We start from the raw sequence: 57,671 nt of genomic DNA, 5'->3' as shown, positions 1-57,671 counted from the left end.
CTCGGATACCGAAGTGGTGCTGCACAGCCTGATCCAATGGGGCGAAGATGCGCTTGCCCGGTTCGATGGCATGTTCGGACTTGCCTTTATCGACCGGCAGACACACCGGGTTCTGCTGGCCCGGGACCGGTTTGGCATGAAACCTCTTTACTGGATGCAAGGCATGACCGAACAAGGCCCCGCCTTTCTGTTCGGTTCAGAGATCAAGGCCTTCGAACCCTGGATAACCCTGAAACCCGATGTCAACTCGATCGCGGCTTACCTGATGAAATTCGGAGGCCCGACCAGCGGCCCGACCTTCTATCAGGGGATCCGCAGCCTGACGCCCGGCACTTACCTGTGGCATGACGGATCGGGCAATATCGACATCGCCTCTTTCTTCCACCTGACCGACTTTCTCGACCTTGATGAGATGACCCGCCTCGATGGCCTGTCGGCTGCCGATATCGTCGATGAATATGCGGATCTCATGCATAAATCCGTGGCCTCGCATTTATTCGCGGATGCACCGGTTGGCGCGTTTTGCTCAGGCGGGGTGGATTCATCCCTGATCGTTGCCATCGCAGCGGCCCAGCACCAGAATATCGCCCTGTTCCACGCCAATGTGAAAGGCGCCTGGAGCGAGGTGGACGCCGCCTCGGAACTGGCCAAAAGCCTGAAACTTGATCTGCATGTCATCGAGGCTGAAGAGCAGGATTTCGTCGACATGATCCCGCGCGTAATGTGTCACTACGAATACCCGTTTTCCTATCATCCCAATTGCGCACCACTGATGATGATCGCCCAGCTCGCGGCGGATTCAGGGATAAAGGGGCTGTTGTCAGGCGAAGGATCGGATGAGCTGTTTCTGGGCTACCCCTGGCTTGGCCGCAAACGCCTGACAGACGGGTATGAAAGGATGATCAGCGGGTTGGGCTCGGCCATACGCGCAATACCGGGGGTTGGCCCGATCCTGGCACCTGACCGGATGGGAAACATGGAAAACGTCCGCGACATCCTGAATGGTCGCGAGATGGCGCAGGACAAGCGGGCCGTAGCCGACAGCCTGGCACAGCTGCCTCGCAAGTTTCAGGAAAGAGGCCGGCAATGGAGCCTGGATTACATGCACCACCATCTGCGAACGCTTTTGCATCGCAACGATACAATGGGCATGGCTGCCGGGATCGAGGCGCGGTTCCCGTTTCTGGACACACAGGTTGCCCGGTTCGGGATCAATCTGCCGGCACGCTACAAGCTCAGAGGCTCTCCGTTCGTTTTCGAAAAGGCACACCCCTTCATCCGCGACAAATGGGTGGTCCGCGAGGTTGCCAACCGCTACATCCCCAACACCCTGAGCCAGCGCATCAAGATCGGGTTCTGGACGACGGTGTTTCAGCGGCTTGAGATCCGGCCGGAATACTTCAGGAACGCCCATTTGGGGGATCTTTTCAGCCTGACCCGAACACAGATGGCGAACACCATCGAAGAGGCCGGTCCGGATCTGCGGCTGCGGTTGCTGCTGACCGAGGTTTGGCTGCGATGCCGGCTGGATCATCAGGATGAAGATCGCGAAATCAACAGATTACGCGATCACGTCAGCATCCGGCCGGACAGATTCCGGCCCCGACCGTCCTCTGCCAACAAACCTGTGGGCGCTGCGGTCCACAGTTGAAGGGCTGCCCCTTCCTCAGAGAGCCGTGCTTTTGCGGACGGCGGATTGCGGGGCCGCCTTCTTCTTGGGCTTAGCTTCAAACTCTTCGTGATAAGAGCGCTCAACATTGACATCCCAGACGTCATGATCCTCGCCCAGAATATTGCGCGCGGCGTACATCGCCGACAGCATGGAATGATCCTGGTTGTTGTAGCGGTGCAGACCATTGCGACCCACGGTCTGGAAGTTTTCCAGCGTCTTCAGCCAGCCGCTGACTGTGTCCAGGGCGTCCTTGTATTCACTGTCATAGACCGGATAGGCCTTGGGCTGCCGGATAACCGCGTGGTCGATGACATCGCTGGCCTTGGCCAGACCCAGCTTTTCAAGCTCTTCACTGGCGAGATGCCTGAGATCCTCGTCACTTGACGACCACAACCCGTCACCTTTCTGGCAGAAATACTCCATCCCGATCGATGCGGTGTTCTGATCTGGCAGCATTTCCGCGGACCAGGCGCGAAAATTCTGGATGCGCCCCACCTTCACCTGCGGGCTGTGGATGTAGATCCAGTTGTCCGGGAACGGGTCCGCGTGATCCAGGATCAGGGTCACGATCAGGAAATCACGATACCGCAGACGGTCTGCCGCCTCGACGACCTCGGGCGGTGGCGGCGGATCAAAAGCATGGATCAGATCACGAACGGCCATCGAATTGACGAACTCTTCGCCCTCCACCCGCTCGGTGTGTTTTTCGCCATCTTCAGTCCAGTGGCGCACATCGATCGACGTGACGCGATTGCCATCACGGTTCACCTGGATCACTTCGGAATGGGTTTCGACCGATCCGCCTTTTTCCCGGATCAAGTCACGGGTCTTTTCCCACATCATGCCGGGGCCCAGGCGGGGATACTGGAATTCCTCGATCAGGCTGGCGGTGTCATTGGCCCCGGAAATCGCGTTCCAGACCGCCTTGGGCAAAGACAGGTTCTTGATCCGCTGCGCGGCCCAGTCGGCGCGGATTTCGGACGGCGGAATACCCCAGACCTTCTTGGTGTAGCTGTGGAAGAAATGCATATAAAGCCGCCCGCCAAAGCGATTGACGACCCAGTCTTCGAACGTGTCTTCCTGCTGGCGTGGACGAATCTTCCATTTGATGAAGCTGCCGATGATCTTGTAGGTCTCGTAGGGGCCGATATTGCCAAGGGCGTTGAAGATACGCAGCGGGTAATCGTAGAATTTGTTGCGGTAGAAGATGCGGCTCAGGCGTTGCACGGTGATGAAATCACCCCCCATCACCTCGTGCCACATATCCTCGACTTCGCGCACCTTGGTGAAAAACCGATGCCCGCCAATGTCGAAGCGATACCCTTTGTGCGTTTCGGTTCGCGAGATGCCACCAACCATGTCCGAGGCCTCGAACACCCGGGGAACATGTGTGTCGCTCAGTTTCTGAAGTTCATAGGCTGCTGTCAGCCCTGCTGGACCACCACCAATGACGACAACGGGAACAATATCTTTTTTCAAATGACTAACACCCATACCAAAACACTGACCTAAAGCTACAAGAGGTTATCCGAGATTCACAACAAAATCCTGTCAGTCCCCGAAACGGGGCTCCTGCGCCTTTAGCTCCACCCCTTCCGCGCAGAAAAATCAACCATTCCGTTTGACGAACCGCACTTGCGCCCTTCTGTGCAAATCGATGACAGGCTCAAACCGGGTCGCCTGTGCCGAAAGCCGGTTTGGGCTTTGCGAAACCGACGGTCTTTCACACCTCCCGAAACAGCACGCGCTTTCCACAATGCCCTGAAAAATAATGATGTTTGCTGACTGGCACAGCCAGCCGAAACTCCCCGCCCGGAAGCGAAACATAGATTGGATACACACACCTCTTGCAAGGCGCCTGACCTGAACCATGACCGCTTTTTTCAGGCTGCGTCTGTGATGTCCTTCACTGTATCAACGAACCGAAAAGGCGCATCAACAATGCTGTGACTTTTCTCGCATTGTGTATGGTTGAGCGCCAGAGCAACAGGAAATTCAGCGCCTCATGACTCGTCCTCTCGTGAATCTTGACAGGATGGCGGCGCTGCCATCCTACTGCGTGTGAATGTTTGCAAAGGCCCGGATACATCAGGTCCGGGTTCAAACGAGTGAATTGGTAGCCAGTCTCGTTGTTAACGAGGGAGCAATTTGATGAAATGCGTTATTCTGGCCGGTGGTTTGGGAACCCGGCTCAGCGAAGAAACCGTCAAGATTCCAAAACCCATGGTCGAGATCGGCGGCAAACCGATCATCTGGCATATCATGAAAATCTACGCGGCACACGGCATCACGGATTTCATCGTCTGCCTCGGCTACAAGGGTTACGTGATCAAGGAATACTTCGCGAATTTCTTTCTGCACAGTTCAGACGTCACGATCGATCTGGCCAATGGCGGGCTTGAGATTGCAAACAGCAAATCGGAACCGTGGCGCGTGACGCTGGTCGATACCGGAGAGGACAGCCAGACCGGGGGGCGGCTGCGCCGTGTCATGCATCTGCTCAAGGATGAAGAGGCCTTTTGCATGACCTATGGCGACGGGGTCGGGAATGTCGATATCAGTTCGCTGGTCGCGTTCCACAAAAGCCACGGCAAACGTGCCACGCTCACCGCAGTCGTGCCACCGGGGCGTTTCGGCGCGTTGGAGCTGGCCAGCGATCAGATCGAACGTTTTGCCGAAAAACCGGGCGGTGACGGTGGTTTTATCAATGGCGGGTTCTTCGTGCTGCATCCTTCGGTTGGTGATCTGTTGGACGGGGACGGCGCAATCTGGGAACGCGCTCCGCTTGAAACGCTGGCCGCAGACGGCGATCTGATGGCGTTTCGCCACAAGGGATTCTGGCAACCGATGGATACGCTGCGCGACCGCCGTCAACTCGAAGCCCGCTGGCAGGAAGGCAATGCTCCATGGAAGGTCTGGGAATGACGCTGGGTTCCGCTCCGAAAATCATCCTGCTTGGCAATCTGGGCTATATTGGTCCGGTCGTGGCAGCTGCCTTGCGGAAATCCTATCCCAACGCCAATCTGATCGGCCTTGATCCCGGGTTTTTCTCGGACCGGCTGACCACGCATGATGCGTGGCCCGAGCGGGTTCTGAACCAGCAGATCATCGCGGATATTCGCGATATCGATGCGTCACTGTTCCAGGGTGCGGATGCGGTTGTTGCACTGGCGGCCATCTCGAACGACCCGATGGGTGCCCGGTTCGAAACAGTCACCACGGAAATCAATCAGGATGCCATCGTGCAGGCCGCTCATCTGGCCGCCGAAGCCGGGGTGTCGCGCTTTGTCTTCGCCTCCAGCTGTTCGGTCTATGGTTTCGCCGAAGGCGATGCCAGATCCGAGGACGCGCCCCTGAACCCGCTGACCGCCTATGCCCGCAGCAAAATCGGGACCGAGCGCGCGCTGGCGGCCATGGACACGCCGGGGATGCTGCGTACAGCGCTGCGTTTCGCCACCGCCTGCGGGCCGTCACCCCGGCTGCGGCTGGATCTGGTGCTGAACGATTTTGCCGCCTGTGCGGTCACCGCTGGCAAGATCACGGTGCTGAGCGACGGCAGCCCGTGGCGGCCGCTGATCGACGTGCGCGACATGGCCCGAGCCATCGACTGGGCCATCACCCGGACCCAAGATGCCGGGGGGCAGTGGCTTGCGGTCAACGCTGGATCGGATGTGTGGAACTATCAGATCCGCGATCTGGCGCAGGCCGTAGCCGAAGCGGTCCCCGGGGCCAGCTACTCGATCAATCCCGATGCCTCGCCCGACAACCGGTCTTACAAGGTCGACTTTTCGCTCTACAAACAACTGGCACCCGAACATCAGCCGGTGCAGACGCTTGAAGGCACCATCCGGGATTTGTTGCAATTGCTGAACGATATCAACTTTGGCGATGCCGATTTCAGGTCATCTCCGTTGATGCGGCTGAAAGCGCTTGAAGAGCATATCCGCACAGGCACGCTGAGCGAGGATCTGCGCTGGAGGATGCCGCAATGACACACCCCGCTTGCCGGAGCTGTGGCGCAGCCCTGACCCAGACGCTGGTCGATCTGGGGCTTTCGCCGCTGGCCAATTCCTATGTCCCGCCCGAGCGCGCGGGCACGGCCTGTCCGCGCTATCCGCTGCATGCCTGGGTCTGCAACGACTGCTATCTGGTACAGGTCGAAGACGCCGTACCGGCGGATGAGATCTTCAATGCCGATTACGCCTATTTCTCGAGCTATTCGGACAGCTGGCTGGCCCATGCCAGGGCCTATGTCGAACAGATGGTCGACCGGCTTGATCTGGGACCGGATGATCTGGTGATCGAGATCGCCTCGAATGACGGGTATCTGTTGCAGTATTTCGTCGAGAAAGGCATCCCGGTTCTGGGGATCGAACCTTCGGGCAGCGTGGCGGCGGCAGCCGAAGAAAAAGGTGTGCGCACGCTGGTCGATTACTTCGGCGAGGCGCTGGCCCGCAAGGTGGCCGCGACCGAGAAACCTCCGGCGCTGATCGCATCGGCCAATGTGCTGGCGCATGTGCCTGACATCAACGATTTCGTTGCGGGCATCGCCACGCTTCTGACGGGTGATGCGGTTTATACGGTCGAGTTTCCGCACCTTCTGAACCTGATCAACGAAGTGCAGTTCGACACGATCTATCACGAACATTACTCCTATCTGTCGCTGCTGGCGGTCGAGAAGATCTTTGCCAAGGCGGGCCTGCGTGTCTTCGACGTCGAGGAACTGCCCACCCATGGCGGTTCGCTGCGGGTGTTCGCCTGCCTTGAGGGTGCCAGCCATCCCGAAGGGCCCGGTCTGGCCAAGGTCCGCGCGGATGAGGCTGCGGCGCAGTTCGACCGGCCTGAGGGCTATATGAATTTCACCATTCAGGTCGAAGCGCTGCGCGACGGATTGCTCGCCTTTCTGCGCGAAGCAAATGCCAGGGGGGACACCATTGCCGCCTATGGTGCCGCCGCCAAGGGCAACACGCTGCTGAACTATGCCGGGATCGGCCCCGACCTGATCTCTTACTGCGTTGATCGCAACCCGGCCAAGCAGAACACGCTGCTGCCCGGCAGTCATATCCCCGTGCACGGGGTCGAAGCCCTGCGCGAGACGCCGCCGGATTACGTGCTGATCCTGCCCTGGAACATCCGGGACGAGGTCACGGATCAACTGTCCGACCTGAAGGCGCACGGCACCCGCTTCGTGACAGCCGTGCCAGAGATCAGGATCAGCTGATGGCACGGGTTCTGCTGACGGGCGCAACCGGATTGATCGGGCGCGCGACAGCCACGGCTCTGACAGAGGCGGGCCACGAGGTGGTGACGCTGGGCCGCAACCCGGCAAGCGACATCCCCTGCGATCTGCTGGACCCCGGCGCCACCACGACAGCCCTTGAAACAGCCCGTGCCAGCCATCTGGTGCATCTGGCCTGGCATGACGGCGCGCGCGACCGCTGGACTTCTGGGGCCAATCTGGACTGGATGGCCGCCACCCTGCATCTGGTGCGGGCGTTTGCACGCAAAGGAGGCCAGCGCGCGGTCTGCGCCGGAAGCTGCGCCGAATATGACTGGTCGGTACCGGAGCTGATCGAAACCAGCCCCCTGCGCCCCCGCACCCTTTATGGGGCGGCCAAGGCCGGGGCCGGTCTGGCACTGTGCGCGGGCCAGCAGACGCTTGGCCTGTCCCTGGCATGGGCCCGCATCTTTTTTGTCTACGGGCCGGATGAACCGCCGGGGCGACTGTTCGGCGATCTGATGTCAAACCTCGGGGCGGGACGGCCGGTTGATTGCACCGATGGGCGGCAGGAGCGGGATTTCCTGCATGTCGATGATCTTGCCCGCGCCTTGTTGCACGTGCTGGAAAGCGATCTGACCGGCCCGGTCAATGTCGCCAGCGGTACGGCGACCCCGGTTCGAGACCTGATTGCAGAGGTGGCGAACCAGATGCACCGGCCCGATCTGATCCGCCTGGGCACCATCGCCCGCGCAGCGGACGATCCGCCCCGGCTGGCGGCGGACGTGACCCGGTTGCGGGACGAGACCGGTTTTATGCCACAATATGATATTGCTTCCGGAGTCGCCCGGTGTCTTCGGTCAAGGGAGGAGGCCGTATGAAATCTTCATCTTTTCTACGCAAGCAATCCTTCATGCTTTTTGCCCTGGTCGGCATCGTGAATACGGCCTTCGGGTATGCGGTTTTCTCGGTTCTGAGCCTGTCGGGGCTGCCCGCACAGGCGGCTCTTGCGATCTCGTTCGTGATCGGCGTGTTGTGGAATTTCATGACCCACGCCCGGATCGTATTCGACACCAAAGGGTTCAGGAAATTGCCCTTCTACCTGCTGGCATATGTCATGGTTTACGTTTTCAACGCCTTTTCGCTCGAAGCTCTTCTGAGCACGGGACTGCATCCGATCCTTGCGCAGGGCCTGCTGGTTCTGCCCGCGGCCGTTCTGGCATTCATCCTTGTTTCCCGGGCGCTGACCGATCGCTTCCCGTGGCAGCAGGAGGTCTGATATAATGCCTAAAAACTACAGACATAAACACTTTCGATCCGTAACCGGTCCATCTGATATATAGTAGGATATGGACTGTTAAATGTATTTGGTACCAGTGCTGGAAGGATAATCGTCAATGCGTCTTTATCTTGCTGATCTTGGACATAACCTCGTTACTGCCACGTCGGACACCTACCCATTGGGCGTTGGAAATCTTGCGACCTATGCCCAGGCTCATGCAAAAAGCCCGACACCGATCGAGGTCGCGATCTTTCGTGATCCGCAGGAATTCAAAGCGGCCGTCGACACAGCTCCGCCCGATGTGGTCGGTTTTTCCAGCTATTCCTGGAACCACCATCTGGCCCTGTCCTTTGCCGACTACGTCAAGGCGGTCAATCCCAACAGCCTGACCCTGATGGGCGGCCCCAACTTCCCGCTGACCGAAGAAGAGCAGGACAGCTGGATCCGGACCATGCCGCAGATCGACATGCATGTGCGCGGCCCCACCTATGAGGGCGAGCGCGCGTTCCTCAGCACGCTGCAACGGTTCATCGATGTCGGCGCCCGACGCGAAGGCATGTGGGAAGAGGCCGTCGATGGCGCGCTTTACGTGCACCCCGAAACCGGAGAGATCCTGCGCGGGGCCGAGCCCCCCCGCATCCGCGATCTGGATGAAATCCCCTCGCCCTATCTGGCCGGGCTGATGGACAAGTTCTTCGACACCGGCCTGTTTGCACTGATGCAACTGGCACGGGGCTGCCCGTTCACCTGCGCGTTCTGCAACTCGGCGGTCAAATCGAATTCGAAGGTGTTCCGCCATTCCTTTGAACGCACCAAGGCCGATCTGGATTACATCGTCGCCCGCATCAACCATGCCAGCCCGCTCTGTTTCGCGGACGACAATTTCGGCATGTACGTGCAGGACGAAGAGGTGGCCGATTACCTGGGCCATCTGATGGAACGGTACGACTGGCCGAAATACATCCGAACAACCACGGGAAAGAACCGCGGCGACCGGATCATCAAGGTGATGCGCAAGGCCAAGGGCCGGTTGCCGATGACCTCGTCGGTTCAGTCTCTGAATCCGGAAGTTCTGAAGAACATCAAACGCGACAATATCAGCCTGGACACCTATGCCGAGGTACAGCAGGAGCTGCATTCAAAAGGCATGCAATCCTATGGCGAGCTGATCTTGTGCATGCCCGGTGAAACCCGGGAATCCTTCATGGATGCCGTCGATCAGCTGATCGAAACCGGCGTCAGCCGGGTCGCGGCGCACCAGTTGATGCTGCTGCACGGCGCACCGCTGGCCAACCCCGACAGCCGCGAGAAATTCGGCTTCAAAACGCTCCATCGCGTGGTTGCCCGATGCCTGGGCAAATATACCGGCCCAACCGTGGTCGAGACCGAGGAAATGGTGGTCCAGTCCGAGAATTTCTCGTTCCAGGATTATCTGGACACCCGTGTTTTCCATCTGCTGCTGACGATCTTCTATTACGAAGACAATTTCGAGGAAGCCTTCCGGCTGGCGCGGTCCCGTGGCATCCGGCCCTTCCTGATCGTCAAGCATATGCAGGACATTCTCGATCAGGCCCCCAAACCCTTCCGGGATGCGGTGGCCGGTTATCTGGAGGAAAACCAGCAGGAGCTGTTTGAAACCCGCGCCAATTGTGTCGCCTGGGCACAGGAAAATTATGATGATCTGATCAGCGGCGAATTGGGGGGCAATCTGCTCAGCAAATATTCGATGATTGGCCGGTTCATCGTGCTGGACGAAGCACTTGATTTCCTGAAACGGGCCATCAGCGACCTGCTGGACAAGGACGACCACGAAGCGCACGAGATGCTCGACACGATCATCAATTACTACAGCGCCGTGATGCTGCATGTGCCCTTCTCGGAAACCCTGGAACACGAACCCGTCTGGAGCTCGTCTTTCGATGTCGAGGCCTGGAGGAATTCGGGATATCAGGGCGTGCTGCAGGATTACCAGTTCGATGCCCCCCGCGAGTTCCAGACCCAGGTCGATCAAAGGGTGAAAACCACCTTGCTGTCACGGATCGAAACCTTTGGCGAACATGCCTCGGGGCTCGGCCGGTTTACCCGAACGATGTTCGCCAATGATTTCCGGCGCAACTTCGTGTCAGGCGAAAGCCAACACGCCGCCGAATAGGTCTGGCTTTGGGCTGGGCCTATTCGCTATCCCCCAGATAGACAACGTCGCGGCCCGGGAAGGCCGCGATGATGTCTGCGTTCTGCTCGGGGCCCATATCACGTAGGAAAATCGGTTTGCCCTCGGGCAGGAACGGGTCGTTGAGATAGAGTGCAGACCCGATATCGCCCTGTGTCGAAACAAAGACCAGAGCGTTTCCAAGCCCGGCAGCCTGCCGCCGTATGTCACCGGTATAGCCACCATACCCATTGTATTTCGACACCCCCCGCCATGGGGTGAAGCTGACAACAGACACCGCACACAGCAATAGGATGACGCAGTGCAGGCGGCCACGATGCCGTTCGGGCAGCCGGTCCCGGACGGTCTCGATCCCGGCCGCCGCCAAAGCCAGCGCCGGCAACAAAGCCGTATGCCAGTAGCGCGGCCCAAGATAGAACGTGCCCGTAAACCAGTAAAAAAACAGGGCCCCCACAAGGATCGCGAACACCACCAGCATGGCCCGGTCGAACCCGGTCAGCTTTCTGCCCCATATGAACGCAATCCAAACCGGAACCAGGGACCCGAATGTCCAGCCCAGAAGTTCGTAATTGAGCGCGGCAAAACCATTGATCAGATTCAGCAGACCCTCGGCCGGACTGTGCCCGACCCAGATGTCGAGCGCGCCCCAGCTCTCGGCCGGTGGCCCTACATTGGGACCAAACCCATAGGCATTCTGCGTGTCGGGCCATAACCGGCTCAGGTAATCCGCTTGCGGGGTCAGCAGCGCGTCTCCGGTGATCATCAGGTTGAGCAGCAAAAAGACCCCACCCGACAGAACACCGCCCAAGGCGCAGGCGATCACCTGTCCGATCCCCCCCGGCAGGCGCCGCAGCAACCACAGGCCGGTCAAAACGCTTATGATCAACCCATCAAGCTGTCGGGTAACAAAGGCCCAGCCCAAAGCCAGACCTGCAACAAGCGCAAGCATGACATCCCTGCGCGTTGACCCCTCTCCGGCTCTGAGCAGACACCACCATCCCAGCAGCACCATCACCAATGTCGTGGAATGTGCCATCAGCGTGCCCCCGACGGCGAGCACCCAGGGCGACGTGGCCATCAGCAACGCCACCAGATCGGCCCGTTCGCGACTGACGGCACGGCACACGATGCCATGCGCCAGCCAGACAGAGATCCCGGTCAGCACGGGGTTGACCAGCCAGGGCACCCCGGCCAGCACGCCCAGGCTCAGAACGATAGCCCAACCCTGCGCCGGCACGCCGATCCACTGATCGCCGCGAATGTCGAACAGATAATATTCCAATGCGGGCTGCGCCGCTGCGGGGGGGGCCGGGCTTCCGAGGACGCCCGCAGCAAAGGTACGCGCCTGAAACAGATACGCCACCTCATCCTCGACATGAGGCACGCGGTCGAACGCCGCCCAGGCCAGAGCCGCGCTGGCCAGCGTTGCAAAGACCGCCAGGGCCGGAACCGGGATGCGGGGTGCCCGGTCAGGCCCGGCAACTGTGAAAACGGCGACCAGTGTCGCCATCTGCACAAGGTTCAGCGCACCGCCGATCCCGATCTGCAAACCGAAGGCCAGATAGTACCCATAGGCCACGTACGGCGTCGCGGAAACGCAAAAGGCCGCAGCCAGCCCCAGCAAAAGGATCAGCCGCCACCGTCCTGCTTCTGCCATCAGGCCCGTTATGGCCGCCCTTCCCTGCGGTCGTACAAGCACAAAGCCCGTCAACACCGCCTGCCCCGCCAGTATCGCCAGCATGATCAGGTTTTCAGGAGGGTTTGCGGAAATCTCGAGCCGCGGAAACCAAAGGGGCTGGGTCAACCACAACCGGGCCGCACTGCCCAAAAGCAGCGCCGCGCCAAGCAAGCCAAAAAGAAACTGGCCACGCTGCCGGAAAACACCCCCCACAAGCAACGCAGCAATCACCACGGCCCCATACCAAAGGCGCAGTTCCGCCAATGTGGCATTGCTGCCCGGCAGGTCCGCAGCCCAGGCCGAGCTGCCGCATAAGGCCATCGCCCCGGCAAAGAGCCACATCACCCGACCTGAGCGCATTTTCATGCCAAGTGCTCGTCTTTGACAATCGCCGGGTCCCGTGCAGGACCTTCGATATTGATGCGTTCCTGTTCAGTGACGATCGGACCGCCCCGCACCTGATTGTGGATCGAGGTTATGTATTCCCCCAACATGCCGATAAACAGCATCTGGATGCCTGACAGGAAAAACAGCGCGACGATGATTGTCGTGGTTCCCCGTGGAGCCAAATCCGGATTGAAGAAATAGAACACCACTGAAATGAGGGAAAACAGAATACAGCTGATGGCAATCACCAGACCACTCAGCGTGCAGAACCGCATGGGGGCACGTGTGAAAGAGAAGATCGCATTCAGCGCCTGATCGGTCAGCGCCATCAGATTGTGCTTGGAAACACCCCTTTTGCGGGCCCGCCACACATATGGAACGATGATGCGGCGAAACCCGCAACTGGCGATGATGCCGCGGATATAGGGGTAGTGGTCGTTATGCGACAGCACCGCATTGAGCACTTTGCGGTCAATAAGCTGGAACTCACCCACTGAGGGCTCCAGCCAGACATCGGACAGCCGGTTGACGATCGTATAGAAGATGCCGCGCGCCGCGCGCATCACAAGCCCCTCTTCGCGGGTGGTGCGGGCACCGGCCACCACATCGTAACCGCTTTCCCATAGCTGCACGAATTCCGGGATCATGTCCGGCGGGTCCTGAAGATCCACCGGCAGGATGACGACCACGGCATCCCCTTCGGCATAACGCAACCCGTTGAAGGCGGATCGGAACACTCCAAAGTTGCGGGCGTTTACGACAACTTTCACATTCTGATCTTTTTCAGCGATCTCTCGCAGGATCTCGACAGTCCGGTCAGAGGATGCATTGTCGACAAAGATATGCTCGCACCTGTAGCCTGGCAGCTTTTCCTCAAAAATCGCTTTTACGGTTTCATAGCAATTCGCCACATTGTCTTCTTCGTTGTAGCAGGGCGAAACAATGGAAATTGTTTTGTGATTTTGTTCTAAATCTGAAGACACCAATTACCCAACCTCCAAGTTGGAAACGATTGTATCACCCGGTGCTGCATCGGATTCGCACATCGCCCAAAGTACAGGAATATTTTGCAATAACGTGCGCGCACCGCCACATCTTTTGCCGATTTCACGCATTCACAACAGTCAGTTTTCTCCGACCCCTTGTTTCTTGAACATCAGTTTCATTTAGTGTGCCGGTAATTTTATCAGTTGTCAGCGTTCCAGATGAACCGAACCTTTCGAAACCGGCTATTTTCCCTGCACACCTGGCTGGGATTGCACCTGTCCATCTTCTTTACCTTCATGTTCCTGACGGGGGCAGTGCTTGTCATCGGCATCGAAGTTGAATCCATTGCCCGGCCAGAAATCTGGACCACCATTGCCAAAGAAGATCGGACGGCCAGTTTTGCGGAAATCCATGACGGCATTAAAACCGCCCATCCCGAAAGCGCTGTGTTCGTCATCGAGAAATACCCTGCCCCGTGGTTCGCAGATCGCACTTTCGGACGAACCGGCTGGGGCGAAAACATCAGCTTCTGGACTGACCCGGCAACCGGAGCAGTCGTTTACGAAACGAGAGATGGCGGGTTTCGCGACATCCTGCGCGATCTGCATGATACGTTTCTGACCACCAAACGCCCCATCTTCATTCTGATCTCGGCAACATCCGTTCTGCTTCTGTATCAGATCGTCAGCGGGCTGATTACCTATCGGCGTTTCTGGAAAGGGTTTTTCCGCTGGCCCAAACGCTCGGGAGGGTTCAGATCCTGGGCCGGGGCCACGCACCGCCTGACGGCCCTCTGGGCCGCGCCGCTTCTGATCCTGATTGCAATCACCAGCTTCTATTTCATGCTTGGCGGCCTGGGGATCGAAGGGACGACACCGAAACCTCAACCCGCTGCCGCCCGTGACACCGCCCTGCCTGCGGGTTTCAGCTCGGGCACCATAGAACAAGCCGAGGCAAGCGCCCTTGCCGCCATGCCCGGCCTGGAGCCGCTTGTCATGGTGCTGCCGGGCGACCCATCCGGCGCCATTGAATTTGCCGGCCCTCTGACCGGTTTTGCAGAAATGATCGGATGGGGCAGCGTTTCGGTTGATCCGGTGACATTCGAGATTCTGGGCGCCTTCACACCGAATGACGCCGGTGGCCTCGCCCGTTGGAAAACACTGATGAACACGCTGCATTACGGCACCTGGGGTGGTGCGCTCTCATTGGGTCTCTGGGTTCTGTCAGGCTTCGTGGCCACCGGCGTTGCCCTGACGGGCGCCTTGGTCTTTGCGGGCCGGCTGGCTCCTGAGGCTACACAATACGGCCCGCTCCGGCGCATCTGGCGCGGATTGGGGTTGTCCCGCTGGATCTATCTGTTGATCGTTCTGGGCATTCTGCTGACCGCATATCAGCGCTTTGGGCCGGGCAGCTACCCGAGAGCTGGGGTCTTCCCGACCGACGCACCTGCTGCGGTGGCCTATCTGATCCTGCCCGCACCTCTGCGCCGCGATACCCCGCTTGATGTCGAAATGCTGATTGGGGAACCCGGCATCACCGCGGCGTCCATAGCAATAGATGGGGGGGCAGAACAGCCCGTCGAACTGGTACGGAACGGTGAAAAGGCGCAGGCATCTTTTCGCATCACCCCCAATGACACGGCCAACCAGATCACAGCACGCCTGACAAAACCCGATGGCGCTGAAAAAACCGTCACATTCCGACTGGGGCAACCGATATGGTAAACGAAACAACACTTCCTCTGACGAATGAGAAGGCTTTTCAGGAACGGCTCAGCATCCTGCAAATGTGCTCGTTTTTCACATTCGGAGGCGGCATTCAGCGCCACATTACCGATCTGGGCGGGTCCCTGATGGCGCATGGGCACAAGGTGATCAAGGCTGGCGCGCCCGGAGAGCTTGGCGAGACCGCGGATGGCAGTGTCTTTGTACCTTTGCAGCTTGACCGGGTCAGCGACCACAGTGCGAATGGCAAACTCAACCCGGCCCTCAGAATGTACTGGCTGGTACGCTCGGCCCTGACCCTGCGGCGGGCGCTCAAGGCACATAAGGTCGATGTCATCCATGCCCATGAAACTGCCCCGCTTCTGACAGCCCGTCTGGCCAGTCTGGGGATGGGGATCCCCATTGTGATGACCTATCACGGCTCGTCGCCCGACCGTCTCAATGCGGTGGCCCGCGCTTGCCGGCAGCAAGCCGATCTGGCGATCTGCCCCAGCGAAACCGTCATGCAATCCCTGCTGGAACGCCAGGTCGACCCCGGCAAGGCGCGGGTGATGCTTTTGGGGGTACGTCCCAACCCGCCCGCCGATCCGGCCGCCGCGGCGGCCCTGCGGCGTGAACTGTTGGGCGAAGATGGCACACATCTGGTTCTGTCCTTGTCCCGTCTGGATCACCAGAAGGGCCTCGACGCGATGATCGAAGTGGCCCGGCGTGTGCGGCGGGATCTGCCCGGTCTGCGGATCGTCGTCGGGGGCGAAGGCGTGCTGCGCGGCCAGGTCGAGGCCTGGGCCGAACAGGCCGACGTTTCCGACATCATCCGTTTCCCCGGAGTGATCTCGGATGTCGCCACCTATCTTGCGGCCTCTGATCTTTATATGCTGACCTCCCGGTGGGAGGCCCTGCCGATTTCAATTGTCGAGGCGTTCCGCGCCGGGCTGCCGGTGATCGCCACCGATTGCGGCGGTGTGCGTGAATTGGTGGATGGCGATGTCGGGCGCCTGTGTGCGGTCGATGATCTTGATGCCCTGTCTCAGGCGCTGCGGGATCTTTGCAGCGACCGCGCCGAATATGACCGGCTAAGCGCCAATGCCACGGCCCGCGGTGCAGAAGACAGGTTTTCGCCAGCCCATGTGCATAGCGGGTTTGAAAAGCTGTATCGGCAACTGGCCGGGCGGGGATAACCCCCGGTCAGTCCGCCGCGCCGTTCTCAAAAGCACCAGCTTCCAAGGCATGGGCCAGATCGGCCCGCCCTGCGCGATGCGCTGCCTGCGCAAAAGCCGCGCCGAACCGGCCCAATACCTGATCTTCGCGCCAGAGCGTCTCAAACCCGTGCCGCGCCGCTGCCGCCATCTGATCCCGCGCGGTGCCTCCGTCCTGAAAACGGCGCATGGCTGCGATCAGATCATCTTCGGTTTCGAACAGTTCCCCGCCCCCTGCCCGCTCGACGATCTCGGGGAACGGACCCAGCCGCCGGGCGATCACCGGCGTGCCCAGCCGGAAGCTTTCGATCAGGATGATGCCGAAGGTTTCATAACAGACCGAGGGCACGATCAGCCCCAGTGCGCCACGATAGTAAGCGTTCAACTCGTCCGGCGTCTTGCGGCCCAGGAATTTGATCCGGTCATTGCCTGCGGCCTGTGCCTTCAGCTCATCCGCATAGTCACCATCACCCAGGATCAGCAGATCCGCGTCGGGATAGCGGTCAAAGGCCGGGAAGACATCCTGCAACCCCTTGATCTTTTCCAACCGCCCGACAAACAGGAAATAGGGGCGTTCCTGCGCCGCCGGTTCCGGCAGGGCGCTCTGATCCAGGTCGGGCAGGAAATAGGGCAGCACCTGCATGTCCTGCCGCAGGCCGAATTCACGATGTTTGGCGCGGCTGAATTCGCTTTTGGCGATGATCAGATCCATGTGATCCAGCGCCCGGTCCAGCGCACCGGTATAGCGCCAGAGCTGCGGCGGACGCTTGTGCTGCAACACGCAGCGCAGGCACTGGCGGTCATCGCACAGCTCGCGCCCATGTCGCCACAGCACATGGGTCGGGCAGACCAGCCAGTGCTCATGCGCTTCATAGACTTTCAACCCCTCGCCCATCGGCAACAGGCCCGGCCCGCCGATCAGGGATGTGTTGTTGTGCCAGATGATATCCGGCTTCCGCTCGGCCAGTATCTCGCGAATGCGGGCGGCGTGCACAACCGGGCGGCCCAGCTGCTGGGTCAGCAGGTTCGACATCATGCCGTTGCGGCTGCGCAGGCCGATCCGCCGCACGCCGTCGGGGTCGCCCTCGGGCTGGGGCTTGCCGCCCAGGATCAGATAGCTGTCTTCGTCATGCACCACCGTCACGTCATGCCCGCGCGCCACAAGCGCCCGCGCCATGCGCTGAATGCCGATGGCGTCACCGCCAAAGGAATAGGGGGGATAAAATGTGGTGAACATCAAAATACGTAACGATTTCATCTATCTCTCAATTCCTTGAGTGTCAGCCGCAGGCAGGTGCCCGCCTTGCGGCCCAAGCATCGAAACCAGCAGGCGCAGCCTGTCCCGCTGGAACAGAAAAGCCAGCAAACCATAGGCCAGAACACCCGTCACCGTACCGGCAAGTAAAAGCAAAGCCGGGGACAGGCCGTCCAGTTGCCACATGACCCCCTGCACTGCCGCCACCATCCCCCCTGACAGCAGAAGCGGCACAAGATGCTGCCGCATCAAAGCCGGCCCGGACAGCCCGGCAATATGCCCCAGATTGGCAAATTTGAGCGGCCAGACCAGCAGAAAGACAGCCACAAAACCGGCTGTGACGACCGGCAACCCATACGGGGCCAGCACCACAATCACCCCCGCCGCCAGCGCCACCTCGACCCAGGACAGAACCGCCAGACGACCGGGCTGACCGGCCGCCAGACAAAAGGTCTGCTGCACCTTTTCGGCACACAGATACATGCCAAACACCGACATCAGGCTCAGGACCGGAGCCGCCGGAGCCCATTTCAGACCGAACAGCAGCACCAGCGCCGGTTCCGACAGAACCGCCAGCCCGGCAAAGGCCGGAAAGGCCAGAAACCCGGTCAGGCGCATGACGTCGATCAGCAAATCCGTCGCCGGACCACCATCGCGCGCCGCCGCACCAAAGGCAGGCTGCGCCACGGTGCGCAGCGGTGTGATAATCAGGAACGAGGCGGTCTCGATCACGCGCCAGGCGATTGCATAATACCCCGCCGGAACCGGCCCCAGCATCGCGCCGATGATCACCGCAGGCGATTGCACCGCAGCCAGTTCGGCCGCGCGCAGGCCCAGAATCCGGTGACTGAAATGCAAGACCCTGCGCATGTGATCCCGTGACGCATGGAATGCCGGGCGCCAGGAGACCGCCCCCCAGGCCATCACAATATTGGTGGCCGTCATCGCCAGCCGCTGGCCGACCAGGCTCCAGACCCCGTATCCCGCCAGCGCCATGCCAATGCCCACGACCCCTCCGACCGCCGCACCAAGCGCTGCACGGATGGCCAGAACACGGAACCGCATTTCCCGGCGCAGGATCGCAACCGGCACCGCCGTCAGTGAAATCATCAGCACCGTTGGGGACAATCCGATCAACAATTCGCGCGCAACCGGCTCATTGTAGAAATATGAGACCGGCCCCGCCCCCAGATACAGCGCAACCGTCAACATACCCCCCAGCAGCGCCAACAACCAGAAAACCGAGTTCAACCGCTCTGGTGACAGCGCCTCATGGGTCAGCAGAATGTCGGAAATCGTTTCGCGCACCAGGAATTCGGAAAACAGCACAAAGGCTGCAACCATCGCCAGAAGACCAAAGGCCTCGACCCCTAAAATACGGGCAAGAATGGCAAAAATGATGAAATTGAACGCCTGCTCGACCCAGATACCGGCCGACATCCAGGCAACTCCGCTGCTGAAACTCTGCCGCCCTGACACCCGTTTCCTTCCTGTTGCCCGAACCCCGCCAAGTGCCGATGGACACATGGCTCAAACACTCACACCTGTTGCGCACAGTATGCGCAATTGCAAACTTGACGCCTTAACGGTCGAATTTGGTCAAATTTATTGTCTATGTTCAGTCTGTACGTGTTCGAATACTATACGCAATACAGGGAATTATGCCCGTCATGTTCCAGGCGCCACGCAATTCTTGCAGCGGGGGCTGGGGCAGGGATTATTGAGTGAATAAAAGGTTTTCATTTTCATGAACAAAGTCGCAGAGCCGATGGAGACGAACAGCACCACACCCGAAGAGCTGATCGCATCGGAAACCGCCGGCATGAGCCTGAGCGTGGTCATCCCCGCCTATAACGAGGAAAACGCCGTCCGCCACACGGTCGAGGACGTGCGCACCCATCTGGAGCCGCTGGGCATTCCCTACGAAATCATCGTGGTGGACGATGCCAGCCAGGACAACACCCGCGCCGAGGCCGAGGCCAGCGGTGCCACCGTCACCTTCAACGATGTCAATTCCGGCTATGGCGCCAGCCTCAAGCGCGGGGTGCGAATGGCGCAGCATGAATATGTGGCCATTCTGGATGCCGACAGCACCTATCCCGCGCGCTATCTGCCCGGAATGCTGGCCATGTGCCGCGATCAGGACATGGTCGTGGGCGACCGGGGCGCGGCGATGAAGAACGTGCCGCTGCTGCGCCGTCCGGCCAAGAAATTCCTGTTCGCCTTTGCCTCGTTCCTGGCCGAGCGCAAGATCAACGATCTGAATTCCGGCCTGCGGGTGTTTCGCAAATCCGAGCTGATCCCGTTCCTGCCGCTCTTGCCACAGAATTTCTCGTTCACCACCACGATCACGCTGTGCATGACCTCGAACGGCAAGCGGATGATCTATACGCCGATTGAATACGGCAAGCGGGTGGGCAAATCGAAAATCCGGCCGATCGACTTTCTGAACTTCATCATCCTGATCCTGCGCATCAGCACGCTGTTCAATCCGCTGCGGGTGTTCATTCCGCTGGGGCTGGCGTTTTTCACGCTGGGCACGGTGAAGTTCATTATCGATATGTTCTACTGGAACCTCAGCGAAACGGCGGTGTTCTCGTTCCTGGCCGCAATCATGATCTGGTCGCTGGGGCTGATCGCCGACATGATCTCGCGGCTGCATCTCAGACCGTGACATGAGCGGCGGTATGCTTTCCGACCCAAATCAACGGCGCTGGCTGATCCGGGTGGCCGGGTCGGCTCTGGTGCTGGCAATCCTGTTCTGGATTCTGCCGGCCGATGCAATCGTAACAGCGCTGAGGGCGATCCCGATCTGGGTTTTCCTGTCTGTGTTCGTTCTGTTCCTGTTGGCCCATGTTGGCGCGGCCCTGAAATGGTGGCTGCTGCTGAACCGGGGGCTTTCGCCCCTGCTGGCCATCCGGGCGCATTTTGCCGGGCTGGCTGCCAACCTGTGCCTGCCCGGTGCAATTGGCGGCGATACGGTGCGGGCCGGTCTGGCGCAGGCGGCGATGAAAGACGGCGCGCAGGTTGTTGCGGGCGCAACCGTTGACCGGCTGATCGACATGGTGGCGCTGCTGACCCTGTCCTGTCTGGGCCTGGTCCTGACATGGGAAAGCGCGGCGGGCGGGCATATGATCTGGCCAGTGGCGCTGATCCTGCTGGCCGCGCTGGCGGGTATGGTCGCCTTGCCGCGCCTGCTGCCCCTGCCCTGGCGCTATGTCCCGTCCCTGCCCGGCAAGGGGTTTGCCCATCGTCTGGCCGATGCACTGGCCGGGATGGGCCGCAAACCCGGCACGCTGGCAGTCGCTTTCATCGCATCTGTGCTGATCCAGTTGCTGCTGGTCCTGCTGGCCTGGTGGCTGGCCCTGGCGGCGGGTGTCGATGTGGCCGCCGGACCATGGATCTTCGCCTGGCCGCTGGCCAAGATCATCGCCGTGCTGCCCGTGTCTTTGAACGGGCTGGGCCTGCGCGAGGCCACATTGGCCGGTTTCCTGGCCCCCTTCGGCGCCAGTGCCCCGGCTGTCGTGGCCGCCGGGCTGGTCTGGCAGGTTGTGTTGTTTACAGCGGGCGGGTTTGGCGCGCTGGTTCTGACCATGTCCGGAATGCGGTTCAGCGCCCCGGCAAATTCCCAAAAGGAAGAGTGCAAGTGACGGATGTTTCCCGACCCAATGGCGGCGACACGCCTGAAATCATCATTCTGGGCGCCGGGCCGGCCGGTCTGGCCGCAGCCCATGCCCTGACCGGGCAGGCGAAAGTGACCGTGATCGAACGCGCGCCCAGTGCCGGGGGCAATTCGGCCTCATTCCCGATTGAGGGCGTGATCTGTGATTACGGCTCGCACAGGTTTCATCCGGCGGCAGAGCCCGAGGTTCTGGCCGATGTGAAAGCGCTGCTGGGCGACGATCTGCTGCTGCGCCCGCGCCACGGGCGCATCCGGCTGGGCGGCAAATGGATTCACTTTCCGCTGAAACTGACCGACGCGCTGATGCGCCTGCCCAAACCCTTTGCCGCGTCGCTGATCGGCGACATGGTGCTGAAACCCTTCCGCAAGAAAAGCGAAGGCCCCGAGACGTTCTCGACCGTGCTGTATGACGGGCTGGGGCCGACGATTTCGGACAATTTCTATTTCCCATACGTGCGCAAGCTGTGGGGGCTGGATCCGGACAAGCTGGCGGTGAAACTGGCCGAACGTCGGGTGGGCAGCGGCTCGGTCGGCAAGATCCTGATGAAGATGCTGCGCCTGCTGCCGGGGCTGCGCAGCGAAACGGCGGGTCGGTTCTTTTATCCGCGCAAGGGGTTCGGGCAGATCTCGGACGCGATGCGCAACAGTGCCGAGGCCAATGGCGCCACCTTCCTGTTCAATACCGAAATCACCGCCATCGAACGGGACGGCAATCGCATCACCGGGTTGACGATCCGCGACGAAGCGGGCGAGCGGCACTTGACCGGCGATCTGATCCTGTCGACCATCCCGCTGACCGGGCTGACGCGCCTGATCGGCGACCCTCCGGCAGAGGTGGTCGAGGCCGCCCGCGCCATCCGCTTCCGCGGCATGATCCTGCTGTATCTGGTGCTGGAGACCGACCAGTTCACCGAGTTCGATGCCCATTATTTCCCGGAACTGTCGATCCCGATCAGCCGCATGTCGGAGCCCAAGAACTATAACGCCAGTGGCGCGCCAAAGGGCGTCACCGTTCTGTGCGCCGAACTGCCCTGCGACCCGGATGAAAAATGGTGGTCCATGTCCGACGAGGACCTGGGGCAGGAATTCACCAAATGGCTGGGGCAACTGGGCCTGCCCGTCACCGTGCCGGTGCGCCGCTGCGAAACCCGGCGGCTGAGCCATGCCTATCCGGTCTACGATGTGGGCTATGAAGACCGGTTCGATACGGTTGATCAGTGGCTCTCAGATCTGGACGGATTGCTCGTATTTGGACGGCAGGGCCTGTTCGCCCACGACAACACGCACCACGCCTTTGCCATGGCCTATGGCGCGGCGGATTGCATCGACGACAAGGGCAATGTCGACCGCGCGAAATGGAACAGCTATCGTGAGGTCTTTGCCACCCATGTGGTGGAAGACTGACCCATGCCCGCCTGGCAGGCCGATATCCTGATGTATCATTCGATCTCGGACGCGCCGGGACCAACCTCGATCGCGCCCGACATCTTTGCGGCACAGATGCGGGCGCTGGCGGCGTCCGGCCTGCCGGTGGTGACGCCGGACGCGCTGGCCAACCCGCCTGCCCCCCGTGTGGTCATCATCAGCTTCGATGACGGGTTCCAGGATTTCGCCGATACCGCCTGGCCGATCCTGCGCGAACATGGCTTCTGCCCGATCGTCTATCTGCCCTCGGGCCTGATGGGTGGCACCGACATCTGGGCCGGGGGCAATATCCCGCCCCGCCCGCTGATGGATTGGGACAGGGTCAAGGCGCTGGCAGCGGAAGGGGTCAGCTTCGGGGCGCATAGTGTCAGCCATCCCGATCTGTCGACGCTGGATGCAGAGACCTTGGAGGAAGAAGTCACCGGATCCGGTCAGGATATTGCCGCCCGGCTTGGTCAACCCGTCCGGCATTTCGCCCCGCCCTATGGCGCGTCGAACCCGAGTGTACGCGCACAGATTGCCCGGCACTACGATACCTCGGTCGGCACCCGTCTGGGCGTAGCCGGGCCAGGGGATGACATCCACGACCTGCCGCGGCTCGAGATGTTCTATTTCACCGACATCGCCCGCTGGCAGGCACATCTGGCCGGGCGGGGCGGCCCCTATTTGGCGGCCCGCAAACTGATGCGCGGCGTGCGAAGCGGGCTGAGCAGGGTGCTGCCCATCAACTGAATGTCAGGCTTCGGGTGCAAGCGTTCCGATCCGGTGGGCATTCGCCATCACACTGAATGTAATTGTCGTCGCCGGGATGGTCGGCAGGACAGAGGCATCAACGACGTGAATGCGCGTCGCACCATACGGGCGCCCCAGCACATCGCTTTCACCCGGGCCCGGGTCATCCGACATCGGCAGATCACCTCCGACATGAAAACTGGCCCCCGGCGCCCCGAACCGCGCTGCAAAAGACAAGCTGGTCAGACCAAGCCCCCGCAAGGCCCGGCCATAGCGCGCAAGCGCTGCCCGCATTGTCTCGGCGGTTGCGGGATTTTCGTTCAGTTCCGGGCGTAGCCGCCCATCCTCTGCCAGACGCAAGGCTATTTCATGCGAATGATCGGAATGCAGGAAAACCTGCGCCACGATCAGACGTCGGGCCAGCGCCTCAAGCAGCGGCCCGCTGCCGGGTATCCGGCGGCCATAGTTCTGTTTCAGATCGCGGGCATAGTATTCATTCCAGGTATAGATCTGCGCGTGAACCAGTTGCCGCGACACGGTCGGGTCATCCAGTTCGGCAAAAAGCTGCGGCAGCGTCTGATAGGGCAAAACATCGGGCCGCCTGGGTGCCCGCCAGCGGTGCAGCATCGGCAGAAAGGCCTGCTGGCTGTCTTTCAACACCAGCTCCTTGCCCCGCAAGCCGGGTGACGCCAACAGGATACGCGCGCTTTCCAGCACCCCGGCGGCCAGAAACACCCGGTTTCCGCGGACATCGCTGCCATCTGCCAAAGTGACGGCAACCTCGTCGCCTTCCTCGCGGACCTGCCGCACCACGTGATCCGCGCGGTAGGCAAAGCCTGGCTCTGCCTGCAACGCCATGCGGGTTTGTCTTGCAGACCAGATCAGCGACCACGGGCATCCGTGCAGACACAGCCCGCAGGTCTGACAGTCCGGCCCAACCGCCTGCCGCGCCAGACCGACATGCATCCCAGCCCCCTGCAATGCCTTCGCCTTCTGCCTGGAACGGGCCAGCAGCATCTTGGCCTGCGCGGTTGGTGGAACGGGTGTTCGGCCTGTCATATCGCAGGCGGGAAAGAGGTCTTGCAGCCCGTCCTGTTGCCCGGACACGGGCATTATATCCGCCACCGCCCTGTAATGTGGGGCAAGATCGTCGGTCGTTATGGGCCAGTCGTCGATATCCGCCTGCCGATACGGCAAGACCGCAGCGCCCCAGACATTGGACAGCCCGCCCGCCGCCCGCGACGCGCGCAAAGCAAACCAATCCGCCCCTTCCGCCAGTGTGCGCGCAGATGAGGCCAGCGCATAACCTGTTCCATAGCGCCACACCTCGCCTTCCGGGGCCTGAAACTGAGGCTCCATCCAGGCTGTACGCGCCTCGGCGCTCCAGTCTTCGGCGCGGGTTCGGGACATCTGCTGCACCCGGTCCGTGACCTCGGGTCCTGGTTCCACCCCGGCATCCAGCATCGTGACGCTTCGCCCCCGCGCCAGCAAGGCCCGGGCGACGGAAACCCCGGCAGGCCCGGACCCTATGACAAGATCGCTCACTGCGCCTTTACTGCCCGGACCAGAACCAGCATTTCATAGTTGGGATCATGGGTGGACAGTTCTTCGGGCGCAATTTCACTGGCCCCAAGGCCGTGCAGGTTGCAGATGCAGGTAAAGACATTGCCAACGGTCGACACCTCGACATTCTCTGCCGGGAAGACCGCCCGGAACAGGCGGCGCTTGGACTGGCTGGTGAAATGCCAGTATTCGCCCCAGTCATCCACGCCTTCGCGCCGCGCCACACGGGTCATCCCATGCGAGGTGCACAGCACCACACCACCGGGTTTCAGAATGCGTTCCAGCGTAGCAATCGCCTTGTCGACCTCAAAGATCATCTGAAGGGTCTGGGTGATGATGATGCAGTCGAAACTGTTGTCGGGAATATGCGGCGCATCGGTGATATCCGCCACGATGGTCGCTTGTGGATTGCCCTCGACATAGCTCAGTACATCCGCCTGCGTGACCCGGTCACCGCCGAATTTCTTCGTATAGGCCGGATCGCCGAATTCCAGAACCCGGCCACGGATGTCGTCGCTGTGGTTTTGCAGGAACTCTTCCATGTAATAGCGCTCGATGGTCAGCAGATCGCGGTCCTGGCCGAACACGGCACTGATCGGCGACAGCCGCCGCAGCCCGCCGAAATCCACCGACCCCACGGGGGTCGATTGCAGATTGTGCAGCCGCTGCTGTTTGCGGATCCATTTCCGCAGCCTTTCGGGCAGCAGCACAGTCGCGGTGTCGCGCACCAGCTTTTCAACTCTTTGTCCCGGTGTCATCGTGATCAGCCCTTCATGCGTAGGCTTTGGCGCGTTTCTCGGCCATGATATCGGCGATGATATCATCCAGCGTGCGCGCCGGGCTGAACCCGGTGAACCGCCGCAGCTTGGACACATCCGGCAGACGGCGGGCCATGTCTTCGAACCCTTCGGGATAGACTTCTTCGTAAGGCACCAGCCGGATTTCCGAGGTTGAGCCCGTCATCGCGATGACCTTTTCGGCCAGCCCCCGGATCGTCACTTCCTGTTCACCACCGATATTGAAGACCTGCCCCCGGGCTTCGGGGACATCGAGCAGACGCACAAGCGCCTCGATCACATCGGCCACATGGCTGAAACAGCGCGATTGCTCGCCGGTGCCATGAACCTGAATCGGCTGACCGGCCAGGGCCGCTTCGATGAAGTTCGGCACCACCATGCCATAGCGCCCGGTCTGGCGCGGGCCAGTCGTGTTGAAAAAGCGCAGCACGACCACCGGCAGATCCACCTCGCGCGCATAGGCCAGTGCCATGAACTCATCCAGCGTTTTGGCGCAGGCATAGGACCAGCGCAGCACGCTGGTTGCGCCGATCGTCAGGTCGTCATCCTCGTTGAACGGGAATTTCGAGGCCTTGCCGTAAACCTCGGAACTGGAGGCGATGAAGACCAGCGGCTTGTTGCGCAGGGCCGCGCGCAACACGTTCTGCGTGCCGTCCACATTGGTTGCAATCGACTGGCTGGGCTGATCCATGATCAGCTTGACCCCGACCGCGGCGGCCATGTGAAACACCGCGTCAGCAGCCCCGACCAGTTCCTCGACCAATGTGGCATCCAGAACGCTGCCTTCGACAAAACGAAAGGCGGAATGACCCTGAACGGAAGACAGGTTTTGCAGCGACCCGGTGGACAGGTCATCCAGCACCGTCACCTCATGCCCATTGCCAATCAGACGCTCGGCCAGATGTGATCCGATAAAACCGGCCCCGCCCGTGATCAATATTTGCATGAAAAACCCTCGTACCAACAGAATCCACTCTAATGCCACAGGCTTAGCATAGGGATCGGTGGCCACCAAATGGTAGATACCGCTATGGTGCGCTGACAGGCCGGGCCTGCACAGTTTTGGAAAAAGGGCTGAATTGTTGCACAACGCATTAAGAATGTTGAACCTGCGGACATGACCGAAAAACACGTGGACCCCCGCCCCGGCGACGGCCTTGCAGGCCAGCGCGTGGTCGTGACCGGCGCCACCGGCTTTATCGGCCGGCGCCTGATCGATGCGCTGCTGAAACTGGGATGTGACGTGACCGCCTTGCTGCGCACGCGCCACGGGGCTGCCGCATTGGAACAGGCCGGAGCAAAGGCACTGGTTTGCCCGCTGCACCCCGGCCCGACCCTGACGCAGGCGCTGGACGGTGCGGCGGCTCTGTTTCATCTGGCTTACGATTTCCGGGCCTCCGGCGCGGACAACCTTGCAGCCTTCGACGCGCTTGCCAAAGCCGCCGAAGACGGGTCTTGCAACCGTATCGTGCATCTGAGTTCCGCCGTGGTCTATGACAGCTGGCCCAACGGGCCGATCACCGAACGCAACCCGATCACGCCGGAAGATGTGCAAAGCTATCGCGGTGCCAAAATCGCAATGGAACAGAGACTGTTGCAGGGGAAATGCGACGCCGCCATCTTGCAGCCGACCATCGTCTACGGGCCCGGCAGTGCGCTTTGGACCAACGGGCCATTGGCGATGATGCGCAGGGGCGGCATCATCCTGCCCGACCCGCCCGGACAATGCCCGGCCGTGCATGTCGATGACGTGGTGCAGGCCGCCCTGCGCGCGGCCTCATCACCCCGGATCGGGGTCGAGCGATACCTGATCAGCGGGCCGGACATGTTGGGATGGAAGACGTTTTTCGAAGGCTATGCCCGGCTTGCCGGATGCGGGGAGGTTCGGATTGATCCGGCTGCGAACCCGACCCCGCCGCCGTCGCCCAATGGCAATGCGCCCTCAGGCCCCTCTCTGGCGGGGCAGCTCAGCGCGCATCTGCGCCGCCTTGTCGGGCGCCGCCGGGTCGAGGCCGCCGCAAACTGGGCACGGTCCGTTCAGGCCCGGCTGGCAAAACCCCGGCCCGTGATGCCTGACATGGCGGGACGCAGGCTTTTTGCCGGTCAGCCAGAGGTTTCAACCCGATATGCACAGGATCAGATCGGGTATGTGCCTCGTGTTTCCTTCGACGAATGGATCGAGCATATGCGAAAACAATCGGCACGCTGATTCAAGACTGCCTTGTTTTTGGAAACACCCATTCCGGGTCTTTGCCGGGAACGACAAATTAGTTGGCTTCGTTCCCGATCTGTCCTATCCGATGAAGAGAGAAGGTTTCCAATCTGCTAAGCTAATTTTAATTCAGTGTGACTTTGTACGATCAGGATAGATTATGAACTACGAAACCTCGCACCATCAGTCCCTCAAGCAGCTTATCGCGGCGCGCGATGCGCGGGTTGCCGTGGTCGGGCTGGGCTATGTCGGCCTGCCGCTGGCGCTGACGGCTTATGATGAAGGGTTTGATACCACCGGCGTTGATCTCAACCCCGACCGGGTGGCGCGGATCAATCAGGGCGATCAGGTCATCTCCTATCTGGCATCCGACCGGATCGCACAAGCGGTAGAGAGTGGGCGCTTTCGCGCAACGCAGGACGCCGCAGCACTGGCCGAGGCCGATATCATCCTGATCTGTGTGCCGACCCCGCTGACCGACGCACAAGATCCCGACATGCGTTTTGTCGCCGCCGCCGCGCAGACCATCGCACAGCATCTGCGCCCCGGTCAGATGGTGGTGCTGGAAAGCAGCGTCTGGCCCGGAGCCACGACCACGCTGGTTCAGCCGATCCTCGAAGCGGGCGGTCTGCGGGCAGGTTCCGATTTCTTCCTGGCCTTCTCGCCCGAGCGCGAAGACCCCGGCAATGACAAGTTCGACACGCACAGCATCCCGAAAGTGGTCGGTGCCGACGATCCGCAATCGCGGCAACTGGTCGAGGATTTCTATCGCGCCATCGTCACCAGCGCCGTGCCGGTCAGCTCGGCCGCCACCGCCGAAGCGGTGAAGCTGGTCGAAAACAGCTTTCGCACCGTCAATATCGCGCTGGTCAACGAATTGAAGACCGCGCTTGAAGCAATGGACGTGGATGTCTGGGAAGTGATCGAGGCTGCGGCGACCAAGCCGTTTGGCTTCATGCCCTTCTATCCCGGTCCTGGAATTGGTGGGGCCTGCATCCCGGTGTCTCCGGCCTATCTGGCCTGGCGCGCCGCGGATGCAGGATCTGATACGCCGCTGATCAATCTGGCCCGCTCCAGCAATGACGCGGTCCCTTCGATGCTGGCGGCACGGATGGCGGCGGAACTGGCCGCGCGCAACGGGTCTGCACTGGCGGAAACCGGGCAACCCCTGACCGGACAGCGCATTCTGTTGATGGGCATCGCCTATAAACGCGATGTCGAGGACACCCGCCGCAGCCCGGCGCTGGTGCTGCTGGACGAGCTGGAAAAGCTGGGGGCCGAGGTTGACTATCACGATCCGTATTTCCCCCGCCTGCCCGAAGGTGGCGAATATCCGCAGCTTGCGGGCCGGACATCCCAGCCGCTGACGGCGGACAACCTGAAACGCTATGCGGCGGTGGCCGTAATCACCGATCACAGCGCCCCGGATTATGGTCTGGTCGCGCGCGAGGCCGCGCTGGTCTTCGACACGCGCAACGTCTTTGAAAAGCAGGGGATCAGGGTGGCAGACGGACGGCTGGTCAAGATGTAACCGTCTTGCCGGCGATGGCGCACCCCGTCGGCTCCTGCCCGAATATCGATATGTGTTGACAGATATTCTCTGCATCAGGACACTTTCCAGGATAACACCATGCGGGTTCAGGAGCGATAATTGCAGGTTTCATCAGCTGCCTCATCTCATGTGAAGTCGGCCTCTGCACAATTGCGCGGTGAATACCTGATCAGTATTGCCATTCTGGCAAAGGGCGATATCGCGGATATCGAGAAGACAACGCTTGAAGCGTTGCAGTTTCTGGAAAACACAACCGAGTTCTTTGAAATCCTGCTGCTTGTCGGAACAACGGATTACGATCGTAACCGGGACGTTTTTGACCGTCTGTTCCATCTGCGCAATTTGCGCAGCCTGATCCTGCGTGAAGGAACCGGCGAGTACCGCGCCGCTGTTATTGCCGCAATGGAAACAATCGGCGACTTTGCAATCATTGTTTCCCCGGATGAACACCCCCTTATCGATCTTCGGAAAATCTACGACACCATGACCAGCACCGGTGCCTCGGTCAGGTTGCGGAACCCAAACCGGGCTGGTCTTCCGGCCCGCGCTGCGGCCGGTTTGCTGAGCCTGATTTCCGGCTATGACGTTGATCCTCAGATTCTGCGGTCAGCGGCGTTTCATCGCTCTCATATCGGGTGGATCGCCTCAAGATCCGATCGGGAAATTGCCTTGCGTTTCATGCCACGCAGCGGCGGGCATTCCGAAGATGTCACGACGCTGGACGTCGATCCGGGTCAGGATTTCCGCAACAGACGCTCAATCTACCTCAAGTTCGGGATGGCGATGGAAATCCTGTCCAACTCGCCCCCCAGTATTCTGCGTTTTCTGGCGATGCTGAGCTTTTTTGTTTCATTCTGTTCAGTTCTGTTTTTCTTCTACGCGATCTGCCTGTTCGTCTTTGGCGCCACGCTGCAACCCGGCTGGTTCACGACCAGCATCGCGATCAGCGGCTCCACCGCGCTGGCGGGCCTTTTGTTCGGTGCCATTGCGACAGCGCTCTATCAGATTCTCAACAGATTGCAGGACAATACGGGCGACGAGGTCATCCGGGAATTGAACAACACCGATTTCTTCAAGAATTTCCGGAGGGTCAATGTCGAGACCATGGCTCCGGATTGACGCCCCCGATCAACCGTGATGACCCATTCAGCCCCCCCTGAACCGGCAGGTGCTGCGGATTTCGACGTCGTCATCATAGGCGGCGGGTTCTTTGGCTGTGCGCTCAGCCTGCTGTTTCGCAGTATGACCGACCGGATATTGGTGATCGAACGCGACGCCGAACTGATGACACGTGCCTCGGCGGTCAATCAGGCGCGGGTTCACTCTGGCCTGCATTATCCCAGAAACTTTGTCACAGCGCAGCGGTCCCTGAAGAACTTTCCGATATTCACAGACGCCTTCCGAAGTTGCATTCAGGACGATTTCGAAATGCTCTACGCCATCGCCCGGCGCAAATCACATGTGCAGGCCAACCGGTTCGAGGCGATGTACAAGCTGATGGGGGCCCCCATTCGGCGCGCCAGCCCGTCGCAAAGCGCCTTGTTCGACACAACTGAAATCGAGGCGGTATTCACCTGTCAGGAATATGCGTTTGATTGGACCAGGCTGCGGCAACACCTGCGGGCAAGAATGACCAAGCATGACGTACCTGTCTGGTTCGAAACCGAAGCACATCGGGTTCGGAAGACCAAAAGCGGGCATCTCGAAGTCGACCTTTCGAACGGCGCCACGGTTGGCGCGAAAACGGTTTTCAATGTCGGCTACGCCCAGCTCAATACATTGCTCAGAAACAGCGGTCTTGATCTGTACCCTCTCAAGCATGAAATGGTCGAGATTGCGCTGGTCACCCCCCCTGCCGAGTTGAACCACCTTGCCGTCACCGTAATGGACGGGCCTTTCTTTTCGGTCATGCCCTTCCCGGCAGAAGGGGCCTATTCTCTGTCGCATGTTCGCTATACGCCTCAGGCGTCGTGGATCGATACACCTGCGGGCCCTTCCGCATATGAACAGTTCGAACAGTTGCAGCATCACAGCCGCTGGCGTCATATGGTCAATGATGCGGCGCGCTATATGCCCTGCCTGGCTGGCATCGAATGGCAGCAGTCTCTGTTTGACGTAAAGACGGTACTGTTGCGCAACGAGTTTGACGATGGACGGCCCATCCTGATGGATGAGCACGAGCAGATGCCGGGCTTGTTTTCAATACTCGGAGGGAAAATCGACAATATTTTCGACCTGTTCGAGTTTCTCCAGGCCAGACGCCCGGACTGGGCCGCGCTGTCGCCACATCTGGTGACCGAGACCTGATGCGCTTTCTGAGGTTCACAGCAATCAGCGGGATCGGTCTGGTCGTCGACATTGTGATGGCCCTTTTCCTGCATCGGGTTGCCGGGGTCCCGCTGTGGCTATCGGCGACGCTGAGCTTTCTGGCTGTTGGTGCATGCAACTATCTGCTCTTCGAATTCTGGCTGTTCCGCTCTGACAACAGTGCCGTTTCGATGCGGCGTCTGGCCGGGGTTCTGCTGAGCGCGGCCTGTGCCGGCGGTGCCAGAATCGCAACAATCGTAGCAATTGAGCCCTTTGTTGACGCTATTCTTACAGTCAGCTGGCTACGCGACACTCTGATCCTGTTGGCGGGGGCCAGCGTGTCACTTACGGTGAATTTTGTTATAAACTCCCGCATTGTTTTCAAACGGAATACGCAAGGGTTACCACCGGAAGAGTTGTAAGCCTGATCTGTGTGTCAAAGAGTTTCAAAGGATTAAAAAATGGATTGTCTCGTCGGATATACAGGGTTTGTCGGCGGGAACCTGGTTCGTCAGCACAAATTCTCGGGCCTTTTCAATTCATCCAACATTGACCAGGTGGCTGAACATGACTGTGACATGCTTGTGGTTTCGGCCGTCCCCGCCACGATGTGGCTGGCCAATCAGAATCCCGATGCGGACCGGGCCAATATTCTGGGATTGTTCGAAAGGCTGCGTCATGTACGGGCAGATCATGTCGCCCTGATCTCGACAATCGCAGTCTACCGCGACCCATCCGGCGGCGTGACCGAAGACAGCGACGATTTTGAAACCGAACTTGCTTATGGACGTCACCGCCGAGAGTTCGAGGCCCTGATTGCGGATTGCTTTCCACGCCATTCCATACTGCGCTTGCCGGCTTTATTCGGGCACGATCTGAAAAAGAACTTCCTTTTTGATTGCATGAACCCTGTACCCTCTTTTTTGAAGCCTGAAAAATACGACGCCTTGTACGCGGCAACAGAGGCTGCCGAACGGCACATTGTCGAACAGGGTTTCAGCTGGGATGAGACCGCCAGGATGTGGCGCTGCAACCGGGCTGAAATAGCAGCTTCGGGCACCGGCAAACATCTGCGTGAAATCTGCGAAACCGCCGGGATCACGGCGCTTGCCTTCACGCACGCCGACAGCATGTTCCAGTTCTACGACCTGTCCAGATTGTGGCGCGACATCATGACAGCCCGTGAAAACGGTTTGTCCTTCCTCAACCTTGCAACCCGTCCTCTGCGCGCCGGCGATATTTATGAAAGTCTGACGGGAGCCCCCTTCAACCACCGTGAAGCACCGCAGATCACTCAGGATATGCGCAGCCGGTTCTCACATCTCTGGGGGCGTCAGGATGGCTATCTGCTTGGACGGGATGACATTCTGTCCGGTATCCGGGAATTTACCGGGATCAACCAATGAAGCTGTCTGTTTCAAATATCGCCTGGTCCCCCGATCAGAGGCTGGAAGCTTATGCGCTGCTGCGTGACCATGCGGTCAGCGGACTTGAGTTCGCACCGGGGTTGCTGTTTCCCGATCTGGCCGCGCCGCTGGAGGCAACGGCGCTGGAGTGCGAACAGGTCCTCTTGCAGCTTGCGGAATTCGGGCTGCGCCCCTCTTCGATGCAATCACTTTTGTTTGGCGCCGATAACGCCCGGCTTTTTGGCTCGCCTCTGGAACAGGAAGCCTTGCAGGACGCCATGAAGGGCGCCATCAGGCTTGCAGCCCGTCTGGGGTGCGAAAACCTTGTATTCGGCTCCCCGAAAAACAGGGTGATCCCGGATGACATGACCAAAGCGCAGGCCGAAGCAATCTGGCGCGACAGTTTCTTCAGGATGGGGGATGCAGCGGCAGCGGCAGGTGTTGTCATCGCGCTGGAACCCAACCCGGTGCAATACGGCACGAATTTCATGACCCGCATTTCGGATACGCTGGATGTTGTCAAATCACTTGATCACCCGGCAATTCGCATGAACCTGGATCTGGGGGCCGCCATCATGACGCATGAGATCGAAACATTTGAGACCTGGCTTCCTGCCGCTCTGAGTGTTTCAAACCACGTTCATCTCAGCACCCCAGAACTGGCTGCTCTGTCAACGCAGGTGCCGGTTGTCAGACATGCCGCAGGCGCGTTGGACGCGGCGGGCTGGCGCAAGTGGATTTCGGTTGAAATGCGTGGCGGGATTCCCGCGCTTTCGGATTCTCTGACCTCGTGTTTCGGGCCACGATGAGAGGGGGCCACATGTCCATGGATGAACCAGACCACCAGGTCCCCGCATATCAATGCACCGTTTTCAAACCCCGCGTGGCTTCCACGGCTCTGGTGATCCCGGTCATCAACGAAGGCACACGACTGCTGGGTCAATTGGACGCCATCGCCGACCTGCAACCGCCGGTGGACATCATCATTGCCGATGGCGGATCCGACGACGGGTCTACGGATGCGCAGCAACTGGAATACAGAAGGGTCCGGGCCTGCCTGACCAAGACCGGCCCCGGCAGGCTGAGCGCGCAATTGCGAATGGCCTATGCCTGGGCGCTTGAACAAGGGTATGACGCGATCATTACCATGGACGGCAATGGCAAGGATGGCGTCGATGGAATCCAATCCATCCTCGAAAAGCTTCAGGCCGGATATGGCTATGTGCAGGGGTCGCGCTATGCGCCCGGAGGCAGCGCGATCAACACCCCCCTGTCACGGTGGATCGCAGGTCGCCTGATCCACGCGCCTTTGATCAGCCTTGCGGCGCGGCACTGGTTCACTGACACCACCAACGGGTTCCGCGGTTATTCCCGCGCCTTTCTGACAGACCCGGGCGTGCGCCCGTTTCGGGACGTCTTCATGAACTACAATCTGCTGTTTTACCTGTCCGTACGGGCCTCGCAGCTCGGGTATGACGTCACCGAAGTCGGTGTGACCCGGGCCTATCCAGACAGTGGGAAAATACCAACTAAAATCAATGGGTTTCGTGGAAAACTCGACCTGTTCGGCGAATTGATCGGGGCCGTGACAGGACGCTATCACCCCAAGGTTTAGACATTCAAACCGGCATTGCGAAATTCAACGACACCACCGATTTCCGGTACAAGGCGAAGGCAAGGAAAAGATGAACACCCACCAGTACTGGCCCGGCATAATTCTTGCGATCCTCTCATTTCTTCTGCTGCTGCCACTGATGCTATGGCTGCCCGAACAGTTCGGGCACGCACCCGGCGTGATCAGTGCGGCACAGGCTGAAGGGTACAACAATCGGATTGCACATCTCACGAGCCTGCTGTGGATTCTGGTTACCCTGACGGGTGTCTGGGTGGTGTCCCGCAACACAGAGCCGTCCCCCATCGCCCCACCTCGATCTGTAGATAAGCCGGGTTTGGCCGTGTCCTGCCTGCTTCCATTGATCACAATTCTTGCCGTTGTGTTCCTGTACTTCCCCCCTGCGCTGGCGCCCAAAGGATCGTATTTCGAAGAGTCCATCCATTTGACAGCCATACACAGAATGCTGGGCGGTGATGTTCCATATCTGGATTTCGAGTTCCTCTACGGGCCTTTGATGCTTTATCCGGCCTACTGGTGGACCCAGCTGACATCCTTCTCACTGACGTCCTTCTACACCTATGTGATGCTGCTCGAACTGCTGGTGATGCTGGCTCTGCTCATTCCCATTCAAACGTATATTTCATCATTCTGGGCTCGGGTTGGCGCGTTCCTGCTGCTGTCCAGCCTGTATTTCAATACGATGCTCGGACCAAACCAGAATGGTCTGCGCAAACTTATGGGCGTTCTGATCCTGATCAGCGTCGCCCAACGCCCATTGCATTTCGGGCTAAGCGTGCTCCACGGTGTGGCGGTCGGGCTTCTGCTCAGCTATTCGCAGGAATTCGGAGCCGCGACTGCAATTGGCATTCTGGCGATCTATGCGTCGCTGTTCATCAAATTGCGGGACAAGCGCGCCATCCTCGCGTTGCTGCTTACAGGGGTTGTGTCCTGTATCGTCTGGCTGGGATGCCTGTGGCTGCTGCTGGGACCGGCCATGATGGATTACTTTTCCGTCATCCGTTACCTGACGGCCCAGTTTGATTCCGGCGAGGCCGCATTTCGCTTCTACTGGACAGCTTCAAGCCTTGCCGTATTTGCCCTGATACTTATTGCAATCTGGCTCGTCGGAACCGCCCTGAGCCGCAAGTGGACCGAAATGCCAAGCCCCGGCGATCTATTGGCCATCGGCGCGTTGGCCTATGCCGCGCTTTTGCTCAAAAGCGGCCTCAGCCGGGCAGATCAATGGCACCTTGTTCCCTGCGCCCTGCCCATAGCCTTCAGCCTCATTCTGCCACTGCGCACGTCTGTCATGCCGATTACTCGGCGTGTTCGCGTGCTGGGCATCATGCTGACACTGATACTGGCCCTGACCTATTCTTTCGGACAGTTCACAATCGTCCGATACGTCTTCCGCGAAGGATTGCTTACGAATTACAAGGCCATGCTTTCGGATCAGGCCACCCAGACCGCACAGCATATCGACAGCGAAAGACCAAATATTCTGAACGAACGTCGAAACCCGTCCGAGGATATCGTCGAACTTGCCACCTTCCTTGCAGAGCCGCCACAAAGGGGCGCCAGGGTTTTCGCCTATGATCGCCTGTGGTCTTTGCCTATGAAAGTGGGTGTTTCCAAGTTCGGCTATCTGACAGACAACTTCATCTACGGGGATGATCGGGGCAATTTGCTTCGTCAGGCACTTTCAGAAAATCCGGATGTGCTCGTCGTGATCGAACGCGAAGCCTATGACTGGCTGAGATCCACACCCGAAGATACATCCGCAACGCCCGAGCCGGACTGGATCAGTTCAGGACAGTTTGGCCGACTGCGGGAAGTTCTGTCATCAGCCCATGTTCCTGCTGTACCGACCGAAGTCGCGCAGATTCAAACGCGGTGGCGGCGTTTGGTCGGCAATTACCTGGCTGACAATTACACGCCGATATTCAGCAACGACAGTTACGTTGTGCTCGGGTATCGAAACGAACCGGCGGATTAGCACAACCATATCCTTTGGCCTCTGTTTCGCGCGCGAAACATCATGTGCCGCGCGCGTGCAGCCAGGCTTTCAGCTCCGCAAGAAATGTCTCGGACATTCCCTCGCCGGACAGGGTGACCTGTGCACCGTTTCGACTCTGTTTCAACTGAATGCCGCCGAATGTCTCTTTCAGGGGGGTCTTGGCAGCAGGTGGGTTTCCCCCACTCGCCCCCAGGCCGTTCACTGCACGGGTCAGAGCTGAAATCTCGGCTTCCACGCTCTGAGGCGCGGCCTTCCGCAGAGCGGTGGTGATCAAGGAAGCTGCTTTTGCCTCCTCTTTCAGGACCTTTGCAATCGACAGCCCCAACCGTTCAGGAATAGCTGACGCAAAGCGCAGATGGTCATCCAGGGCGTGATAGATCGCGATGAACGAGCCAATCTTGGATCGCTTCGCCCGGCTGGCCGAGGCAAACAGCCCACGCAGGGCCGCAGTTTCATCCGGGTAAACGCCCTGCTCTGCCGCGCGCGCCACGATCCGGGCGCGCTCGTAATAGCTCAGCCCGACGCGGATTTCATTTTCCTCGACCATGGCCACATAGGCATCAGATGCGCTCTGCGGCTGCCTGAGAAAGGCACGCACGGTCTCAAAGCGGGCCTCGCCCGTCTGCTGCGCCAAAGCCCGCAGCGCTGTCAGACGTCGCCAGCCCGAGATCAACCCGTAACGCCCGCCCTCCAGTTCCACGACCTCGATCGGGGTTTGCTGCCCGCGGACCTTCAGGCTTTCCTTCAGCGCCTCCATATCCGCATCATCTGCCGCCATGCGATCACGCACCAAATAGGTTTCCTCGATAGCGTCCAATGGCAGATCCTGCACCAAGCGCCCTTCGGCCCGCGCGGCACGCAATTCTCCGGACAGCTCTTCCAGCGCCGCCTGCGCCGCCGTGGCCCCGGCCACCTGCGCAACCGGCGGCGTGGTCCGGGGGGTGTCTGTGGGGAACATCGGGTTCAGCCCGGGGGCAGGGCGGTTGTCTTCCAGATAATCCGGCCGGGCAGGGGTCAGTCGTTTGCGTTTTGCCATTGGTTTCTCCTTTTCCTGCGCGGATCAGACTCTGTTTCGGGACGTGGCAGGCGTGTTTCGCGCGCGAAACATCGCGCTCAGAGCGACAATTCCGGTGTTCCCGCCTCTTCGGCCTGCCGGGCCCGTTCTTCGCCCCGCCAGACGCCGATCAGCAGCTTCTTGAACGAGGCATAGGTGGCATCAAAGGTTTCCCGCCCGCGCACATAGGTCTCGCGGTTGAAATCGCGGTAATCGGCCTCGTAGATACCGTTGACCTGTTCCCCCGCCTGACCGATCAGCGCCGTGTAGCCCTGCCAGTGTGGCGACAGGGTCCGGCCCAGATAGGCCTGCATCAGCCCGGCCAGCTCCGCCTGCTGGCTGCCATCATAGCGGGTGATGATCGTGCGCACCGCATCCCACTGAAACGCCATCTCGGGCCGCCCCAGGGCGCGGGCGGCCATGTTCTCGCCATCCTCGATGGACTGGAAGGTGGAATGCAGCATGTCAAAGAAGCGCCCCGTGGAGTCGAACTCCAGGAACGAGGCCCCCATGGGCACCAGAAGGATATCCGAAGCCGCCAGCCCGTTGATCGTCAGATAGCCAAGGGCAGGGGGGGTATCGATGAAAATGATATCATAATCGTCCAGCACCCCATCCTCGTCCAGCGTATCCGTCAGCGCATCCCACAGCTTCCAGCTGCGGCCCTGCATCCGCCAGACCGGGATCTGGAATTCCGCCCAATAGAGGTTCAGCTGCGCTCCGATCAGATCGATATTCGGCCAGTGAGTGGTTTGGATCAGATCGCGGCTGCGGGTCTTCAGCGCCTCGGACAGGGTATCATCGATCGGATGCGGGGCCTCACCCCGGTCAAGACGCCCCTGATTGTCGCGGCGCAGATGGGTGGCGTAGTGGCGGGCGAGCAAGGGGAACACCGTCTGCCATTCATCGCTGACTTTGCCGCCAAAGATCGACGTCATCGAACCCTGGCTGTCCAGGTCGATGACCAGTACCTTGTAACCGTCCAGAGCCGCCGACATGGCCAGATGCGCGCAGGTCGAGGTTTTGCCAACACCGCCCTTGAAATTGGCCACCGACACGATCTTGGCGGGCAGACCCTCGGGGCGGTAGGGGCGGTATTCTTTCGCTTTGGATCCTTCCGAGGCGAAATGCGCCCGCAGCCGCAGAACCTCATCCAGCGTGAACCACTTGGCACCGCCTTCGGTTTCGGACTGTCCCTGGGGCAAATCCGGATTGCCTTTCAGGACCCGGCGAAAATGAGCGGGCGCCACAGGAATCAGATATTTGGTGATTTCCCAGGTCGAAAACAGGCGCAGCTTTTTCTGACCGTTTTCTTCTAGCCCCCGGTTCGCCAGGTCGCTACGCCCCCGCGCACAGGCATCCGCGATTTGAGAGAACTCATGTGTTCCGGTTGGATCGCCCAGTTCAGCATAGGCCAGATCCGGGTCGATATTGAAATACGGGGGAAGCCCCTCGGACGTTGCTGCTCGCATTGAAATACTGTCCATGTGCTATGTTTTCGTCAATATACCACAAAAGAAGGCATGTGAAAGCATTATGAGCACAAAACTGGATTTTCTAAGCAAAATTAAAGGGTAGAAAGCCTTCGAGACGCTGCTTTTGGGCGTATAGCAAAAAATGTTCAGTTAGAATCCTGTTATCTTATTAGTTACGGCTGAATTTGAACTCTATTAAGTATAAGAAAAAAAGCGCTTTTTTGTATCTTTTGTAGGTCACACTGAATCTGATCCCACGATAGGGTGACTCTGATCCCACGTTGCAGTGACTCTGAACCCACGTTCCGGCGGCTTTACGCCTCCTGTGGATAACTTTACGGTGAGCGTCAATAAAACCACGAACAAAGATTCGGGCAGGACATATGGGCAGGGCAGTATGAGCGGGTCAGGGGCGTTGTTGCCTGACCGGCACCCAACGGGCGATTTTTTTGTATGCGATATCTTCGATGCGCTGCCCAAGACAGATATGGGTTCGATGGAGCATCCTATGTTTTCGCTCTCGACCCGGCCGGACCGGCGCATCCTCAATTACGAACATAACGGGGTCGAGATCACGGTGACGCCTTCGGTGCGCGGTCTGGCGACGATCCACGACAAGGACATCCTGATCTTTTGCATCAGCCAGCTGATGGCGGCGATCAATGCGGGCCGTACGGTCAGCCGGGTGTTGCATCTGAAGGCGCATGATCTGCTGGTGGCCACCAACCGCGAAACCAGCGGTGACGGTTACAAGCGTCTGCGCGAAGCGTTCGAGCGGCTGGCCGGCACAAGGATCACCACCAACATTGTGACGGGTGAAACGGAAACCACCACCGGGTTCGGCCTGATCGAGAGCTGGGAAATCGTGCGTCACACAAGGGCGGGGCGGATGGCCAGCGTCAGCGTGAAGCTGTCGGACTGGCTGTTCCGTGCGGTGCTGGCGAAATCGGTGCTGACCCTCAGCCGCGATTACTTTCGCCTGCGCAAACCGCTCGAGCGGCGGATCTATGAGTTGGCGCGCAAACATTGCGGGCGTCAGCCCGAGTGGCGGATCTCGGTCGAGGTGCTGTTGAAAAAGTCCGGCTCGGCCTCACCCCGGCGGGTGTTCCGCAAGATGATCCGTGACATGATCGCAGCCGATCACCTACCCGATTATGAGATGACCGAAGAGCCGGGCGACCTGATCCGGTTCTCGCGCCGGGGTCAGGTGGTCGAGGGGCCGGACAAGCCGATCCTGCCGCCGCAGGCGCTGGAGGAGGCCAGGGCGATGGCGCCGGGCCACGATGTCTATGCGCTGGAAGCGGATTGGCTGGCTTATTGGGCCGCGTCAGGCCGCCCACAGATCAGAAACCCGCAGCGCGCGTTTCTGGGCTATGTGGCCAAAAGGGTCGCCGGACGGGGCTAGGCGCTTAGCTGGAATAGGCGGGGTTTTGTTTCTGCACGCGTGTCTTCACGATTTTGACGGCGCCTATAACAATGAGGGCTGCAATGATGAACAGCCAGCCGAAGAGGATGTAGCTGCCCAGAGCCATCAGGATGGATGCACCGGAAATCAAAGCAAACCCGCCGGCGCACAGGCCAACTAGAATGGCTATCCCGATAATTCCAATCATCTTCTCCAAGTCCTCCGGCTATGGTCTTGGTCTGGTCAAACCCAGGTGGGCGCCGTCATGCCATTGAGCAGATGCCCAAAATGATTCCGCGATGAAATCATGGCAAAACTTTGAACCACCAGAGGTTAAAATTTGGTTATTTTTACCGGAAGGAGCATTGCTCCACTACTCGTGCGACACAGCGTGTTTTTTTGTGAGACATGAACATGCCTTGCTTTTCTGGTATGTAACTTATGAGGGACAGCCATTTATGGCAATGGAGGTTCCTCAAGACGTGCAAAGGTCCGCCTATCTCGATTTGATTTCAGAATGCAGCCGGTATCGCCCATGGCATTTTGACCGGCGCCGCCAATTCTTCCGTGCTTTTCCGGTGACTTCACTCAAAGGCAAGCAAACGCCCGGGATACGCAATCAGGGTGCCGAACGGCGAGGGGCGCGAACAGGGCTTCGACCCATGCCGCCAGAAGGGCGTTTGGATCTACCCCAACAGATCCGCCGCCGGGTTTTCGGCGATATCCACGTCGTCATAGTATTTCTGTGCCTGCGCCATGGAGCGGTGCAGCGACAGCCGCATGGCGGCCTGGATCGGCGCACCGTCCAGCGCGGCCTGGGTCAGAAAGCCAGACCGCAATCCATGCGGCGAGGCGAAATCCTCAGGCAATCCGGCCAGCCTGAGTCGATGTTTGACAATCTGATAGATTGCATCCGGGGTCAGGCGGCGTTTCAGCACCCGGTCCGCCTTGGAGATGGGGCGGAATAGCGGTCCGTCGGCAATCTCACCAACCTCGATCCAATGCACCAGCGCCTGCGCGGCGCGGCCTTTCAGGATCAGGCGCGGCGTCTCTCCCTTGGCCGTGGTCTTGGTTTCCAGCAGCGACAGCCAGGCGACGCCGGATGTGTCGAATTCCTTCAGCGACACGTCCTCGCGCATCAACCCGGTGATCTCGGACCGGCGGCGCCCGCCGCTGGCCCAGCCAAGCATCAGGATCGCCCGGTCGCGGCAATCGCGCCGCGACCCGTGGCAGGTGGCCAGCAACTGTTCCAGCACGCCACGGGTGATGGGATGGGCGGATTTCGGGGCAGGGGGGCGGGCGGCCGCCCGGCGCGCCTTGGCCCGGGCCTGCTTGACCCGAGGCGCAACAAACGGGCTGGTCAGGTTCTTCATCCGGTGAAAGGCCAGCCAGGAGGCAATCCGCCGGTCCAGCGTCGACGGCGCCGGGCAGGCCAGCGATTTGCGTAGCCCCTGCGCAATCAGCACCTCCGCGGTTTGACGCGCAATATCCTCATCGGGCGCATCACCCAGATCGCGCGCATGATCAAGGATGAAGGCCAGCGCCGTGGCCTCACTTTCGGGCCAGTCCAGCGCCGCCCCGAAGCGCGCCATTTTCCACGCCGTCACATAGATCAGATCGCGTTCATAAGCCCGCAGGGTGTTGGCGGGGGTGCCGCGGATATAAAGATCACTCAGCGCGTCCTGATCTGCCTGCGACAGGGCAGGGGCGGTGGCGGGGAGATATGGGGCAGGGGGCTTCATGGCAGCCACTTTGCGCGCATTTCGCGGCAAAATCAAATAAACTTGATAAGGGATACTTATCAAATGTGAATGAATGATATCCGGATCAGGCAACAAGTGAACAAAACAAGGGGATAATGAGCGTAATATCGGCAGGGCTTCTAGTTTGTTGAGCCCGCTGAAGCAAAAGGATCGTGACTTTGCCCCCTTCCTTCTGCGCCACAGCGTACTCGGCCGCAACCTTCGATCATGCCGGCGCAATTGTTGCACAGCCCGGTTCTGAAACAGTCTGAGCGGATTTGGCGGCCTCTTATCCCGCCTGTTCGACCTGCTCGGGAGTACGATCTATCTGAGGGGTTCGCATCTCGGTTTCCGGGGTTATGTGCCGGAGCTTGCGCCAGACATCGAAATGCAGAATTCCGCGAAGAACCTGTTGGGCCAGATCGAACCCGTATTTCAACGGTCCCAGCGTCGCCACAAGATCGGCCTGAAAACCAAGCAGGTCGTCGCGGTCAGAAGCATCATATCCCAAAAGCCCCTCATAAAAGAGGCTGCCTTCCAGCGCGACTTTCTCTTCTATCAAGCTGCGGTTGAGCCAGCGCAACCCGCTGGGCACGTCTCGGCAGGACATGGTGTCATGCTTCCAGTAAGGCGCAGAGGACAGATGATCGAGCTGTGTGACAAGCCCGAAACGTCGCCGTTGATCGGGTTGCAGTACGGGCATGGACACCATGCGGGTGTTGAAGCCTCCGCCAAAGAACAGGTCCGGCGGCGCTTCTTTCAAACGTTTCAGTGTTTCGCGCAGGCTGGCTTTTGTCTCGCCCGGGAAACCGACAATCAATGTAATGGCCGTTGTCAGCCCCGCTTCGCGGCAATTGATCAGCGCCTGAACATTGTGCCCGACATCGGATTTCTTGTTCATGTTGTCCAAAACGCCCTGATCGCCGGTCTCGTATCCGATGTGCACCAGCTGGCAGCCTGCCGCTTTCATCAGCGCTGCGGTGCCCGGTTTGGCAAGATCACCCGCGCGCGCATAGCAGGTCCAGCCGACCGGGCTGCCTGCTTCGATCAACAGCTCGCACAGTTCCTTGAGGCGCTTGGGCGGGATGGTGAACAGGCTGTCCATGCAATTGATGATCTTTGCTCCTCCCTTGGCGTAGATCATCCAGTCGTCGAAAATCTTGCGGGCGGATTTGACCCGGAACATGGTGTCTTCGAACAGGAAGGGGAAATTGCAGAAAGAACACCGATAGGGGCAGCCGCGGACGGATTCATAATTGATCATCTCGAAACTGCGGCCGTGATATGCCTCGGCCAGTTTCCAGTCCGGAGTGGGCAGCCAGTCGAGGCTTTTTCCGGATGGGCTGCCGCTGTAGACCAGCGTATTGCCCAGACGTTCCACAACGCGACCGTTTTCAGGGGGTTCAATGTCGCGATAGCCGCTTTTGATCCAGCGTGCCAATACGGGAACAAGCATTTCCCCATAGCCGATGGCGACAAGATCGGCACCCGGAACATGTGTCCAGTCATCATGCAAAAGTGAAACCAGGGCACCCCCGACAACAACCTTGTTATGCGGTTGTTTCAGCATCTTAACCAGCGGTATGAGCTCGCTCATATCTCGCATCAATGTGCTTGAAACAAAGACGCATTTGCATTCACCCAGAAGTCGGTTGCGTGTTTCGGCATCAGCAAGCCCGGCAAAAGTGGTCGCTTCAAAAGCAATCCCTTCCTTGCGCAGATCGCCTGCAAGCACGACTTCGGTCAGTTCAGGCGCGCTGACATAGGATTGAGATGAAAAATACCGCTCGACTGCGGCGCGGTAAGGCGCCCGCCGGAATTTCGGCCGCCGCTTGAAAAGTGTGCGGGCCAACAGCATTTCGGCGCTGACCGCCTTCAGCGCCACATCCTGCCAGATGGCCGAGGACGTGCGCATGATGCCCAATTGTCGGCCAAGGGCATCGACGATTGTGCTGTTGCTTTCCACCATGCTGCCGCCAACCGTAGCCCCACCCGTGACGATGAGAACCTTGTCGGTTACGGCTGTTTCAGTGCTTTCAAAATTTTCTTCGCCAGCAGGCTGGCCAATTGCTTCGTACATCCACTCACCCTCCCGACGTATCTTTGTCGAGGATACCTTTGACGTACTGCGCACCTGCCATATGATGGCCATGTTTTAGTATGGCTCAGCCTTGAACAATATCAGATCAGAGGCGCGGAGTCTGTAATCTATTGTGTACAACCCTTTCCGGTCGCAGGGGCACATGGTGCCCACATGTGCCCGGACAAGGGAGAGTAAGGGGTTTCGTCCATGACGTGTGTTTCGGGGCAGCCGGGGATACATCCGAAGGCTCTGTTGCAAACTTTTGACTGTTGACGCCCATAAGTGCGTCGAGTGAATGGAAATCGAAACATTGAAGTCGAAAGTCTTTTTTATGATCTCTTTCAAAGGCGCGCAGTATCCGAAAGATGTAATCCTCTTCGCTGTGTTCTTCTATGTCCGATACGGTGTGTCATATCGCGATCTAGAAGAGATAATGCATGAGCGAGGCGTTGCAGTGGATCACACGACGCTGAATCACTGGGTGACGCGGTATGCAGGCGCAATCGCTGAAGCGGCGCGTCGTCGAAAGGGACCGTGCGACCGCTCCTGGAGAATGGACGAGACTTACATCAAGGTGAAAGGCAACTGGGTCTATCTCTATCGAGCCGTCGACAAGCACGGCAAGACGCTTGATTTCATGCTTTCCCCGCGACGAAACAAACCCGCGGCCACCATGTTCTTCGCCCGAATGCTGGAGGTCAACGGCCTTCCGAGAAAGATTGTCATTGACAAAATGTGGAGCTAACACCGCTGGCCTCAAGGCCATCAACAAGATGCTAAAAGGTTTTGGTTGCCCGGTCCCAATTGAAATGGTCAGGCGGAAATACTTGAACAACATCGTGGAACAGGACCATCGTTTCATCAAGAGACGAACCCGCCCGATGCTCGGCTTCAAGTCTTTTGCTTCGGCATCAGCGACTCTGGCGGGTATCGAGGTTGCGCACATGATCCGTAAAGGCCAGTTCACGCCCGGACTCTGCCCGTTTCGTCAATTTTCCGAGTTGGCAATCTGAACTGAAGCGATCGCAGATCTATTTGGCTGACCTAAAACTTTGCAACGAAACCGCACCTTCGCGCGTTTTGATCCAACTGGAGCTTGGCTTGCGACAATGCTTGGGAATGTCTGATGATCAGTTTCAAGGGTATGCACTATCCACGATCTGTGATCCTGTTCGCGGTCTATTTCTACGTCCGTTTTGGGGTCTCGCACCGCGACCTTGTAGAAATCATGGCGGAGAGGGACGTGCAGTTTGATCATGCGACCCTAAGCCGGTGGGTTGTCCGTCGTCAGAGTTTTCCGGACAGCGCAAGCAGTTTCGTAACGGAGGCTCTGGTTCGGTTTTTGTCTGACTTCAGACAGAGCATCTTATGTGGACCGTATTTCTTGGGCACATCTCGCCAGCACAACCCATTGCGATTGGTAAAGATAATCCTGCTCAAGACCCACCTATCATCATCCCGAGGCTTGCCGTGCGACTTTGGGAAAAAGGGGTGAGCTTGGCCATCTGCTCATCAGTCAGCCAATAAAGGTCGCCCAAGTCACGGCTCCAAAAACGAGCGGTGCCGGGCTGGTTTCAAAGCCCTACAGGTGGCCAAAGCGATTTTGGATCGGTTTGTACGGCCCGTGTCATGGTCCGGGTTTGGGTTCTACGTTCTGCCGGCGTAAAGGCTTGGAATAGTGTGATTTGCTTGGGGTCTGCTTGGTCTCTTGTCACTTGTATTTTGCAACTTTATAAGAACCCACGTAGTATTTCGGATGCCAAGACAGCGACAGAGTGCTTCGCAGGGATGGTTGTGTAAGGCATGCTGCACGGTGCACAAATCAAGTCCGGACAAGGGGGCAGAATGGAAGAGCTTGCACGGCAGGTCGCGGCGCTGAATGAAAAGGTAGAAGCCCTTCAAAGACAGCATGCCTTTGATATGCGCCAGATGGAAATTGCTTTTCATCAATCAGAAATGCAACTACAACTGCAGATCAGAGAAATCCTGCGGCAAACCGGGATTGTGCGCCCTGTAACTAGTCCAAGTCACACATTTATCCGCGACACACTCTGGAAGCGGATCGTTTTCCGCAAAACCGGAAAGCCCAAAAAGCTGTTCAAAGTTGCCTTTTTCAAGTCCAATGGCAAGGCGCGCGGATATGCCAAAAGAATTGTTTTCAAGAAGGACGGTTCTCCTCGTCCACATTTCGTGCCCGAACTTCAGATGCAAGCAAATAAAAAATGAATGCTCTTTGTGCTGCAGATAGCGCGCTTATTTTTTCGGAGACAGAAATGTCAGACGACTCCCCGCAAAACGCTTCTGATTACAGCAGCGACGCCCCTTTGGTTTCGATCATTATTTTGAATCTCAACAAGCCAGACATGACGATCGACTGTCTGAAAAGTATTTGGAAAAACACGACAGGCATCCCGTACGAAGTTATTGTTGTTGACAATGGCAGCTCTCCAGAAAACCAAAAGCGCCTTGCGGCTTATGAAGGGCCGCACAAATTTATTCCGCTTGCGATCAATCGCTTTTTTGGTGAGGGGAACAATATCGGAGCGGAATTTGCCAAAGGCACATACCTGCTCTTTTTGAACAATGATGTCATCGTGACGCCTGATTGGCTACCACCTCTGGTCGATGTTTTCGACACTCATCCCGATGCGGGATGCGTAGGCCCCAAGTTCATCTATCCAAGCGGTGAATTGCAAGAAGCCGGAGTGCTTCTCGATCCCGAAGGGTTCTCCGTTCAGATTGGTAAGTTCCAGTCCCCTGATCAGCCGCGCTTTAATAGAATGCGGGTTGTCGACTACGTCTCGGCGGCCACTGTTTTGATGCGCAAAGCGGATTTCTACGCCGTTCTGGGTTTCGATTTCCGTTATGAACCTGCCTATTACGAAGACTGTGACCTGTGCCTGAAGATAGGCACTTTGGGGAAAAAGACGTATTACGTCCCTAGGTCAGAGGTCATCCACCATGAAAATGCCACGACAGCTGACAAGAGCCTTAAAGACAAGCTTAAAAATATCGTTGAGGTCAACCAGGCCAAGTTCATTGATCGCTGGCACAACTTTCTGACGACCGGCGTGCATGACGGCAAATCCTATATTGCTCCACTGCTGCCGGCCCGGGTTGCTTCGGCGCGTAAGACAGCGGGAATCTATACGCCCTATAATATTATCCCCGGAGGGGGAGAACGCTACCTGTTCAGCATTATGAAAGTGCTGGCCGCGCAGGGCTATGGTCTGACGCTCATTGTGCCAGAGCTTTACTCCCGGCTTCGTATATCGCTGGTTCTTGATCAACTCGACCTTGATCTGGATGGGATCGACATCATCACGCATACCCAGGCAGAGGCGGGTGCGCAATTTGATCTGTTCTATTGTCTGGGAAATTCGCTTGTTCCGACATCGCGCGCTATGGGGCACATCAATCTGTTTTGCTGTCAATTTCCCTTCAAAACCAACGAAGATCATACCCGGCAGCATTTATCCTTGCTCAAGGACTACGATGCGGTGATCTGTTATTCGGGATTTGTCGAGCAAGAGATCCGCAAACAGTTGCGCCATTTCGAGGCACCCGAGCCTGCCATTCATGTGGTGGCCCCACCGGTCGGGATCGTTGCCGAGGTCGATCCTCAGATGGCAAAATCCGGCATTCTCGGAATTGGCCGTTTCTTTATCGGAGATCATTGCAAACGTCAGGATGAGATGGTCAAGGCCATGAAGGCTCTGTCCGAGCTGGGAGCAGATACAAGCCTTGATCTTGTTGGCTCTTTGCATCCCGAACCGATCCATCGCGACTATCTGGCCAATTGCCGACAGATGGCTCGGGATCTGCCGGTTTCATTCCATATCGACGCCCCTGTTTCTGTCCTGTCGGGGCTTTTGCAGCGCGCGTCGATCTATTGGCATGGGGCGGGTCTTGGTGTTGATGTCAAAAAGTGGCCTGAGCATTGTGAGCATTTCGGCATCAGTGTCGTAGAGGCGATGTCAGCAAGGGTCATCCCGGTCGTGGTCAACAATGGAGGGCCGTCCACGATTGTCGAGGACGGCATATCGGGGTTCCATTATGGCTCCCGGGAAGAGCTTGTGCAGATCACGCGCGCGCTTCTGTCCTATTCGGAGGATAAGTTGACCGAATTGCGTGACAATGCGCAGGCCCGAGCCCAGCTTTATTCTTTTGCGGCTTTTGAAGCACGTTTTGCCGATGTTTTGGTGTCAATGGAAAAGAAAGCATCCCAGCGCTTTGAAACCTCATCCGCACATGCTTCTGTCAGCACGCGCTAGTTACTATCAGGTGCCATATGAAAACGGACTTCTCTCCAGACCACCAAATCTCCTTTGCTTGCAATATCTGTGGTCGGTCTAATACCCAGGCTGCAGGCACCTTTCACCGAGAGGCCCCAAATTGTTCCGGCTGCGGATCCACGCCGCGTTTTCGCGGGATTATTCACGCTCTCAGCCTCGGCCTGATGAAGCAGTCGCTTCCGCTCAAACAGTTTACGTCCGACCCTCATGTGAAAGGGATCGGAATGAGCGAGTGGGAGGGATATGCGCGGGTCCTTTCGGAGAAATTCGACTTCACCAATACGTTCTTTCACCAAGAGCCATTCCTTGATGTGGTCTCACAGACGCATTGGCAAAACTATCAAGGTAGTGATTTCCTGATCTGCACCGAAGTCTTTGAACATGTGCTGCAGCCTTTGGAGCCTGGGTTCACGAACATGCGCAAGATGCTCAAAACGGGCGGCCATCTTGTCTTTTCGACCCCGTTTGGTGATGCGCCAAAGACAATCGAGCACTTCCCGGGCATGGTTGATTTTGCAACATGCCAGATGGGGGAAGACTGGCTGGTTGTCTCAAAAAAGAGCGATGGCAGTTATCAGGTTTATGATGAACATGTTGTTTTCCACGGTGGCCCAGGCACGGTGCTCGAAATGCGGATTTTCGGGCGCGACGAGTTGGTCAAGCAGTTGGAAGAGGCTGGTTTTGAGGTCACCGTGCTGGATGAAGCTGTGCCGGAGATTGGGTACTACTGGCCCAGTATCGTAGATCGACCGGAATTCGGACATATCGGCGAACACTACATTTTGCTCTGCAAAGCTATTTGATTGATAGAATGCGGCGTCACATGAAGGCGGTGATATGACTTTTGTTTCCTATGCTCAGAATTTTGAAGACCTCATTCTTTGGCGCGCCCTCAAGGATGTCGAAAAGGGGTTCTATATTGATCTTGGTGCCGCCTGGCCGAGCTTTCATAGTGTCACATTGGCATTTTATGAACGCGGCTGGAGCGGAATTAATGTGGAGCCCAATCCAAGGCTTTTGAAGGAGCTCAACAAAGAGCGGATTCGTGACACGAACCTTGGCGTTGTGATTGGTGACAGCAAGGGAGAGGCGAGCCTCAACATCTTGAGCAATGCCGGTTTGTCTACGGCATCTGACGAGATTGCTGCCAATCATGTCGAGGCGGGGTTTGAAAAACAAACTGTTGTGGCACCGATGACGACTCTGACCGATCTATGTGACGCCCATATGGGTGATGTGTCCGACATCCATTTCCTGAAAATCGATGTGGAGGGCCATGAGGCCCAGGCCCTTCGTGGCAATGACTGGGGCCGCTTCCGGCCTTGGATCATCTTGATCGAAGCGATGGAGCCAATGTCCCAGGTGACCAATCATCACCTTTGGGAACATCAGTTGACCGAGGCGGATTATCGCTATGTCTATTGCGATGGTTTGAACCGCTATTATTTGGCGGCAGAACATTATGATCGTCTTGTCCCGGCCTTTGCCTATCCGCCGAATTTATTTGACGATTACATGAGTGTGACGCAGCAAACGGCGATGGTCGAGGCAGAGCAGCGCCGCAATCAAATTGCCGAATTGCAGCAACAGATCACCGCCGCAGCTATCCGCGAACGCCAGATGGAAGCGCAGAATGCAGAACTGATGAATGAGCTTTCGGCGCTACGCAAACAGTTGGAGGCCGATGCCGCCTATCAGGCCTCTCGTGGGATGATGGAGGTTGTCTTTTTCAAAGTCAGTGGAGAGCCGAAAAAATTTGTGGCCAACCTGCTTTTTCACTCTTCAGGGCGCATTCGCTCTATCGCCCGCAGAATTGTTCTGGAGCGCAGTGGTCAACCTCGCGCATCTTTCAGAAAGTGGATGCACTCGGCAGCCTATCAAGCGCTCTCTAACGCTTATAGACTGCCGAGATAAAGATCAGATTGGGCGGGCAAGCCATGCTGGCCCCATAAGGCCTGTGGTGTCGGGGACCATTTCACCCTGCAGTTCCGTACGTTTGAGGAGATCCAGAAAGAAGTCTTCACGAAAGCCCAGTTCCAGCCATTTGTTGCATGTGATTGCCCAGACAGCCTCCCCGTCATAGCGCAGCCCCCAAGGGAAAGAAAAACCGTTGGAAATCGGCTCTGCAAAAAAGGCGATAACACCGTTTTCTGTCAACACATTCTCACGGATGTGGGTAAGCAGGTCCTGAAATTCGAGACAGTGGTGAAAACTCGATGAAAACAGCGCCACATCATAGCGTTGTCCGGGGTTGCTCGCCGCTTCGAGGAAATCGGCATGATAAGTGCGCAGGGGCGCGGACAGCGCTTTTGCTTCATTGGCAATGCGTTTCAAAAAAGCTTGGTCGATATCAACTGCACAGACATCCATGCCGGCCCGCGCCATTGGAATGGCCGTATTGCCCCAACCAGCCCCAAATTCTATGATGCTTTTGGCATGAGGAGCGTGCTGTGCGATAACGCGAAACCCTTGGACCGCCTTGCCGATCTCATGCGCCACGACGCCCAGATTGTCTGATGTCCATGGAAAGCCACGGGCAAAAGCCTCATCCGAAAGATGTGAAGACGTCAATTCATTCTGAACATCATAGGGCGTGTCGACGAGTTTTTGATAAAGCTCCGTGACCTCTTGGCGATATGCATCCGAGAAGGGATCATCCGTCTGCATGGTGTAGGCAAAGCTGAATTTCTTCCACAGTGCACTGAGTTCATCAAAATTCTTGGCTGTTTCCAGTTGCTCTTTATAGGCTTGAGCCCGTGTAATGAACTCTGGTGCCTTCGCAGCCTTGGGGGGCAAGGGTTTTGACATGGCCAGTGACTGCGGGGCCGCCCCTGGAGTGTTCTTTTTGGTTTTGAACCAACGCACGGAAGGTATCCTTGTCTCTTTTTAAATGAATAAAGCGGCTTTAGAGCTTTTTGGTTTTGGGGTCACTGCATAAAAGTGGCTATATTGCCTGGCTTGCGCGAACTTTACGGGAACATCCGCGTTTTCAGTCGGATTTCTGGTCTCTGAGAACGTTGTGGCGGCTGGTTTTGCTGATTTTCAGGCGCGCTGCGGCCTCTCGGACGGTCAATCCGCCACTTAAATGAGCTCTGGCCTGCTCCAGCTTTTTTGGGTGTTACGACAGGCTTGCGTTCGCCTTTTCGGGACGTGGGGCTGAGCGGAACGGCATCCCGTCATAAGAGGCTGATAACGGCCTCAAAACTGCCATGCGAAAGTGGGGGTCCCAAAAATCTGTCGTTCCGCATGGTGGGGCAGCATGATTGAAATCATGGGAAAAATCCGTTGCAAAACTCATGCGCGAAACGATCAGTGTTTTGTGTTATGTTTCGCACGGTGCTTTTTTGAGCCGTTCATGCGTTCATTATGCCGCTAAAAGATCGACCGTGCATCTCAATATGCTGATTATAAATGGTTTTTCAAAACTGATGTTGAGGGGTATTTGTGCGGAAATTCTTTATGAGGGCATTTCGTTCCGCTCAGCCCTACGTCCCGTCCCTTACAAGGCTCGGCCCAAAGCGCCCATGGGCAGATCTGTTGAACATGCAGCCAAGACCGGCTGCAAGACTATTGCCATCATGACCAAGAAATCTGTTGCGATTTGTTTCTTCGGCCTGCCCAGAGCGCTAGAGCATCCCGCGCCGAGCATCGCAGAGCATCTGATCGCTCCTCTCAAGGCCAAGTCCGAAGCAGTCTGCCTTGCGCATTTGTATCGCAGCAGCATAGATCCGGCGCAAAACTCAAGCGCCTTGCTGCCGCTTGAAAACTGCTTAACCGACACGCCCGAAGATGTGTTTGCGCGCTGGCCGATGGGCGATATCCTGTCATGCGGAGACTACTGGTATAATAACGGGGCGAGTTTGCGCAATCTTGTCCTGCAACTGCATTCCTTGCACGAAGTGACCGAACTTGCCGTGCGCTCAGGGGCAGAGCATTGCTTCTTTGTGCGTCCGGATTTGCTGTGCCATGACAGCCTCACAGCGCAGTGAGCAGCTGGTGACCTATGCCTTGTGGGTTCAGGGACTGTCCTGGTTACCGCTGAAAATGCGCGCCACAAGGGTCAGGTCGAATGGTCATCATGTTGATGAGGATTTCTCTGTCTGCACCATGCGCAGAATGCGGCAAAAACTGAGGCTGCGCAGCCAATGGCTGTGGCGGGGTATTTGGCCCGGCCGTGACCGCGCGTCGCCTTAAGGTCAGAACCGGCGGCTTTGAATTTCTGAAATGGATTCAGCCCTTCCGGTACGACCATGTCGCAGGATCGCAAAACATAGATCCGCGCCGAAACCAATCCCAGCCAGATCTGCAGAGGTGGCCATTCGCCCCTCAAAGCGATAAGAGCATCTCCGCGCCTGATTGCGACCGCGCGGTGCGCTGGGACGATCCGAACCTGGGAATCGACTGGCCGCTAACGGGTGCACCGGTCCTGAGCGATAAGGACGCTGCCGCCCCGCTGATGGCTGATTTGGATAATCCACTTACCTGGAACGGATAGCACTCACATTCGCCCAACTGGCCGCGCGGAACACTTATTTTCAAAGGAACTTGCTGCATCGCACCTTGACGAGACTTCCGCTGCGTTGGGTTTGCCGGGGGTCTCTATTGACACTCCAAAGCAACTCGGCAAACACAACAGGTAAGCAAATTTCGGGAGTATTCGCATGAAATATCCGCCATCGGTGGCATCTTTTGAGGAGCGCGTTGCCATGGCTTTGCAATGCTCTGATGCAAATGCCATTCCAAAAGTCAGCGATGCTGGTGCCATCTATGAGGATGAAAACGGCAGCAGCATCCAGATCATGCATAATGGGCTGCGTGTGCTATGCGGTGGCTATTACGGAGCGTGGATGAGCAATCTCATCCGCGCGGCGAAAGGACACCACGAACCTCAAGAAGAACGAGTCTTCCACGAGGTTGTCAAAAGACTGCCCGCCTCGGCTCGAATGATAGAGTTGGGCGGATTTTGGGCCTATTACAGCCTGTGGTTCCTCAACCAAAGTCCCGATCGCAAAGCGGTGGTTCTTGAGCCGGAACCGGCACATCTGGCCGTTGGTCAGGCCAATGCCGCTCTCAATGGGCTGACACCCAAATTCCTTTCCGGCTTTGCAGGGCCTCAATTCGCCGAAGACATGCCCTTTTTCGGTGAGGCGAGCGGTGAGATGCGCAGCACCTGCTATTCGGTTGCCCATCTGATGTCCGCAGAAAAATGGGACTATCTCGATCTCTTGCATTGCGACATTCAAGGCCATGAGGTTGCCGTTCTGGAAAGCTGCAAGCTGTTGTTTTCAGAAGGTAAAATAGGATGGGTCTGTGTCTCCACTCATGCCCATCAGATCAGCGGTGACCCCCTGACGCACCAGAAATGCATCGATATCCTGCAAAAATCCGGGGCCCGCATTGTCGCGGAACATGACGTACATGAATCCTTCAGCGGAGACGGGCTGATCGTGGCCTGTTTCGGCAATTTGCCCGATGATTGGGAAACCATAGAGCTCAGCCATAATCGCCATGGCACATCGCTGTTCCGATCTTTGGCCTATGATCTGGATGAGACACAAAAAACGCTGGCGGCACAAAACCGCAATATAAATGCCATGGGCGACTTGCCAGACAGCATGCATGACACTTTGGACCGAACCGGGCTTCTTTTTACCCTGAAAAAAGACGGCCCGTTGGGGGCTGCGGGACAGGGGCTGCTTGTCCCGGATGACAAGACAATGAGCCCGGCCATCATTGCAGATGCGCGTTGGGAATATGAAAACCTCGCTGCCTTTGCTGGGCACCTCAAAGAGGGCCGACGCTATACGCTGCTCGATATTGGCGCTAATATCGGTATGTTCAGCCGGCAAATTCAGGTCCTGTCCGATCAGATTGAGCATGCGCTTTGCGTGGAGCCAGACCATCACAACTTTGCGGCTCTAAAATTCAATCTTGCCCCGTTCTCCGATCGCGTAATGTTTTTCAACGCAGCCCTTGGCCGCGAAGATGGCATAGTGGAATTCTATCGCGACATGCAAAACATCGGGAATTACTCTTTGAATGAGGATGCCATGCGCGCGCGCAGCTTTGAAAAAGTGCGCGTCAGCCAGCATGATACTCAGAAATGGATGGCCGAACATGTAAGTCATAAACAAGCCTTGGCCTGGAAATCGGACACGCAGGGTTTTGACGAAGTTATCATAACACGGACACCCATGGAGATCTGGGAACGGATCGATGTCGCCTTGATCGAGATCTGGCGCATCGAAAAACCAGATTTCGACATGGATGCGCTCCGGGCACGATTTGAAAGTTTTCCCAACCGCCAACTGGGGGATGAAAAAGATATCTCAGTCGATGAAATCATCGAATATCTATCTGGGTCAGATTGGCAATTCAAAGATCTCCTGATGTGGCGCTAGGCTCAGGACTCATAGCCGGTATATGACGAGGGCAGCCAACGAGAGCACGTGCGCCAATTAATCACTGACCTGTCCGGCAGTCACAAAGAGGTTCAGAGGTCGCCCTTGGCTGTCGCAGACGGCGTGCAGCTTTGTGTTTATACCGCCCTGGTGCGACCAATCAGACGGCCACGTCCCCCTTTTCCACCGCAAGGCTGGACGCCGTGCGATGGGCTTTGAGAAATGTTGCGTCGATCATGACCGCCTTCTCCTCACCATGATCAGCGGCCAAACCAATCAGCATCTCGGCAAGGATGCCCTGTTCGTGGCTTCTCTCGGACCGGTGGCGTTCAGCCACTCACCTCCACCGCTTCCAACGGTTGTACAGCGTCCTGTGCGGGCCGTAGGCCGAAGGGGCATCGCACCACCGTAAACCATTGCAATCGATGAAGGTAATCCCGCTTAATACACACCGATCATCAACGCGTGGCTTGCCGTGAAACTTCGGAAAGAAGGGCTCAAGACGCGCCATCTGCGCGTCCGTCAGTCAAAAAAGGTCAGACATGTCCACCGCTCGTTTTCGGTGCGATGAATCATGCGGCACGGCAGAAATCAATGGGTCCTGCGCCTAAATCCCGCACTCTCGACGGAACCCTCTGTGCCAAGTTCGAGCAGTGGTACCCCCGGCTTGAAAGCTCAGGAAAATAGGCCTATGGCAGCATGAAGATCGCGGGCGACATCGGCCCAGTCGCGCAGATTAGCAGCGGTGATTTTGGCCTCGAGCGCGGCACGATGATCGTCATCCATCAGACGCTTGACAGCTTCTGCAATGCTGGAAACCTCGGTCGCATCGCAATATTCCACCAGATCCTCTCCGACCTCGGGCAGCGAGGAATTGTTCGCGACCACAGCTGTCTTGCCATAAGCCAGCGCTTCGCCCACCGGCAATCCCCACCCTTCATACAGGCTGGCCATGATGGAGAACTGGCAATGGCTGTAAAGCATGTCGAGCTCTTCGTCAGAGGGCCCGTCAATAACCCGGACGTAGCCGTAGACATTACCGGTTGCTTCCAACAGGTCTTCAAAGTCCTGCCGCAACCAGCCCCGACGTCCGGCAAAGACAAGCTTGGGCAGATTCACATATCCTTGGTCCAACAGGGCCTTCCAGGCCATGGCAATGCGCCAGGCATTCTTGCGCGCCTCTATGGTTCCGACACACAAAACAAAAGGGTTGGCAACAACATGGCGCAAGCTGTCATCCAACGTGATCAATTCTCGTAATCCCGGATAGGCTGCGGTGGCAATATTTGTCGATAGAGGTCCAATCACCTGCTTCTGCAGGCCCATATCGGCCCCCGACGGCAAGGCGGCCTGTGCCAATGGCACTACAGTGGCAGGGGTATCGACACCATGTGCGGAAAAGAAATCTTTCAGATCCCTGAGGGTTGCCTGTGAAATTGCCAGATAATGATCCGTGTATTCCTGAGATCGCAAGAGCCACTGGTAGAAATTGGCCGGACCCATTCCATCACACGTGTGCGGGGCGACAATGGGGATCAGATCATACACCATGGAGTGAACCACAAGCTCTGCCTTGTGGGCTTGCAGAAAAATATCAATCTGTTCCGAGAACCATGCGCTGTCGAGCAGCACCAAATGATCACCTGCGCGCGCGCGCGATGAGAACTCCACCGGGCTAAGGGTCTGCTGTTTTACCTGCTTGCGGCCCTTTCGCGCGTCGCGCCACATCTTGGCGGACATATTGTATTTATGGAAACGCCGATCATGCCCCAAACGAGCCGCCACATCCAACCAAGCCCGCTGAAGATAATACTTCACTGGTTTCGTGCGATATTTTTTCAAAGGGGGCAGGTTGTCACGCCGAGCCACGGACGGGCGAAAGATCCGGCGCATGCTTTCAGGCGAGGCGAATGCTTCAGCTCCGATCTGTGAGAATGGCAAACACAGATAGTGTCCGGATTTTCTGTCTCTCCAGGACAGGTACAGCCGGTCGGCATCCACAAGCCTGGACATTTCAACGATCATGGTCACAACGACCCGCTGGATTCCGGAATACCGGTCGATCTTGCTCACATAGCCGATCAAACTTGATATATCGAAAAAGAACGTGCGCCTATCTTGCCCAGCCGGTATGTCGGACATATCGAGATCTCCCAGTGGCAATCCGCCTGTCCCTCAATGATCAGGTAGTGCTGATTTCAATTCACTGCTCTGGATAGGGTTTCCGGGACAGCGGCCAAAGGCGGGTGCCGGAACCGCCGCAGAGAAGAACAGGAGTGATGGACACGATCAAACAACCTTTGCCAGTAAATAGAGGTTTCTACTCTCAACTTAACACC

46 protein-coding genes and 4 pseudogenes (1 of these 50 running past the window's edge) are annotated in these 57,671 nt (G+C 58.1%); 32 read left to right on the top strand and 18 right to left on the bottom strand.

Annotated elements, in window-relative coordinates; translation table 11 throughout:
- Positions 1-1,651, top strand: the 3' portion of a protein-coding gene (gene asnB / locus GOW04_RS20345; RefSeq protein ID WP_171120412.1) for an asparagine synthase (glutamine-hydrolyzing). Its footprint begins 296 nt before the window's first position; 1,651 of the gene's 1,947 nt are visible here — the last part of the coding sequence; the start codon falls outside the window, past its left edge; its stop codon occupies positions 1,649-1,651.
- Positions 1,652-1,666: 15 nt separating this feature from the next.
- On the opposite strand, the gene GOW04_RS20340 is transcribed toward asnB, so the two are convergent.
- Positions 1,667-3,151, bottom strand: a complete 1,485-nt coding sequence (locus GOW04_RS20340) for an NAD(P)/FAD-dependent oxidoreductase (protein WP_254430217.1) — start codon at positions 3,149-3,151, stop codon at positions 1,667-1,669.
- Positions 3,152-3,823: 672 nt separating this feature from the next.
- Between GOW04_RS20340 and rfbF the strand changes: the two genes are divergently transcribed.
- The 6 genes from rfbF (at position 3,824) to GOW04_RS20310 (ending at position 10,324) form a co-directional block, all read left to right on the top strand.
- The gene (gene rfbF, locus GOW04_RS20335) at positions 3,824-4,597 is read left to right on the top strand and encodes a glucose-1-phosphate cytidylyltransferase (protein WP_171233823.1); all 774 of its coding nucleotides are present in this window, start codon (positions 3,824-3,826) and stop codon (positions 4,595-4,597) included.
- Entirely contained in the window at positions 4,594-5,664 is a 1,071-nt protein-coding gene (locus GOW04_RS20330) for an NAD(P)-dependent oxidoreductase (protein WP_171233822.1), read from the top strand. Before rfbF ends, GOW04_RS20330 begins: the two co-directional genes overlap by 4 nt.
- A complete protein-coding gene (locus GOW04_RS20325; protein WP_171233821.1) occupies positions 5,661-6,893 on the top strand; it encodes a class I SAM-dependent methyltransferase in 1,233 nt (410 codons plus the stop codon). The genes GOW04_RS20330 and GOW04_RS20325 overlap by 4 nt, the downstream gene beginning before the upstream one ends.
- Entirely contained in the window at positions 6,893-7,771 is an 879-nt protein-coding gene (locus GOW04_RS20320; protein WP_171233820.1) for an NAD(P)-dependent oxidoreductase, read from the top strand. Before GOW04_RS20325 ends, GOW04_RS20320 begins: the two co-directional genes overlap by 1 nt.
- Positions 7,768-8,169, top strand: a complete 402-nt coding sequence (locus GOW04_RS20315) for a GtrA family protein (protein WP_170347032.1) — start codon at positions 7,768-7,770, stop codon at positions 8,167-8,169. Before GOW04_RS20320 ends, GOW04_RS20315 begins: the two co-directional genes overlap by 4 nt.
- A 118-nt stretch (positions 8,170-8,287) precedes the next feature.
- Positions 8,288-10,324, top strand: a complete 2,037-nt coding sequence (locus tag GOW04_RS20310) for a B12-binding domain-containing radical SAM protein (protein ID WP_171233819.1) — start codon at positions 8,288-8,290, stop codon at positions 10,322-10,324.
- Positions 10,325-10,343: 19 nt separating this feature from the next.
- Here GOW04_RS20310 and GOW04_RS20305 read toward each other — a convergent pair whose 3' ends face one another.
- The gene (locus GOW04_RS20305) at positions 10,344-12,386 is read right to left on the bottom strand and encodes a hypothetical protein (protein ID WP_171233818.1); all 2,043 of its coding nucleotides are present in this window, start codon (positions 12,384-12,386) and stop codon (positions 10,344-10,346) included.
- Positions 12,383-13,390, bottom strand: a complete 1,008-nt coding sequence (locus tag GOW04_RS20300; RefSeq protein ID WP_171233817.1) for a glycosyltransferase — start codon at positions 13,388-13,390, stop codon at positions 12,383-12,385. The genes GOW04_RS20305 and GOW04_RS20300 overlap by 4 nt, the downstream gene beginning before the upstream one ends.
- Before the next feature lie 222 nt (positions 13,391-13,612).
- Between GOW04_RS20300 and GOW04_RS20295 the strand changes: the two genes are divergently transcribed.
- Both GOW04_RS20295 and GOW04_RS20290 read left to right on the top strand, forming a co-directional pair.
- Positions 13,613-15,118, top strand: coding sequence for a PepSY domain-containing protein (locus GOW04_RS20295; protein ID WP_171233816.1), 1,506 nt, complete (start codon positions 13,613-13,615; stop codon positions 15,116-15,118).
- The gene (locus GOW04_RS20290) at positions 15,112-16,296 is read left to right on the top strand and encodes a glycosyltransferase family 4 protein (RefSeq protein ID WP_171233815.1); all 1,185 of its coding nucleotides are present in this window, start codon (positions 15,112-15,114) and stop codon (positions 16,294-16,296) included. The genes GOW04_RS20295 and GOW04_RS20290 overlap by 7 nt, the downstream gene beginning before the upstream one ends.
- A 7-nt stretch (positions 16,297-16,303) precedes the next feature.
- On the opposite strand, the gene GOW04_RS20285 is transcribed toward GOW04_RS20290, so the two are convergent.
- Complete coding sequence (locus GOW04_RS20285) at positions 16,304-17,551, bottom strand: glycosyltransferase (protein WP_171233814.1); 1,248 nt, start codon at positions 17,549-17,551, stop codon at positions 16,304-16,306.
- Positions 17,552-17,572: 21 nt separating this feature from the next.
- The gene (locus GOW04_RS20280; protein ID WP_171233813.1) at positions 17,573-19,009 is read right to left on the bottom strand and encodes a lipopolysaccharide biosynthesis protein; all 1,437 of its coding nucleotides are present in this window, start codon (positions 19,007-19,009) and stop codon (positions 17,573-17,575) included.
- Between the two features lie 307 nt (positions 19,010-19,316).
- Between GOW04_RS20280 and GOW04_RS20275 the strand changes: the two genes are divergently transcribed.
- From GOW04_RS20275 to GOW04_RS20260, 4 genes are read left to right on the top strand one after another with little or no spacing between them, the layout of a single operon-like run.
- Positions 19,317-20,243, top strand: a complete 927-nt coding sequence (locus GOW04_RS20275) for a glycosyltransferase family 2 protein (RefSeq protein ID WP_171120566.1) — start codon at positions 19,317-19,319, stop codon at positions 20,241-20,243.
- A gap of 13 nt (positions 20,244-20,256) precedes the next feature.
- Positions 20,257-21,219 (top strand): lysylphosphatidylglycerol synthase transmembrane domain-containing protein, encoded by a 963-nt coding sequence (locus tag GOW04_RS20270; RefSeq protein WP_171233812.1) that lies wholly within the window; start codon positions 20,257-20,259, stop codon positions 21,217-21,219.
- A complete protein-coding gene (locus tag GOW04_RS20265; RefSeq protein WP_171233811.1) occupies positions 21,216-22,655 on the top strand; it encodes an FAD-dependent oxidoreductase in 1,440 nt (479 codons plus the stop codon). Before GOW04_RS20270 ends, GOW04_RS20265 begins: the two co-directional genes overlap by 4 nt.
- Positions 22,656-22,658: 3 nt before the next feature.
- Complete coding sequence (locus tag GOW04_RS20260; RefSeq protein ID WP_171233810.1) at positions 22,659-23,408, top strand: polysaccharide deacetylase family protein; 750 nt, start codon at positions 22,659-22,661, stop codon at positions 23,406-23,408.
- A 3-nt stretch (positions 23,409-23,411) separates the two neighbouring features.
- Here GOW04_RS20260 and GOW04_RS22320 read toward each other — a convergent pair whose 3' ends face one another.
- From GOW04_RS22320 to GOW04_RS20245, 3 genes are read right to left on the bottom strand one after another with little or no spacing between them, the layout of a single operon-like run.
- Positions 23,412-24,953 (bottom strand): GMC oxidoreductase, encoded by a 1,542-nt coding sequence (locus GOW04_RS22320; RefSeq protein ID WP_171233809.1) that lies wholly within the window; start codon positions 24,951-24,953, stop codon positions 23,412-23,414.
- Positions 24,950-25,729 (bottom strand): methyltransferase domain-containing protein, encoded by a 780-nt coding sequence (locus GOW04_RS20250; protein WP_171120556.1) that lies wholly within the window; start codon positions 25,727-25,729, stop codon positions 24,950-24,952. The genes GOW04_RS22320 and GOW04_RS20250 overlap by 4 nt, the downstream gene beginning before the upstream one ends.
- A 13-nt stretch (positions 25,730-25,742) precedes the next feature.
- On the bottom strand, positions 25,743-26,714 hold the full coding sequence (locus GOW04_RS20245) for an NAD(P)-dependent oxidoreductase (RefSeq protein ID WP_171233808.1): 972 nt from the start codon (positions 26,712-26,714) through the stop codon (positions 25,743-25,745).
- Positions 26,715-26,885: 171 nt separating this feature from the next.
- Here GOW04_RS20245 and GOW04_RS20240 point away from each other — a divergent pair, with 171 nt between their 5' ends.
- The 9 genes from GOW04_RS20240 (at position 26,886) to GOW04_RS20200 (ending at position 36,856) form a co-directional block, all read left to right on the top strand.
- Positions 26,886-27,977, top strand: a complete 1,092-nt coding sequence (locus GOW04_RS20240; RefSeq protein WP_171233807.1) for an NAD(P)-dependent oxidoreductase — start codon at positions 26,886-26,888, stop codon at positions 27,975-27,977.
- A gap of 163 nt (positions 27,978-28,140) precedes the next feature.
- Entirely contained in the window at positions 28,141-29,511 is a 1,371-nt protein-coding gene (locus GOW04_RS20235) for a nucleotide sugar dehydrogenase (RefSeq protein WP_171233806.1), read from the top strand.
- A 120-nt stretch (positions 29,512-29,631) separates the two neighbouring features.
- Positions 29,632-30,651 (top strand): hypothetical protein, encoded by a 1,020-nt coding sequence (locus GOW04_RS20230; RefSeq protein WP_171233805.1) that lies wholly within the window; start codon positions 29,632-29,634, stop codon positions 30,649-30,651.
- 18 nt (positions 30,652-30,669) lie between these two features.
- The gene (locus tag GOW04_RS20225) at positions 30,670-31,839 is read left to right on the top strand and encodes an FAD-dependent oxidoreductase (protein ID WP_171233804.1); all 1,170 of its coding nucleotides are present in this window, start codon (positions 30,670-30,672) and stop codon (positions 31,837-31,839) included.
- A complete protein-coding gene (locus GOW04_RS20220) occupies positions 31,839-32,261 on the top strand; it encodes a GtrA family protein (protein WP_171233803.1) in 423 nt (140 codons plus the stop codon). The genes GOW04_RS20225 and GOW04_RS20220 overlap by 1 nt, the downstream gene beginning before the upstream one ends.
- A 39-nt stretch (positions 32,262-32,300) precedes the next feature.
- Positions 32,301-33,245 carry an NAD(P)-dependent oxidoreductase gene (locus GOW04_RS20215; protein ID WP_171233802.1) on the top strand — a complete coding sequence of 315 codons (945 nt, stop codon included), beginning with the start codon at positions 32,301-32,303 and terminating at the stop codon, positions 33,243-33,245.
- A complete protein-coding gene (locus tag GOW04_RS20210; protein WP_171233801.1) occupies positions 33,242-34,054 on the top strand; it encodes a sugar phosphate isomerase/epimerase in 813 nt (270 codons plus the stop codon). The genes GOW04_RS20215 and GOW04_RS20210 overlap by 4 nt, the downstream gene beginning before the upstream one ends.
- A 17-nt stretch (positions 34,055-34,071) precedes the next feature.
- Positions 34,072-34,860, top strand: a complete 789-nt coding sequence (locus tag GOW04_RS20205) for a glycosyltransferase family 2 protein (RefSeq protein WP_254430216.1) — start codon at positions 34,072-34,074, stop codon at positions 34,858-34,860.
- Between the two features lie 70 nt (positions 34,861-34,930).
- A complete protein-coding gene (locus GOW04_RS20200; protein ID WP_171233799.1) occupies positions 34,931-36,856 on the top strand; it encodes a hypothetical protein in 1,926 nt (641 codons plus the stop codon).
- Between the two features lie 40 nt (positions 36,857-36,896).
- Here GOW04_RS20200 and GOW04_RS20195 read toward each other — a convergent pair whose 3' ends face one another.
- A complete protein-coding gene (locus tag GOW04_RS20195) occupies positions 36,897-37,913 on the bottom strand; it encodes a ParB N-terminal domain-containing protein (protein ID WP_171233798.1) in 1,017 nt (338 codons plus the stop codon).
- Positions 37,914-37,990: 77 nt separating this feature from the next.
- Positions 37,991-39,418, bottom strand: coding sequence for an AAA family ATPase (locus tag GOW04_RS20190; RefSeq protein WP_171233797.1), 1,428 nt, complete (start codon positions 39,416-39,418; stop codon positions 37,991-37,993).
- A 385-nt stretch (positions 39,419-39,803) separates the two neighbouring features.
- On the opposite strand from GOW04_RS20190, the gene GOW04_RS20185 reads away from it, so the two are divergent.
- Positions 39,804-40,811: a replication initiator protein A gene (locus tag GOW04_RS20185; protein ID WP_171120535.1), complete on the top strand. Its 1,008-nt coding sequence runs from the start codon at positions 39,804-39,806 to the stop codon at positions 40,809-40,811.
- 4 nt (positions 40,812-40,815) lie between these two features.
- On the opposite strand, the gene GOW04_RS20180 is transcribed toward GOW04_RS20185, so the two are convergent.
- The 3 genes from GOW04_RS20180 to GOW04_RS20170 all read right to left on the bottom strand — a co-directional run bounded on the left by GOW04_RS20180 (position 40,816) and on the right by GOW04_RS20170 (position 44,633).
- Positions 40,816-41,028: a hypothetical protein gene (locus tag GOW04_RS20180; RefSeq protein ID WP_171172364.1), complete on the bottom strand. Its 213-nt coding sequence runs from the start codon at positions 41,026-41,028 to the stop codon at positions 40,816-40,818.
- Positions 41,029-41,497: 469 nt separating this feature from the next.
- Positions 41,498-42,553, bottom strand: a complete 1,056-nt coding sequence (locus GOW04_RS20175) for a tyrosine-type recombinase/integrase (RefSeq protein WP_171233796.1) — start codon at positions 42,551-42,553, stop codon at positions 41,498-41,500.
- A gap of 289 nt (positions 42,554-42,842) precedes the next feature.
- On the bottom strand, positions 42,843-44,633 hold the full coding sequence (locus GOW04_RS20170; protein ID WP_171233795.1) for a radical SAM protein: 1,791 nt from the start codon (positions 44,631-44,633) through the stop codon (positions 42,843-42,845).
- A 334-nt stretch (positions 44,634-44,967) separates the two neighbouring features.
- On the opposite strand from GOW04_RS20170, the gene GOW04_RS20165 reads away from it, so the two are divergent.
- A protein-coding gene (locus tag GOW04_RS20165; protein ID WP_254430220.1) for an IS6 family transposase occupies positions 44,968-45,649 on the top strand; the annotation gives its coding sequence in 2 pieces (ribosomal slippage) (positions 44,968-45,366 and positions 45,368-45,649; 681 coding nt in all).
- Between the two features lie 113 nt (positions 45,650-45,762).
- A pseudogene (locus GOW04_RS22065) lies at positions 45,763-45,921 on the top strand (IS6 family transposase); the annotation flags it as partial.
- Positions 45,922-45,995: 74 nt separating this feature from the next.
- Here the strand turns inward: GOW04_RS22065 and GOW04_RS20160 are convergent.
- Positions 45,996-46,174 (bottom strand): annotated as a pseudogene (locus GOW04_RS20160) (transposase); the annotation flags it as partial.
- Positions 46,175-46,481: 307 nt separating this feature from the next.
- On the opposite strand from GOW04_RS20160, the gene GOW04_RS20155 reads away from it, so the two are divergent.
- The 4 genes from GOW04_RS20155 to GOW04_RS20140 all read left to right on the top strand — a co-directional run bounded on the left by GOW04_RS20155 (position 46,482) and on the right by GOW04_RS20140 (position 50,845).
- On the top strand, positions 46,482-46,862 hold the full coding sequence (locus tag GOW04_RS20155; RefSeq protein ID WP_171233794.1) for a hypothetical protein: 381 nt from the start codon (positions 46,482-46,484) through the stop codon (positions 46,860-46,862).
- Entirely contained in the window at positions 46,859-48,910 is a 2,052-nt protein-coding gene (locus GOW04_RS20150) for a glycosyltransferase (protein WP_171233793.1), read from the top strand. Before GOW04_RS20155 ends, GOW04_RS20150 begins: the two co-directional genes overlap by 4 nt.
- A gap of 185 nt (positions 48,911-49,095) precedes the next feature.
- The gene (locus GOW04_RS20145) at positions 49,096-49,734 is read left to right on the top strand and encodes a methyltransferase domain-containing protein (RefSeq protein WP_171230530.1); all 639 of its coding nucleotides are present in this window, start codon (positions 49,096-49,098) and stop codon (positions 49,732-49,734) included.
- Between the two features lie 34 nt (positions 49,735-49,768).
- Positions 49,769-50,845 carry an FkbM family methyltransferase gene (locus GOW04_RS20140; RefSeq protein WP_171230531.1) on the top strand — a complete coding sequence of 359 codons (1,077 nt, stop codon included), beginning with the start codon at positions 49,769-49,771 and terminating at the stop codon, positions 50,843-50,845.
- Positions 50,846-50,848: 3 nt separating this feature from the next.
- Here the strand turns inward: GOW04_RS20140 and GOW04_RS22185 are convergent, their stop codons facing one another.
- On the bottom strand, positions 50,849-51,796 hold the full coding sequence (locus tag GOW04_RS22185; protein ID WP_171230532.1) for a class I SAM-dependent methyltransferase: 948 nt from the start codon (positions 51,794-51,796) through the stop codon (positions 50,849-50,851).
- Positions 51,797-52,194: 398 nt separating this feature from the next.
- Here GOW04_RS22185 and GOW04_RS20130 point away from each other — a divergent pair, with 398 nt between their 5' ends.
- The 3 genes from GOW04_RS20130 to GOW04_RS20120 all read left to right on the top strand — a co-directional run bounded on the left by GOW04_RS20130 (position 52,195) and on the right by GOW04_RS20120 (position 55,332).
- Positions 52,195-52,920, top strand: coding sequence for a hypothetical protein (locus GOW04_RS20130; RefSeq protein ID WP_171233792.1), 726 nt, complete (start codon positions 52,195-52,197; stop codon positions 52,918-52,920).
- A gap of 185 nt (positions 52,921-53,105) precedes the next feature.
- A complete protein-coding gene (locus GOW04_RS22315; RefSeq protein ID WP_171233791.1) occupies positions 53,106-53,426 on the top strand; it encodes a dTDP-4-dehydrorhamnose 3,5-epimerase family protein in 321 nt (106 codons plus the stop codon).
- 166 nt (positions 53,427-53,592) lie between these two features.
- Positions 53,593-55,332: an FkbM family methyltransferase gene (locus GOW04_RS20120; RefSeq protein ID WP_171233790.1), complete on the top strand. Its 1,740-nt coding sequence runs from the start codon at positions 53,593-53,595 to the stop codon at positions 55,330-55,332.
- A 60-nt stretch (positions 55,333-55,392) separates the two neighbouring features.
- Here GOW04_RS20120 and GOW04_RS20115 read toward each other — a convergent pair.
- The 3 genes and pseudogenes from GOW04_RS20115 to GOW04_RS20105 all read right to left on the bottom strand — a co-directional run.
- Positions 55,393-55,843 (bottom strand): annotated as a pseudogene (locus GOW04_RS20115) (IS5 family transposase); the annotation flags it as partial.
- 164 nt (positions 55,844-56,007) lie between these two features.
- Entirely contained in the window at positions 56,008-57,474 is a 1,467-nt protein-coding gene (locus GOW04_RS20110; protein ID WP_171230535.1) for a glycosyltransferase family 1 protein, read from the bottom strand.
- A 64-nt stretch (positions 57,475-57,538) separates the two neighbouring features.
- A pseudogene (locus GOW04_RS20105) lies at positions 57,539-57,622 on the bottom strand (sugar phosphate nucleotidyltransferase); the annotation flags it as partial.
- Between the last annotated feature and the right edge of the window lie 49 nt (positions 57,623-57,671).

The sequence above is a fragment of the Ruegeria sp. HKCCA4812 genome (assembly GCF_013034245.1).
Lineage (GTDB): Bacteria > Pseudomonadota > Alphaproteobacteria > Rhodobacterales > Rhodobacteraceae > Ruegeria.
Note: the sequence above shows the minus strand (reverse complement) of the source record. Positions and strands in the feature narration are given on the sequence as shown.

Coding starts and splice junctions, on each gene's coding strand:
- rfbF (WP_171233823.1), top strand. CDS start 3,824: ATGAAATGCGTTATTCTGGCCGGTGGTTTGGGAACCCGGCTCAGCGAA.
- GOW04_RS20330 (WP_171233822.1), top strand. CDS start 4,594: ATGACGCTGGGTTCCGCTCCGAAAATCATCCTGCTTGGCAATCTGGGC.
- GOW04_RS20325 (WP_171233821.1), top strand. CDS start 5,661: ATGACACACCCCGCTTGCCGGAGCTGTGGCGCAGCCCTGACCCAGACG.
- GOW04_RS20320 (WP_171233820.1), top strand. CDS start 6,893: ATGGCACGGGTTCTGCTGACGGGCGCAACCGGATTGATCGGGCGCGCG.
- GOW04_RS20315 (WP_170347032.1), top strand. CDS start 7,768: ATGAAATCTTCATCTTTTCTACGCAAGCAATCCTTCATGCTTTTTGCC.
- GOW04_RS20310 (WP_171233819.1), top strand. CDS start 8,288: ATGCGTCTTTATCTTGCTGATCTTGGACATAACCTCGTTACTGCCACG.
- GOW04_RS20305 (WP_171233818.1), bottom strand. CDS start 12,386: ATGAAAATGCGCTCAGGTCGGGTGATGTGGCTCTTTGCCGGGGCGATG.
- GOW04_RS20295 (WP_171233816.1), top strand. CDS start 13,613: ATGAACCGAACCTTTCGAAACCGGCTATTTTCCCTGCACACCTGGCTG.
- GOW04_RS20290 (WP_171233815.1), top strand. CDS start 15,112: ATGGTAAACGAAACAACACTTCCTCTGACGAATGAGAAGGCTTTTCAG.
- GOW04_RS20285 (WP_171233814.1), bottom strand. CDS start 17,551: ATGTTCACCACATTTTATCCCCCCTATTCCTTTGGCGGTGACGCCATC.
- GOW04_RS20280 (WP_171233813.1), bottom strand. CDS start 19,009: ATGTCGGCCGGTATCTGGGTCGAGCAGGCGTTCAATTTCATCATTTTT.
- GOW04_RS20275 (WP_171120566.1), top strand. CDS start 19,317: ATGAACAAAGTCGCAGAGCCGATGGAGACGAACAGCACCACACCCGAA.
- GOW04_RS20270 (WP_171233812.1), top strand. CDS start 20,257: ATGCTTTCCGACCCAAATCAACGGCGCTGGCTGATCCGGGTGGCCGGG.
- GOW04_RS20260 (WP_171233810.1), top strand. CDS start 22,659: ATGCCCGCCTGGCAGGCCGATATCCTGATGTATCATTCGATCTCGGAC.
- GOW04_RS20250 (WP_171120556.1), bottom strand. CDS start 25,729: ATGACACCGGGACAAAGAGTTGAAAAGCTGGTGCGCGACACCGCGACT.
- GOW04_RS20245 (WP_171233808.1), bottom strand. CDS start 26,714: ATGCAAATATTGATCACGGGCGGGGCCGGTTTTATCGGATCACATCTG.
- GOW04_RS20240 (WP_171233807.1), top strand. CDS start 26,886: ATGACCGAAAAACACGTGGACCCCCGCCCCGGCGACGGCCTTGCAGGC.
- GOW04_RS20235 (WP_171233806.1), top strand. CDS start 28,141: ATGAACTACGAAACCTCGCACCATCAGTCCCTCAAGCAGCTTATCGCG.
- GOW04_RS20225 (WP_171233804.1), top strand. CDS start 30,670: ATGACCCATTCAGCCCCCCCTGAACCGGCAGGTGCTGCGGATTTCGAC.
- GOW04_RS20220 (WP_171233803.1), top strand. CDS start 31,839: ATGCGCTTTCTGAGGTTCACAGCAATCAGCGGGATCGGTCTGGTCGTC.
- GOW04_RS20215 (WP_171233802.1), top strand. CDS start 32,301: ATGGATTGTCTCGTCGGATATACAGGGTTTGTCGGCGGGAACCTGGTT.
- GOW04_RS20210 (WP_171233801.1), top strand. CDS start 33,242: ATGAAGCTGTCTGTTTCAAATATCGCCTGGTCCCCCGATCAGAGGCTG.
- GOW04_RS20205 (WP_254430216.1), top strand. CDS start 34,072: ATGGATGAACCAGACCACCAGGTCCCCGCATATCAATGCACCGTTTTC.
- GOW04_RS20200 (WP_171233799.1), top strand. CDS start 34,931: ATGAACACCCACCAGTACTGGCCCGGCATAATTCTTGCGATCCTCTCA.
- GOW04_RS20195 (WP_171233798.1), bottom strand. CDS start 37,913: ATGGCAAAACGCAAACGACTGACCCCTGCCCGGCCGGATTATCTGGAA.
- GOW04_RS20190 (WP_171233797.1), bottom strand. CDS start 39,418: ATGGACAGTATTTCAATGCGAGCAGCAACGTCCGAGGGGCTTCCCCCG.
- GOW04_RS20185 (WP_171120535.1), top strand. CDS start 39,804: ATGAGCGGGTCAGGGGCGTTGTTGCCTGACCGGCACCCAACGGGCGAT.
- GOW04_RS20175 (WP_171233796.1), bottom strand. CDS start 42,553: ATGAAGCCCCCTGCCCCATATCTCCCCGCCACCGCCCCTGCCCTGTCG.
- GOW04_RS20170 (WP_171233795.1), bottom strand. CDS start 44,633: ATGTACGAAGCAATTGGCCAGCCTGCTGGCGAAGAAAATTTTGAAAGC.
- GOW04_RS20155 (WP_171233794.1), top strand. CDS start 46,482: ATGGAAGAGCTTGCACGGCAGGTCGCGGCGCTGAATGAAAAGGTAGAA.
- GOW04_RS20150 (WP_171233793.1), top strand. CDS start 46,859: ATGAATGCTCTTTGTGCTGCAGATAGCGCGCTTATTTTTTCGGAGACA.
- GOW04_RS20145 (WP_171230530.1), top strand. CDS start 49,096: ATGAAGCAGTCGCTTCCGCTCAAACAGTTTACGTCCGACCCTCATGTG.
- GOW04_RS20140 (WP_171230531.1), top strand. CDS start 49,769: ATGACTTTTGTTTCCTATGCTCAGAATTTTGAAGACCTCATTCTTTGG.
- GOW04_RS20120 (WP_171233790.1), top strand. CDS start 53,593: ATGAAATATCCGCCATCGGTGGCATCTTTTGAGGAGCGCGTTGCCATG.
- GOW04_RS20110 (WP_171230535.1), bottom strand. CDS start 57,474: ATGTCCGACATACCGGCTGGGCAAGATAGGCGCACGTTCTTTTTCGAT.